We start from the raw sequence: 44534 nt of genomic DNA, 5'->3' as shown, positions 1-44534 counted from the left end.
GCTGGAGTCAGGAGAATTTTGGGAAAGCATACTCATGACGGTGAAGCTCGTCTACAGGTGCGCACTCACCCTGTAGTGGTGAAGGGGATGTCACGTGCAAAACTCACTGAGGTGCGCTCCTGAAAACTCTCACCTTCACCGTCACGCCTCGTCTCATTTATGCCCCGTGCCATGCGGGTAAACGGATTGGGCGCTTCCCGAATCGAATCGAGCCGCCTCAAACCTGGTCCCGTATCCTCTCACCTGAAATTTTTTTACGCGTTCCTGTGGTTTTCACGAATTTTCCCCGCAAGGCGCAAATTCATGAAAGTGCGGAGAAATGGCCTAATCATCGAGTTATCAAAGCTTTAGCCCTCAATAGCATGCCAGTTGCCGCGCAATTACTCCCGCAAAAGCTCACCTTTACCCGCCGGAGAGGCCTACTCAGCCGAGTCGGGGTCTCAAAACAGGTTCTCGAACCTCGCGTTCGAGGTCCCGCATAACCTCACCTTTGGCATTTCCCACGCTCCGCAGCATCGATACATATCCCTCATCGCCCCCCGCAAACACTCACCTTTAGCGTCGCAAACGGAAGATTTTCTGGATTTCAGCACCGCGGGAGCCTTCTCACGAACCAAATTCAGGGAAATGCGGTCCTGTAAAAGCTCACCTTTGCCTGTTTTTCACGCTAAGGAGTTAACCGCGAACAACTGATCACCGCTCCCGAAAACACTCACCTTTGCCGAGATGTGAGAGCATTCAATCCACATAAAGTCTTTTTAAATCATGTCCTTAATACAAGATTGGTCGATGAAGTATCAGCCAACCCGCATCTTCGAGCGTTAAGATCGAGCATATATCGTCCCGAAAAGCCTCACCTTTGAACTTCACCACAGCTGTCGATGTGATCCTGGACGGACAACAAACCGATCCTGGAAACGCTCACCTCCGGCCCGGTTTTGCGGAAATACCCCTTAAAACCAGCAGGATCGTCAAAGTGAGCAACTCCAAATACGACCGAGCAGCTCTCCCGTATTCCCTCACCATTGGGGTTTGCGCGCCTCGCAAACCCGGGACTCGGAGCTGGCAACACCCGGATAGTCTCACCCTGGAATCGGTTTGCCCCCTGGAAAGCCTCACCTATCGGTATTAATTACCCATTTTTGACCGAGATTTTCGCATTTTTCTTATCCTGCAAACGCTCACTGCAGAAATTGGCCGGTCGAAGCGTGCCGTACCGCCGCATATAGACAATGGCTGGGCCAACTCCTGTATTTCCTCACCTTCCCAAAACACTTGCCCCCCGAACTCGCTCACGTTTGCTCCCGTGGCTCCTCACGCTAGTCCCCGAACCTATACACCGATAGCTCCCGTGTTATCTCACCTTCTATCCCGCAGACCCTCACCCACCCGCCCGGAAAGCCTTATCGGGTAAGGCTTTGCCGCGGCGTTAACGTCTTTAACTAGGTTTCAAAGGTGTTTACTTCTAATACTCTCAAGAAGCGGAGGGATCGAAGAAAGAGAACCGTGAAACAAAAACTCCGTGGAACATCTGCGGAAATGGGGAAGTTGTGAAAAGACGCTAGTAATCAACGGCTTAACGGATTAACCTCGACATGTTTCACGGATGCCACCGCGCAGAATGTGTGATATGGCGTAATCAGCTAGAAAGAGAGTAGCGGCAAGCGTTAGCCCGCCCATCCGATCTAAATATGTAGTGTTTGATACGTAAAGTATTATTATACGAACGAAATTCACTTGGAGCTTCGTATGAATGACGCAGAACGTCTCGCGTTGCGGACTGAACTCGCAACAATGCGGACCAATGGTGCGCGTCGGCAAGATCTGTCGCAGCACGCCTGCAAGCGGCTTTTCTTCGATTTTGGCATTCGCCCGTCAATGGCCACTGTCAGAGACCTCACGCAAACTGGAAGCGCGAGCGATATCCCAAAGGATATTGACGCATTCTGGACTCGGATCAGATCCGCGTCGCGCGTTCGTATCGAAAGTGGAGCGATTCCGGAAGGACTCCAGGAGCGAGCTGGCGAGCTGCTCGGGCAGCTTTTCCTGGAAGCGCAGGAATTTGCGCTTCAATCGCTTGAAGACGAGCGCCATGCTGCAAAAGACGATATCAACACTGCGTTAAGCCGACTTCGCGACGCAGAAGTCCGTTGTGCAACGGTCGACGAGGCGCTTCGCCGCAGCGAGGCGCGTGCCGATACCGCTTTAGCACGCAATTCCGCGCTGGAGATCGAATTAGCATCGCTTCGTGGCCGCGAACTGGAGGCACAAAGCAGCTTGCATGCATCGATTCATCGGTTGGAACGAGAACATGCCGCACTGACTCAACGACTCGAAACAGAGCAAGCGGCTAACGCCACGTTACGCGATCGTGTGGATGCGTTGAACGGTGAACTACGGCACAACACTGAGCATTACGCGCAACAGATCAAGGATGCAATCAGCGAGGCCGAGCGGCGAGTGAAGCCGATGCTCGTGGAACTTGATTCTTTGCGTGGCATGGCGGCAACCTACCAAGCGGGGGTGCGTCAGGCAAGTCAGAAGGAATTCGATTTTATTCAACAACTTAGCATCGCTAAGGCACGCACGGATCGGCTAGAGCTGCGAATTCGCGAGCAATCCGACGAGATCGACGCACTGGCCTTTGAACGTGACGCGTTGCTCGGACAAACTGGAATGAGCGAAAACGTCGCCCGGCTGATCTGCACTATGGTTGAGGAAGGACGGCTATCCATGCCAGAAATGCAGACGCTGGGAACGGACATTGATGGTTTTGTCGCAGTGCCGGCCAGTTGTCCCACGTGTGTCACCGGCGAGCCTGAACTCGCGCAGCACGATGATGAGTTCGAGTTGTCCTGTCCGGATTGCGATCGCTCGTCGGGAACCGCGTCGTCGCGGTTGCTCGCGGTAGCCCGATTTCACTCCGCAGAGATCGCCAACGTCAGTGAACAGACCGAGAGGTGAGACTTTTCGGGAGCTGAACTATTCGAATCTGTGGTCTGCTTCGCGCCCGCTTTCTAGCGCCTCCGCCAAGTCTCGCTCCCGTATTTCCTCACCTGTCCAGTTTTGCCATGCTCGATACAGTCGATGTGCTGAGATTTGTTGCTGAAAACCTAACCATTGGCCGACGCGTTCGGGTGCTGTGCCACTTTCGAACAAGTCGGCCGCGAAGGTATTGCGCAAGGTCTGCGGACTGGCGCGTGCCGTTCGCGAACCGGCAATGCCGGCGGCTCCGATCACGGCATCGATCGCTCGCAGCATGGTGGCCTTGTGCATCGGGCGGCCCGATGGTGCAGATGGGAACAGCAGATTGCCCAGTAATCGCGCTGTTTTGCGCTCGCTGATCCAATGGTCGAGTAACGCGATTGCAAATGGTGCGAGCCGGGTTTCTCGACTTAATGCGGAATTCGTAGCCTCGACAGCAAGCCATGGTTGATTCCATGAATAGTTACTAACGGTCAGCGCCGCTGCCTCCCCCGTTTTTACCCCGCCACCCAGGAATGCGCCGACCAGCGCACGATCGCGGCGCTCTCGCCAGCGTTGCCCCGCCGGCAGGTTGCCGATTGGAGAGAAAAGATACCTGATCAGTGCCGCTCGTTCGCCGTGGGCGAGAAATCCTGTTGGCTCGTTTTCGCGTGCATCTCGCCATGGAGCCTCGCCGTCCTGGGCAATGAAGCGAGCTGGGTTCGTCGATGCCATTTCGATCTCGCGGACACGGTCGAGTACCCGTTCAATAAGGCGGAGATAGCGAACACGCTGTGGTTTTCGAATCTCTAATTGAGTGACAAATTGTTCGATGGCAAGTCGATCAACAGTTCGGAGATCGATTCGTTTAACGGTCAGCCACTCGAGGAAGAGCCCCCATTGCGCTCGGTAGACGTCCGCGGAAGACGCTTTGAACGCTTGATGCGCCATCCACGAGTCGAACGCGCTATGCGGATCGGCATACCAGTTTGCGCGCTCGTGATCGAAAATTTCGTGTGTTTTCGCGGAGGCGGTCATTGGTCTGGTAATCCGTTAGTTGTAAAGTACCAAAGCGACAGGTTACGCGATAGCTGACGGCGCCGTCTATTGCACGAATTTATCGATGCATTTGGTAAGTAGACGTCGTTGCAAAGAGATTGTGAGGGTCAGTTCTGATCTAAATGCTGCCCGCAAATTGAAAGCTGCGTTGCCAGGCGCTCGCAGGCGAGGTCTGGCGTGACAGCTCGACGACGTATTGACCAGCCCCAGCAATAAGAAGAACCCACGGCGGGCATTCCGGTTTGTCCTGCGCGTGACATGCGATGCGCTTCTAGCGTGCTCGAGTCTGGCTACCAGCTGGAAACGCGGTTAAAAAAATGTTGGCCACCGGTTTCCCGGCGGCCATGCTCGCAATTTGCGCTGTCGCGAGTTCAGATCTCAATGTGCCACGACTATTGCCAGTTCAGGATGTCCAGCACGGGCCGCGCAATCGTACGCATCGACGGCAAATACAAATACGGGTGGTAAAGCATTCGATGCCCCGAAATCGACGAGATCATCGGTTTCAGGAAAAGCCATGTCGTCCGGGCGCGCAAACAGCGCGCGGAGTGCGGACTCATGTCGCCCTGCAAAACCGAGATCCGCGAGCGCTTCTGCTTCAATGGCGAGCAGCAACCGCCAAGTCAAAGGCACACCTTGCACGATATAGCGCTGGGCTATATCTCGCGTAATCCGCTCCAGGTCACGCACTGTGCGTGCGAATTCGGGGGTGTCCATACGATCTTCGTCGAAGTCCATTCTGTTCTCCTCCATCCATGCCATTGCGCCAAGATATGTACTGTACAAACATACAGTGTTTATCGCAATGTTCCTCTAGGGTCGCGCTGAGTGCTCCGCGCGTATGTGCGATTCCGCCTACGCGGGAATCAGACGTGTGCGGCTGTTCTGCGGCGTTCGAAATCGCCATTCTGATTACACGGTCAGGGCGCTTTCTCTGACATGACGTCGCGAATACCGGGAGACCCGGATTTCGCGCCTCGATACGAAAGGAGATCAAGATGAACAAGGATCAGAAAGACGGCGTAGTGAATCAGGCCAAGGGTAAAGTCAACGAGGTGGTTGGCAAGGTAACCGGCAACAAGACCCAGGAAGCAAAGGGCGATATGCAACAGGCAGCCGGTAAGGTGCAAAAAGGCGTCGGCGATGCTCGCGAAGACGTAAAGGACGCGCTCAAAAAACCTTGATTGATCACATCAGGCTGCGGCGAGTAGCTGCCGCGGGGCTTTGAAAGTGGCTGGCCGTTCCAAAGCGATTTGGGACGGCCATTTACGTTTACTTCGTCACGATGACCCTGGCGAATGCTGGGATTGACCGGTTATCTAGAGACGGTTTCCCCTGAAGGCTTTATCAGCTTGGGAATTGCCCGGCCAGTTTTGGATGAGTTATCCAGCTTCCTGTCCTAATCGGGTTGAAAAGCTGAATTTTGTGGGAGGGGCGCTTTTGAAACTAAACGTTCTTTGCTGCTGGGTCCCCTCTTTCACGCGCAGGCGGAAAACTTTATGCGCATCAAGTTCCGGCCACCGGTTTGCCCTGCTGCACCAAGTCCATGCGATCCGGATTGTGCTAGTTGGACGAAGAGATCTCGCATCTCATCTGCTGACACTCCGCAGGCTATCTCGCGCAGCGAACCAAAAATCGACGAACGAATATGGTCCATCTATGAAGTCATTAAAAGCGGGAAGATTTCAGCTAAATATCAAATCCACTCAGGACTTTAATTCCCTAAATCTCATTTCCCAATTTCACACAAATGCCTACGACGTTCATGTAAAGTTCCGCTCGAACTTTAAATAAAAAGGCGTGGTCGGCGAGACCGCGACGGCAGAACGCACAGGTTTGAGCCGAATGAAAACGTCAGCAACTGTCTCAAAAAATATCTCAAAAAAGATCCGTGCCCCGCTCATGCTGGCGGCCTTGATGGCATTGGGCGCGACATCGAATGTCTCAGCAGCCGAGGTTTGCAGTGACGGCTTATGGGCGGACGCGATGATCGGTTCATATCACGTTCATCCCAAAAAACACTTCGATCAATTCAATCCAGGCATTGGCGTTGAATGCTGGATTGCGCCGCAGTGGGCGCTCACCGGCGGCTACTTCCGAAATTCGCTTACGGCACCTTCGTTTTATGGCGGTGGCGTTTGGGCGCCGGAATTCGCGCATTGGGGTTACATCCGACTGGCCGCAATGGGCGGCTTGATATCGGGATACGACTACGGCAAGTGGGGTATCGGCCACGATCACAAACTGGGTCCGGTCCTCGCGCCGGTCATCATGGCGGAGTACGGTCGCATTGGCGCGAACATCATCCTGATTCCGCCGATTCCCTCTAGCGACTTGCCCTTCACGCTGGGGTTTCAGCTACGCGTCAGATTTTGGTGACATCCCCCCTGCGGGCGTTGAGGCGCTAGTCGTGCCTCATTCGAGATCGCCCAGCGAGGGCGAATCGTGGGCGGGAGCGTGTGGTCGTCCTCAAGCAGCCCAAGGTCAGGTATTCCAGAGACTGCCGCTAATCTCGACCTGCCGACACTTATCCGCGCGCCGCATATATTTCGACCCCTATCTAATATGGATTCCATATTAAAAATCCACGCTGTGACAGGCGCCAACCTCATCCACTGACTACGCTCTAGGCCAGCTCCCGTATCACCTCACCTTAAGATCAAAAACAGTCGGGCGCATGCTCGAAAACGGCTTGCCAGAAACGCCGCTCCCACAGCATGGACCGTCATTGGTGAGTCTTTTCGGGAGCTGGGTCCGAACTCAGAACCCACCAGCGGCGCCACCGAATTGAATCTGATTCGAGACATCCGCGCGCCAACAATTCTTATCTTTTCAAATCTTCCAACGGTCTGTCATAAACGAAAGGTATTCTCAGCGCCATCGTTTTGGTGCGTCGCTTTGATTGATATGCGCCGAGCGTATCCGTTCACTCCGATCCTTCCCGAGAAAGTCATGCAAACGTCGAAACTTCGACTCTGTGCGCTCATTGTCGCGTCGATACTTCCCGGACTGCTGCTGTCCGCCTGCGGTAGTTCGGATTCTCCGAGTCAATCGGCGTGCGGGGGCGCGTCCGTATCGGCCAAGATGAGCTGTCCGCCATCCGTGACACCTGCTTCGTCATCCTTAACGTATACATAGCATCGTCATAGTCCCCTGAAAAATCGGCCGCCGTGTGCCCGCGGACGGCCAATCATTCCCCTCAGAACACAAAAAGGTAAGCGCATGGTCACGAAGAGCCGCCGCGATTTTCTGAAAATTTCCGCCAGCCTGGCCGGTGCCGGCGCTGCAGCGTCGCTCTTTCCGGACTCGATCCGCAAGGCGCTCGCGATCGAACCGAATTCCGTTACCGGCACGATCAACGACGTAGAGCATATTGTTGTGTTCATGCAGGAAAACCGCTCGTTCGATCACTACCTTGGACATCTGAGCGGCGTGCGAGGTTACAACGACCGCTTCCCCGTGACGCTTCCCAATGGGTTGCCGGTATGGTTCCAGCCGCGTCAGGAGAATCAGGCACAGACCATCGCCCCATTTCGTTACGACACGACCAACCCGGCCGTCAATGCGCAATGTATAGGTGGGCTGCCGCATACATGGGCGACCACGCATGGCGCGATCGACAACGGCCGCGCCGACAAATGGGCGGTGCAGAAGACTGACATGACGATGGGCTATCACGTGCGTGCGGACATCCCATTTCACTACGCGCTCGCGGATGCGTTCACCGTCTGCGATCACTATTTCTGCTCGATACCCGGAAACACGCATCCGAACCGGATGTACCTGATGACCGGGATGGTCGACCCGACCGGGGCGGGCGGCGGTCCGCTGCTCGACAACACGGACTACGTGGACAACCAGTTCGATACGCTCCAGATGACGCCGTTCAACTGGACGACCTATCCGGAGCGGCTGGAAGCGGCCGGCATCTCATGGCAGATCTATCAGCAGGGAACGGGCTTCGATAACTACAACGGCAACTACGGCACCAATGTGCTGGCGAACTTCCAGAACTACGTGAATGCGCCGGCTGGTTCAGCGCTGAACACGAAGGCGATGACCGCTCGCACGCTGACGCAACTCAAAGCGGATGTGGTGGCTAACGCCTTGCCGCAGGTCTCGTGGCTGCTGCCGCCCGCCGCTTATTCCGAGCACCCGAAATGGACGCCGCTCTACGGGGCGGAATACATCTCGATGATCCTCGATGCCCTGACCGCGAACCCCGATGTGTGGAGCAAGACGGCCCTATTCATCATGTATGACGAGAACGATGGTTTCTTCGATCACATGGTGCCGCCGCAAGCGCCTACGTTGCCGGGCTCGGGCCTGAGTACAGCGGACATCACGCTCGAACGCCATACCGTGGTGACTGCCGCGCAAGCCGGTACATACACGGCCGACAACCTGCCTTACGGTCTCGGACCGCGGGTGCCGATGACCGTTGTCTCACCGTGGAGCAAAGGCGGTTTTGTCTGCTCGCAGGTATTCGATCACACGTCGGTGCTGCAATTCATCGAAAAACGTTTTGGGGTGGTTGAAACGAACCTTACGCCGTGGCGTCGCGCCATATGCGGCGACTTGACGTCGGCGTTCGATTTTTCGAAGCCTGATGCTACCGTGCCGGCGCTGCCGAGTACGTCGGGATACATTGCAGCGGCCGATATGCAATGCGCGTTGCCGACCAGCCAGACTGCGCCCGCTGCCACTTCGGCGCAGGTTATCGCGGCACAGGAGCCGGGCACGCGTCCGGCGCGGCCGTTGCCCTATGAACTGCATGTGAACGGCACGCTGCAGGTGCAAAGCCAGACTTACACACTGACCTTCGCGAATACCGGCAAGGTGGGCGCGAATTTCTATGTGTACACGGCCGACCCAACGGCAATGCCCAGGCGTTATACCGTCGAAGCAGGCAAGCAGCTTTCCGATACATGGCCCGCCGATACAACCGGTCACTACGCGTTGAGCGTATATGGTCCCAACGGGTATTTCCGGCGTTTCACGGGCGCGGTTGCAGCAGACGCGGCCGTGCAACCCGAGACGGTCACGTGCTATGACGTGGCCAACGGCAACGTCTATCTGACAATCAGCAACCAGGGCACCGTGCCGGTTGTCTTCACGGTCACCGACCTGGCCTACGGCCAGCCACCGCGATCGATTACGGTGCCCGCGGTCCAAACCGCCGAGGATCACTGGGACCTGTCGTGCAGCAGTAACTGGTACGACCTGCAGGTCACGATGCCGTCCAACCCGGCATTCCAGCGCCGCCTGGCGGGGCACGTCGAAACCGGGCGCGTGGGCACAAGCGATCCCGCTGCCACGGCGCCCGTCACGAAACCTGTCTGAAGAATATTGAAGACAGACCGCGCCGGCTTCGGCCGGCGCGCATCAAGCGGATCGCTGCAACGCCTACGGGGCAGCTATAGCCTGCAACCTCGGAGATTCAATCCACCGGCTACCAACGCCCTTGAATTCAGCCCTGAACCTTGCCGATTTCAAAGTGAAAATCGGCAATACCATCGACACCGCCAGCAACTTTATCGCCGGGCTTCAACGCCCCGACGCCCGCAGGCGTGCCGGTAAAAATCAGATCGCCGGGCTTGATGACAACCGCTTGTGAAACCTGGCTGATGATGTCTGCAACTGGCCAGATCATATCGCCGAGATCACCCGTTTGCCGCGTCTCGCCATTGACCGTCAACCAAATGCGCCCGCTGCCCGGATGACCGATTTCCGTCGCAGGACGGATAGCCGTGACGGGCGCAGATTCGTCGAAGCCCTTGGCCCAGTCCCACGGACGGCTCATCTTCTTTGCGACCGCTTGCAGGTCGCGCCGCGTAAGGTCCACGCCAACGCAGTAGCCGAATATGTACGACAGCGCGTCCTTCGGTTCGATTTGTCGCCCCTCTTTTCCGATGGCAATCACCATTTCTATCTCGTGGTGCAGATCCTCGGTGAGCATCGGGTACGCAAGTGTTCCCGTCGCGGGCACGACGGCGTCGGCGGGTTTCGTAAAGAAGAACGGCGGCTCGCGGTCAGGGTTGGCTCCCATCTCGCGCGCATGATCGGCGTAGTTGCGCCCTACGCAAAAGACGCGGCGTACCGCGAAGAAGGCGCTCGAGCCGGCGACGGGCACGGCGACAGTTTGAGGGGCGGGGAAGACATATTCGGTCATAGTGGCGAACTCGAAGGTGGAGGTTGTTTGGCGCGGACCACCGCGACACCCACACACAATATGCTTCGGCCAACCTTCCATGCAGGACAAATACGCCCTACGTCTTGGATTAAATTGCTCTATTACGACCGCATTGGAGAAAGGCTGCGCAGGAGTCTATAGCTCGAATTGCGACGCCCGGTATTCGGTCGGAGATGTCCCCACAGCCTGCCGAAAGCGGCGGGTGAAATAGGCCTCGTCGCGAAAGCCGACCACGAACGCTATGTCCTTGACGCGGCGGGTATCGTCGGCAAGCAGTGCTTTTGCCCGGCTGATTCTTTGGTCCGTTACCCACTGCACAAAGGTCCTGCCGGTTTCCTTTTTCATCAGGCGGGCCACGTAGCCGGGAGTCAACGCCGCTGCGTGCGCGGCCGACCCCAGCGAGAGCGTATCGTCTTCCAGGTGCTCCAGAACGTGACGCATCACTTTGCTGATGGAGTCACGGCGGCTGACTGCGCGTTCACTGAGCGCCGCCAGTTGCATAAGCGGGTCCGCATATCTTGCGCAAACCAGTCCGATCAATTGCAGGAGGTAACCACGGAGCCGGCCGGTCGCACCAAACCCGCGCGCACTGTCTATCTCCATCATGAGGTGAACGATGCGTTCGACTTCAACAAGATCGGAGTCCGTCAGCTTGAAATCGGTTTCGTCTTGAAAGCGAAAGGGCGCTAGCTCCGGAAACCGGATGATGGGAATACTGCCGAGGTCGATCCGGCCATCGACTGCATCGACATCCAGGCCCAGGAAGTCCAGCGCGAAATTAATCACGATAAACCGCGAGTGTTCAGGATGCGGAATCATGTGCACTCGATGCGGTGCGATGAACGCGACTGACCCGGTGGGAAACGGACGCGTTACGTCGCCGATCTGCTGCTTTGTGTCGCCACCGAGATTGATCTGGATCTGGAAGTAATCGTGCTTGTGCGGTTCCGTGATCGCGGAGCGCAAGGTCTGGTCGCGAATATAGAAGTCGAGGCGATCACTGCGCTCAGGCATCGCATAGGTCCGGGACGGTCGTTTGGCGAATGCGCTCATCGGCATGAACTCGTGTCCAGGTTCCGCATGAAGGCTGACACTCTCAACGAGTCGTTGCCAGAGAGGATGTCACCGCGCATAAAGCGCCTCTGTGAAGCAGCACGACTTACGTCTGTTCGCAGTTCACGACGGAATGCCGCAATCGTGGGTAGGCAATACGTGTTGGCCATCGTAAGGAAAATGACGTTGCTTATCTTGCCGGTCTTATCGGCGTTATCCCAGGGGCGTCGGTGCACCGGAGATCCTCGTCGGCACCTGCCGCTACCTGAGAAACTAAGAAACAAGCCTCTAGCATACCGCTTCGCCCGAAGACCTGCTTTTAGTCAGTTAGCCAGCAGATAACGTGATCTGAAGAGAGCGCGACCCCAAAGTCCCCATGGACAGTAGGGTAGAAAATACGAATGCCCGGCAAGCGGTAACATCATCGTGATGTTTGAAGCTTGGGCGTCGATTCGTCCGGCGTGATCGAGCGCGACGAAGTTTCGAATCGAAGTTGCGAGCATTACCCGGACACCACCTGCTGGGCGTATGAATGGCCCACGTCACTGACACATAAGCGTTCTATGACCTCTGTTCTTCTACTCGAAAATATCCACGACACCGCTGTCGCGCGTTTCAGCGAAGCGAAACTCGAGGTCGAGCGCCGTACGGGCGCGCTTGCCGGTGGGGATTTAGCGAGTGCACTTCAAGCACATAACCTGATCGGCATTCGCTCGGCAACGCATCTCAGGCGCGAGGAAATCGATGCCGCGCGTCATCTGCTCGCCATAGGCTGTTTCTGCATTGGAACATCTCAAGTCGATCTGAAGGCAGCCGCGCACGCAGGCATTCCTGTTTTCAACGCGCCATTTTCGAACACACGCTCAGTCGCCGAACTGGTGATCGCCGAAGCCATCCTGCTGCTGCGTCGCGTGCCAGAGAAGAGCGTGCTGGCGCATGCCGGAACGTGGGCCAAGGGCGCAAGCGGATCGTTTGAGACGCGCGGCAAGACCATTGCGATAGTCGGGTATGGAAACATCGGCTCGCAGGTTGGCGTGCTTGCCGAAGCCATGGGAATGCGCGTGGTGTATTACGACGTGCAGGCGCGACTCTCGCTGGGTTCCGCTCGCGCGGCACAATCGCTTGCCGACGCGGTCTCCCATGCTGACGTGGTGACGCTCCACGTGCCCGCAACGGCCCAGACGAACCGCATGATCGACGCGGCAATGCTGGCGTGTTTCAAAGCCGGTGCGATCCTGATCAATGCATCGCGCGGTTCGGTGGTCGATATCGATGCCCTCGCGCAAGCGCTGCAAGCGAAACGGCTGGGTGGAGCTGCCATCGACGTCTTCCCGGAGGAGCCCAAGACCAATGCGGATATCTTCAAGAGCGTGCTTCAGCATTTGCCGAACGTGATCCTGACGCCCCATGTGGGCGGCAGCACGGAGGAAGCGCAGGAGAACATCGGAACCGAGGTCGCGACGAAACTCATTTCGTTTTTAACGACCGGCGACACAGTGGGATCGGTCAATTTTCCGCATGTCAATCCGGGACCGCTCGACGCGCCCGCGCGTCTGCTCAACGTCCACGGCAATGCGCCCGGTGCGCTTGCGACGCTTAACACGCGGCTCGCCGGGGAGGGCGCCAACATCGTCGCTCAGCACCTGCAGACGCAGGGCGAGACGGGCTACGTAGTCACGGACCTGGATAGAACCCCATCCAGCGAGTTGATACAGGCGCTGGGCCGCGAACCTGGTTTTATCCGAACGCGGCTGCTGGTCAAATAATCCTGCGTCATGCAAGGGACCGGCGTTCTGTCCCGGGCAGGCAACTCCGGTCCCGTCCAGTGCAACATCAACGGCGAGGTCAGCCGCGTGAAGGTGAGAGCGACCACGCTTTCGTGCCGATAAGCGTCGGGGTGCTTAGCTTATTGCGCAGGGTTGGGTGGCACGATACGACCCCGAATCAGATTTTCCGCATCATGCCCACGAGTGCGAAGCGCACCAGTGCGCCAAGGTAATTCCTCTTCAAAAGCAGAAGCTGGCACGCGTAGCTCGCAGGAGCATGACTAGGCAATCAGCCGGCTGCCAGCGCATCGGCTCCACGTTCCACTCCATGCACCAACCCCGGGCGTCGGCCAATATTCTTACAAGAATGGCGGATATGACACGTGGTCGCGTTCTAGGATAGTAGAGCGTTAGCGCTTACACGCGGAAAACGACGTGATGCACTCTGGTCCCTGCGCGGCTGTGCGTGCCCGATGATTCCGGGAGGGCTATGCTCGACGATTCGCTCCCGATCCGAAACGAAATGGTGGCTGCCCGCCAGCGCTGGACGATCTTGCTCGTCAGCGTGGGAGGCGCGCTCGAAACTTTTGACTTCGTTATCTACGGATTCTTCGCGCACGAGATAGGCCGTGAATTTTTTCCGGCCGACACCGGCGTGTCTGCGGACACGCTGTCATTCGCGATCCTGGCGCTCGGCACGCTATCGAGACCGGTAGGCGGAATCTTCCTTGGCCGTCTCGGCGATAAATATGGGCGGCGCTCCGTCTTCACCGTATCCGCGATGGTCGCAGCGGTCGCCACGCTGCTCATTGGAATGCTCCCTTCATATCGCATGTGGGGTGTCGAGGCGTCCGTGCTCCTGCTTATGCTTCGCCTCACGCAGGGCTTTTGCGTGGGCGGAGAACTGCCCGGCGCCGTTGTCTACGCCGTGGAGATAACGCGCCGGAACCGTGGCCTTTTATGCGGCATCGTATTTTTTGCTGTGAACATGGCATTGCTGCTTGCCGCCGGCATCAACCTCGTGGTGCAGACGAGAATGACGCCAGCGCAGGTCAGCTCGGTCGGATGGCGCATTGGCTTTCTGCTGGGCGGAGTGATCGGGCTGCTTAGTTTCGTCCTGCGCCGCAGCCTGATGGAGACGAACGAGTATCGCCAAGCTGTGAGCGAGCGGCACAGGGAGCCGCTCGCCGTGTTGTTTCGCGAGCATCGCAAACCCCTTGCAACGGGCATGGCGGCCACGGTCCTGGTAGGCGCATCCAACGGTCTCTTCGTCGCGCACATGCCCACGTATCTGCGCCAGCTTCACTATGACCCCCAGCCGATAGCGGTAGCCCAGACGGTGTATGTGGTCGTTGTTTCTGCTTGCATGCTGATCACCGCGCATATGGGGGACCTGTTGCCACGACGTTATGTTTTCCGTCTGGGCGCCGTGTTGTCCGCACTATTCGGCCCTGTTTTCTACGTGGCCGTGGTCGGTCATCAGGCGAGCCTGCCTGCGTTATTTGTGGCGGCTGGCATTGTCGCGTCGCTCGCCAATGGCACCTTTGCGTGCGCGGTTGCCGAGCTGTTTCCGGTTGGCGTGCGCTTCAGCGGCGTGGGTACCGCGATGAATCTCGGGCTGGCTGCATCAATGGGATCGGCCCCGCTGATCGCCAGCGTTCTGGTTGCCCGAACGCACTGGCTCCCAGCGCCTTCCCTGTTCATGGTGCTGTGCGCGATGCTCGCATTCGTGGCGTCGTTCGGGATGATTCATGCAAGCGGAGGCAGTGGCGCTTGATAGAGCGCACATAAAAACAGATCTCGCTGGAGGGCACATGAAGACGCACGAACCCATCAGGATCGGGGACGTCGAGCTCGATGTGGAGCGCTACGAATTGCGCCGTGCAGAGCAGCGCATACGGCTGGAGCGCTTGCCGATGGAACTCCTGATTTTCATGGCATCGCGCGGTGGTGAACTCGTGACACGCGCTGACATTGTCAGGGTCCTGTGGAGCGGCAACGCGTTCCGGGACACCGACAACAGTATTAATACAGCGATCCGGAAAATCCGCATCGCACTTGGCGAGAATCCGGACGACCCGAAGTATCTGCTTACTATCAAGGGCAAGGGTTATCGCCTCGATGGTGTGCGGAGATCGCCCGCACAACTGCAAGCCGCCGCGCCGGCCGACATTCGCGTGCTGGTGCTGCCCTTCGAAAACAAGAGCGGCGACCCGATCCAGGACGGTTTCTGCGATGCGCTCGCCGACGAGACTTCCGCGAATATCGGCATGCTGCATGCCGAGCAGATCTACGTTATTGCCAGGACAACCGCCGCAAGCTACCGGCGATCCAACAAAAGCATTGCGCAGATGGCGCACGAGCTGGCGGTCGACTATGTGCTGGAAGGTTCGCTCGCACGGGAGGGCGGACGCGTCCGCGTTTTGGCGCAGCTGATTCGCTGCACCGATCAGGCGCAGGTCTGGGGCCGTGCCTATGAGCCGGTGGCAAGCAGCACGCTGGATATGCAGAAGGAGGTTGGGAGCGCGCTGGCGCAGGACGTGTTGCCGACGCTCGCGGAGCAGCAGCGGCGCATGCTGGCGAGACGTCTGCCTATCGATCCGGGGGCGCATGACGCGTACCTGCACGGCAGGTATTACTGGCTGCGCCGGGTTCATTTCCACCCGGGGTTCGCCGCGCATCATGGGCTGAGCGGCGAGGACTTCACGCGCGCGCTCGGCTACTTCGAGACCGCTATCGAGCGTGATCCGACTTACGCGCTCGGCTATGTCGGCTTGTCGAATATCTATGGATCGACCGTGACGCATGGTCTGTTTGCGCCGTCGCAAGGCTATCCGAAAGCGAGGGAAACCGCGCTTCGCGCATTGGAACTGGACCCGGACCTTCCGGAAGCGCATCACGCGCTGGCTGGCGTGCACTATTTCTTTGACTGGGACTGGCGTAAGGCGGAGGTGGAATTTCTCGAAGCGCTGCGCTTGAATCCGAACCTCGCCGAAACCAGCCGCCTCTATGCACGACTGTTGATGGCGCTTGGACGGGAGACGGAGGGGCGTGCGCAGTTCGAGCGCGCGGAGCGACTCGACCCGCTTACATTCGACGGCTCACGGATATTCGGTCTGGTGTTATCGGGCCGGTACGAGGAGGTCACCAGGGAGTTTCTCACGGAAGGGCATGGCAACCGGTCGCCGTTGATCTATCAGGTGCTGTCGATCGCGTTCGAAGCGCAAGGCGCGTACAAGGAAGCGGTGGAAGCGACCATCGATGCGTTGACGCGTTGCAACGACTTTGCCCGGGCCGAGGTGATCCGGACCGTTTGGGAAGCGGGCGGGTACGAAGCCGTCCTGCAGTGGTACTTGCAGGACTTGTTGGCGAGGCGGCAGTTGGGCTATACGTCACCGTTGCTGTTTGCGGAGATCTACGCCCGGCTGGGCAAGCCCGACGAGATGTTTCATTGGCTCGACGTGGCGCTGGCCGAACGATCGTCTCGCCTGAGCGAGTTGCCCACGAACGCATGGTTCGATCGCTATCGGTCGACAGGGCGATTTCGCATCCTGGAAAAGAGGATTGGCTTTTGATGAATGGTGTCGCGAGGATGGGCGATCCATGAACCATGAACCGGCCACGGATGCCCGGTGCGCCTTGCCGAACTCCGCGTGCCGGCTCGCCCCCGTCACGCGGAATACCAGCTCATGCCGAAGTCACTGCCCGTGATAGAGGTCCCGCAACCGGCTTTGTTCACCGGATTGCTGTGAATGGAGGAGGTCCTGATAGACCTGTTGCCGGGTCAAGCCTTGCGGCCCGCCTGCATCGCTTCTGGACATATCCGTCACGCCTCCAACGTCCTGTGCGGGCTGTGCGGTCATGGGTTGGGTGGTTGTTGGCTGGTCTTGCCCCCATGCTTGTCCAACGAAGAGGGCGACAGCGCACGCCGCTACGATTCTAAGCGTCTTCATGTTGAATTCTCCCAAAAACCGAGGTCGGATTGGTCAGCAAACCACTGGCCGAAAAGGGCGATGCCGGACGGTTCATCGCTTGAGCGAGGCAACGTCCGGATCGCATGTGGGCATGTTGCGACGCGGTTGTAAGGAACTCCATCGACGCAAGATGAAGAAATCGTTAACGCGCTTCATGTGCCGGCGAAATGCGATTGGAATTGGCCGCGACGTAAAAGCGTTAGGGACGCTAACGGTATGCATGTGCGCCGGACAGCCAGGACTTAGTGCGGCTCCGCCAGGAATGGCTTGGCATGGGCTAACGTGTCAACAGATGGATCAATTGGCGCGGACGTTTCTAAAAATGAAAATGCCGAACCGGCGAACGTCTCACCTTCGCGCAGTCCTCGGCGCCGTGATGCAGCTGCGGGCTGCATAGTGCCGCAATGAAAGCAGGGTTGCGTGGTTCGAGGGACCGATCAGATCGGTTATATTCGTTACGCCTGAGGCGGCCTTACGGTAGATTCAAGGCAGCCCCAAGATAGCCTCAAGGCAGCCGCTCAGGAACCGCGTGAGTACAAGAAAATGCGATCGCTCATTCAACACTGCGCCTGGTGTTTGCTGGCATCGATAGCAAGCCAGTTGGCACTTGCCGGCGACCTGCGCAGTAACCGCGGAAACGATCCCTTTTTCCAGATTTCCAAAGCAATACCGCAGTGCCCCACACCTTTAGGGCCAATGGAAACGGAGCAGGAATGGCTAAGCGAATCGCATTACCGGATCGAGCGTGGTAATAGCTGCTGGGTGGAGGGGCGGTGTCGTTTGTCCAATTCGTATCGCTACGATGCCGAGATAGCCGAAGCGGTTCAACGTCGGCTCAGCACGATCAATATCACCACGCATTGGCGCGAACAATCATCGTTATGGTTGATGCTGCAGCGCAGGTTTATCTACGTGCAAGGTTGTGTATCGCCTGCTTTCGACAAAGGCAAATTCCTCTCCGAGCTGGCGAAAACGGCAGACGTGGAGGAGGTTATCGACAACATGACCACCAATCCCAAGGCGATGCCCTTACCGTATCCACCCGCGGCACCGTAGAGTCGAATATCAAGCGAGGAGCTGAAAGATGAAGGTCAAGCGAATAGTCGCCAACATCGGCACGCAAGACGTGGCCCAAGCCCGGCTGTTCTATCAGGACGTACTGGGTCTGGACCTGCTGATGGATCAAGGCTGGATTCAGACCTTCGGTTCCGGGACGGCCATGACCGTCCAGGTCAGCGTGGCTTCGGAAGGCGGGTCCGGCACGCCGGTGCCGGACCTGTCGATCGAGGTGGATGACGTGGACGCCGCCTTCGATCGCATGAAAAACGCGGGTTTCCCGATCGAATACGGACCCGCCAATGAACCTTGGGGAGTAAGACGTTTCTACGTCCGCGATCCGTTCGGCAAGCTCGTCAACGTTCTTGCACACACATGAACCGATAGCCTGAGCTTCAGAACGCGGCCTTCAACATCGAGCCGTAAAGGCTAATACCCCTGAGGCACATTCGACTTGTTTCCCGCCAGCGGTGAGCCATAACCACCGCTTTGCGTGTTATTGGGCAAACCGTTGATCAACTGCGCGCGCGGATCGGTCGGGTTCAGGTTCATCTCACCCGCTTGCTGATTGCCGTGCGTCGGGTATTCGCTGCCTAGCGGCGCGTTCGGCATCAATCTCGTGCTGTTGGCCGGCGCAGACATGTCGTCGTTCGGGCTCAAGCCCACGCTTTGCGCATAGACCGCTTGAGCAGCAAACGACGCAACGAGCACGGCTGCGGAAACCGATAAAACGCGTTTCAACTTAACGATGATGGTCATGACTGAACTCCCTAAGTAAGTGGGTTTTTCGTGTCCTCGTGTCCTTATCGGCTTGTCGCGTCACTTGTTTGTTTTCTTAAGCTTAGCCGCGCGTTTGGGCCGTTCGTCGATAATTTTTGTCCGGGTTTTGTTCTTCAGCTTTTTCCATTGCTTGCATTCGTCCTTGGTCCGTAAGCAACCGATGCAAAGCCCGGTTTTGCCATCGAATTTGCAGACATTGATACAGGGCGATTCCACGGCCATTACAAATCCATTGCGCGTACGCTTTATTTGAATCGTGCAAATCTCGCACGATGCATACCCGCGGACCTAAAACATAATCTGGATGGGGTCAATAGGCGCGCTTCGTGCTGAACGTAAAACGCAACCGGGACCCGGCCATACCGAGTGCTAGTATTTGGAACATTTCGCTCATTGCACTGTGGCTCGCATACCGGCTTTTGCTTCCGACCATGCAGAAACCCCTGCTATTTTCCACCCTAAGCCAGCTCGAATTCGAGCGGGCCGTGCTCGGGCGCGTGGTTGCAGGCATGCCGTTGCGCGAGGTGCTCGAGCACGTGGTTCGTCGAGTGGAAAATCGCTCCGAACAGCCGTTGCGCGCCTCCGTGCTGCTCGTCGATGCCACCGGGAAGCGCCTGGTTCACGGCGCCGCGCCGAGTTTGCCGGATGATTACAACCGCATTGTGGACGGCCTCGAATTCGGGCCCCTCATGGGGTCGTGCGGAGCGGCAGCGTTCCGCGGCGAGCCGGTGATTGTGGAAGATATCCAGACTGATCCGGTTTGGGCAGCGTTTCGCGATATCGCCCGGCAGTACGACCTGCGCGCCTGCTGGTCCATGCCCATACAGGCGGCCGACGGCCGGCTGCTCGGCACCTTCGCCAACTATTACTCGGTCCCGAAAACGCCATCGCGCGAGGAACTGGACGACATCGCGCAAGTGGCGAGCATCGCGGCGCTCGCTATCGAGCGCCATGCGAGCGACCGTGCGTTGCGTGAAAGCGAAGAGCGTCTGCGCATCGCCCAGCAGGCAGGCGGAATTGGCACCTTCGAGATATTTCCGCAAACCGGCCGGCTGGCGGTGTCCGAAGAACTGTGCTGGCAATGGGGTTTGACGCCCCGTCATGAATACCGTCTCGACGACCTGCTGGAACTCGTGCATCCCGACGACCGCGACCGCGTACGCGCCGGCCATCTCAACATGCCTCCCGGTGCGCTCGATTATCTGGAGTACCGGATTCGCCGCCCGGACAACGGCGAGGAGCGCTGGATGGCGCGCCGTGGCGAAGCGATTGAAGACAGTGCGGGCGGGTTGCGTTATCTCGGCGTGACTTACGACATCACCGGGCATAAGCGTTTTGAAGAACGCCTGCGTGTCAGCGAGACCCAGTTGCGGCGCCTGAACGATTCGCTGGCCGCCGAAGTCGACGCGCGCACCCGCGAGCGCAACAGCATCTGGCGCAACTCGCGCGACCTGTTCATTGTCGCGAGCAGCGCGGGCGTGCTGCGCGCCGTCAATCCGGCCTGGACCGATATTCTCGGCTTTCGCGAGGACGAGCTGATCGGCAAGTCGTTCGCCGAAATCGTTCATCCGGACGACGTGGAAGCCACCGAAGCGGCCCTGCTTTCGGCGGCCCGGTCGGGCCTGGTGCGCTTTGAGAATCGCAACCGTCACAAGGACGGCTCGTATCGATGGGTGTCGTGGGTCGCCGCGCCGGAAGGCGATGCGCTTTACGGCAACGGCCGCGACGTCACCAGCGAAAAGGAAACTCAGCGGGCGCTTCAACAAACCGAGGAAGCGCTGCGCCAGGCGCAGAAAATGGAGGCGCTCGGGCAACTGACGGGCGGTATTGCGCACGATTTCAATAATCTTCTGCAAGGCATCACGGGTCCGCTCGAACTGATCCGCCGATACACCCAGCTTGGCCGGACGAACGACATCGACCGGTTCATTTCGATGGCGACCGGTGCGGCCAACCGGGCGGCATCGCTCACGCACCGGCTGCTGGCGTTTTCGCGGCGTCAGCCGCTCGACCCGAAGCCGGTGAACGCGGATGAGCTGCTGCATTCCATCGACGACCTGCTCAAGCGCACGATGGGCGAAGCGATCAATACACACGTGGTGCGAAACCCGCATCTCTGGCTTACGCGCTGCGACGCGAACCAGCTTGAAAATGCGCTGCTGAATTTCGCGATCAACGCGCGCGACGCCATGCCCGAAGGCGGCCGCCTGACGCTTGAAACCGACAACGTTGAACTGGGCCACGACTTTGCAGCGCGCCATCCCGATGTGACCCCGGGGTCTTACGTGGTGGTGTCGGTGTCGGATACGGGCGCGGGCATGGCCGCCGACGTCAAGGCGCGCGCCTTCGATCCGTTCTACACGACCAAACCGCTGGGTCAGGGCACGGGGCTGGGTTTATCGATGGCCTACGGGTTTGCAAAGCAGTCTGGCGGGATTGCGACGATCGACAGCGCGCCCGATGCCGGCACCACGATCCGGCTGTATCTGCCGCGTTTTTCCGGCGATCCGGGCACGCAGGAAATCGCGAGCGAACTGAACGAGGCGCATCGTGCGGCCGGGCGGCACGCGATCCTGGTGGTGGAAGACGACGCGTCCGTGCGTGAACTCGTGTGCGAGATCCTGCGCGATCTCGACTACGAGGTCCTCGAAGCGGTCGATGGTCCGTCCGGATTGGCGATCCTCAATTCGCACGCGCGTATTGACTTGCTGGTGACCGACGTCGGGCTTCCCGGTCTGAACGGCCGGCAACTGGCGGACGCCGCGCGGGCGACGCGGCCCAAGCTGAGGGTGCTTTTTATGACGGGTTATGCTGAAGCGGCGACCCGCACGAATGGTTTCCTCGATACCGGTATGGAAATGATTACCAAGCCATTCACGCTGGAATCCATGGCGAGCCGGATTCGCCGGATGGTCACGCTGGGCGTAACCGACGATTGAGCGGACGATCAAGCCGTTACGGTGTAGCCCATGCCCCTGTAGAGACTCACCTTTCTGCTCCCGCAAAGACTCACCTTTTGGCGGAAATGGCATGTCCCTTGCTCAGATATGTCGACGTTCCTTCGACATCCGAGCCGCCGGACACAGGCTCGTGGCACTCTAGACTCGGAAAACGTGCGCCCGCACCGCGATCCTGCCCGGACCAGCGAGTGCGTTGCCGCCTGTCATCCCGCGCTGTCCTTTATGTCCTTACGCCGTTATTAACGAGAACGATGTCATGAATCCAGATCCCGTGCCCCGTCGGCCGTCAACCACGGTCTTGCCGCCCGAAGGACCGGGTTTGCGGGCGCTGACATCGTTAATTACCGGTGTGGTCGTGATTTGCGCGTTGTATTTCGGACGCGCGGTGCTGATTCCAATCATCCTCGCCGTTTTGTTGAGCTTCCTGGTCGCGCCGTTTGTGGACTTGTTGCGGCGGCTGAAATTCGGACAGGTGCCGTCGGTGATTGTGGCGGTACTGGTTGCGTTGTCGGTGCTGACCGCTGTTGGCGCGCTGATCGGCGCGCAGGTGGCGCAACTGGCTGGCGACCTGCCGCAATACCAGGTGGCGGTGGAGCGCAAGATCAACGCCGTGCAGCAGAAGACCATCGGCCGGGCGGACGAGTTTCTGGGTAAGGCGGCGTCGGCGCTCAAGCGCCTGTCACCGAATCGCCAGGACGAGATCCGCAAGAGCGAAGAGAATCCCGCCGCGTCTCCCATTGATGCCCCGATGCCAGTTGAGGTCCACGAACCGTCGCCGTCGCCCGTGGAGCTGGCGCAGCGGTTTTTATCGCCGATAATCAGTCCGCTGGAAACCACCGGCATTGTGCTTGTGGTCGCCATCTTCATCTTGTTGCAGCGAGAAGACCTGCGCGACCGGCTGATCCGGCTGTTCGGCTCGCGCGACCTGCACCGTGCGACCACCGCCATGGATGAAGCCGCCCGCCGGCTATCCCGCTATTTCCTCGCGCAGCTTGGCATCAACATGGGCGTGGGCATTGTCATCTCGATCGGGCTGGCGATCATCGGTGTACCCGGCGCGTTGCTGTTCGGCGTGCTCACCGGCTTGCTGCGTTTCGTACCGTACGTGGGCACCTGGATCGCGGCGTTGCTGGCCGTGGTGTTTGCGGCCGCCGTCGGGCCCGGCTGGTCGATGATGATCTGGGCCATGATCCTCTTCGGCGTGACCGATGTGATCGCGGGGCAGGTGGTCGAACCGCTGCTATACGGACACAGCACGGGTCTTTCGCCGTTCGCGGTGATTGTTGCGGCGATTTTCTGGAGCTGGATCTGGGGACCGATCGGGCTGGTTTTATCGACACCGCTGACCTTGTGCCTGGTGATTCTGGGGCGGCATGTGGACCGGCTGGAATTTCTCGATGTGCTGTTTGGCGACCGTCCAGCGCTGACGCCAGCAGAGAATTTCTATCAGCGGCTGCTGGCGAACGATCCCGATGAAGCGCTCGTGCAAGCCGAGTCGCTGCTCAAGGAGCGCTCGCTCAGCGCGTATTACGACGAAGTGGCGCTGGAGGGATTGCGGATTGCGCACAACGACGTGTTGCGCGGGGTCGTGACCACGGACCAGTTGAGGCGCATCAACGAATCGGCGATGGACATTGTCGAAGGGCTCGAGGAGGTAGAGGACGTGGTGATGGCGGTCAGGCAGGGAGAGGAGCCGCCGGCCAGCCTCGAGATGTCCGATCGCGAAGCCGGCATCGTGCACGAAGCGCCGCCGTCTCACTTCGACGCCGCCCACGAAGGCCATACAGCGTCCGTGCTGTGCATTGCCGGACGCGGCGTGCTTGACGATCTGGCGACGGCTATCGCGGCGCAACTGTTCCGCAAGCATGGCCTGGGCGCGGATTTGGCACCCTACGAGCGGTTTTCGCGCACGCGCTTCGACGAGGTCGATTTGACGGGGGTGTCGCTGATCTGCGTGATTTCGTTCGACGCGGCCGAATCACCGCCGTATTTGCGCAATCTGCTGCGGCGTCTGCATCAGCGGGCGGCTACAGCCGATCTGATTGTGGGATTGGTGTTGCCAAACAGTGCGCTGGAAGGCGAGGCGGTGATTCGCAAGACCTCGGCGGCTACGTCGTTCAAGGAATTGGTCGAGGCGTGTGTGGCGGCAGCGCGATGCCAGTCCACCGACGGCATTTCGTGGGAAGGGCTGAATCCGCCGGACGCGGTTGTCTCGGGAGAGGTTGAGAGCGCCAAGGGGAAGGCGCCCGTGGTGCCGGTGTTGCGGGGTGCTTGAGGGGGTTTAACGTGTTCCGTTCGCGCCGTGGGTGGCACCTACGGGCTCCCGCTCAGTCATCCCGGGCGCGAACGAATCAAACGCGGAATCAAACCCTTTTTAGCGGTTTCCGTCGAACAGGTCGTTCAACATGGTGTCGAACGCGGCTTGCGCTTCCTCCAGCTCCTGGAGCGCGGCGTCGAAGGTCTGCAATGCCATCTGCGACGGCCGGCCATCACCTCCCGGTGGAAAGTGCCCCTGCAACGCCGTGAACGCGGTCTGCACCTGCCGCGTGGCATTGACGATGCGCTCCATCGCTCGCGCTTCTTCTGTTCGATTGTGTTCAGCCGTCATCGGAGTCTCCGTTCTACGAACCCCGATAGTACCAACGGTTGCCACGGCAGGCACGCGCTCCGCTCATCGGCGCACACAGAGACATTACTGCGACGTCCACCCGCCATCAATTTGCAGCGCTGCCCCGCGGATTTCATCGGCGCCTTCCGAGCACAGGAACACAGCCAGCTTGCCGATCTGTTCCGGCGTGACAAACTGTTCCGACGGCTGTTTCTCTCCCAGCAACTTCGAGCGCGCGGCGTCCGGCGAAATGTTGTCGCGCGTCGCAATATCGTCGATCTGCTTTTGCACCAGCGGCGTCAGCACGAATCCCGGGCAGATCGCATTCACTGTCACGCCCGTGCGCGCGTTTTCAAGCGCGGCTACCTTCGTCAGCCCCACAATGCCGTGCTTGGCCGCCACGTAAGCGGATTTTCCGACCGATCCCACCAGCCCATGCGCGGAAGCCACGTTGATCACGCGCCCCCAGCCGTTGTCGCGCATCTTCGGCAACGCCACGCGCATGGTATGGAACGCCGAGCTCAGGTTGATCGCGATAATCGCGTCCCACTTGTCGACGGGGAAGGTATCAATAGTTGCAACGTGCTGAATGCCCGCGTTGTTCACGAGCACATCGACGGCGCCGAATTGCTCGATGGCGAAAGCAATCATCGCTTCAATTTCAGCGGACTTCGACATATCCGCGCCGTGATGCACGGCCTTCACGCCGTGCTGCTCGATTTGCGCGATGGCGCCTTGGATGACGGCGGCGTCGCCGAAGCCGTTCAACACGAGATTCGCGCCGGCAAGCGCCAGGGCGTTAGCGATTCCAAGGCCGATGCCGCTCGTCGATCCGGTGACGAGCGCGGTTTTGCCGGCGAGCGGTGCTGTTGCGGATGAGGTCATGTGGGAAGTCCTGTGAGAGAAGAACGGGGGGCGGTTGACGCGAAGTTTGCCAGATGCGGACCACGGAGGGTGGCATGCATCGGCGGCTTTCAACGCACGCCGCCGATGCAATTGGCAAAAACCCCAAAACCAAGAACCTTAAACCAGCCCGGTCGTGTAATACACCGTGATCACGAAAAACACGGCCAGCGTCTTGATGATCGTCACGGCGAAGATGTCCCGATACGACTCGCGGTGCGTCAAGCCGGTCACCGCCAGCAGCGTGATCACCGCGCCGTTATGCGGCAGTGTGTCCATGCCGCCGCTCGCCATGGCGACCACGCGATGCAGCACCTCCATTGGAATGTGCGCCGCTTGTGCGCCCTTGATGAACGTGTCGGACATGGCAGCCAGCGCGATGCTCATGCCGCCCGACGCCGAGCCTGTGATACCCGCCAGCGAACTCACCGACACCGCCGCATTCACGAGCGGATTCGGGATGCTCTTGAGCGCATCGCTGACCACGATAAACCCCGGCAACGCCGCGATCACACCACCGAAACCGTACTCGGACGCGGTGTTCAACGAGGCGAGCAACGCACCGCCGACCGCCGCTTTCGTTCCTACCGCAAAGCGTTCGCGTACGCGTCCGAACGCCGTCAATACGACCAGCAGGATGCCGAGCAGCAGCGCGCCTTCCACAGCCCAGATCGCGACAACCGACTTGATCGGCGTGACAACCGGCGCGTGAATGCCCGGCAGCACATTGGCGGCCACCGTATAAGTATCGCCGTACCAGAGCGGGATCATCTTGGTCAGCACGAAGTTCGCGACGCCCACCAGCACCAGCGGTGCGACCGCGAGCAACGGATTCGGCAAATGCGTGCTTTCCACGCGCTCCGGCTCGTTCACGAGCGACGTGCCGTAGCCTTCACCCGTTGCCATGACTGAACGGCGGCGCCACTCGAGGAAGGACAACCCGACCACGACGATAAACAGCGAGCCAATGGTGCCGAGCCACGGAGCGGCCCAACCGGTGGTCTTGAAGAAAGTAGTGGGAATAATGTTCTGGATCTGCGGCGTGCCGGGCAGCGAATCCATGGTGAAGGAAAACGCACCGAGCGCAATGGCGCCGGGCATCAGCCGCTTCGGGATATTGCTCTGCCGGTACATTTCGGCTGCGAACGGATAGACCGCGAACACGACCACGAACAGCGACACGCCGCCATAGGTGAGCAATGCGCACACCGCGACAATCACTGCATTGACGCGTGTCTTGCCGATGTACCGAATGGCGGCGGCAACGATCGATTCGGAGAAGCCCGACAATTCGACGACCTTGCCGAACACGGCGCCGAGCAGGAACACGGGGAAATACAGCTTCACGAAGCCGACCATCTTGTCCATGAAGATGCCGGAAAAGACGGGTGCGACGGCGGCGGGCTCGGTCAGCAGCACGGCGGCGAGCGCGGCGAGCGGGGCCACCAGGATCACGCTGTATCCGCGATACGCGGCCAGCATGAGAAACGCCAGGGCGGCGAGGACGATGATGAACGACATTAAGTCTCCGTTAGTTGTTGTGTGTCCGGGCGCAGCAGCAATAGCCGTCCGAAAATGGGTGCGCCCTTTATGCAGCATTCATGCCAAAGACCGGGAAGCGTTGCTGAGCAAGGAAAGGCGGTCTTTGCGGAGCGCATCAGCGTGAATAATGTCTACCAATCGAGACAACGCCGCGACACAAATTCGCCCGAACGGCCGGTCGCACAATGTTTTGCAACAGTCTTGCCGTGTTTCCACATTTAGAGATATTCTGTCTCTATATCGAGAAAATCTCACGAGACACTGGATGCACAACGACTGGACGCATGTCCCCGTCGATTACAGCGACGTTTTGCGTCGCGCGATGGATTCGCTTTTCAAGACCTTCGAGAATTTCAGCGAAGGCACGTTTATCGTCGACAAAGAAGCGCGGGTCGTCTGGATCAACAAACGCTACGCGGCACGCTTCGGGTTTTCGGACCCGCAAGAGGCGATCGGCCGCGATTGCGAATCGGTGATTCCGAATAGCCTGATGCGCGAAGTCGTGACAACGGGCAAGCCTATCCTGCTTGATCTGCTGGAAACGGATCGCGAGCCGCTGGTCGTCACGCGCCTGCCGCTGAAGGACGACTTCGGCCAGACGGTTGGAGCAATTGGCTTCGCGCTCTTCGACGAAATGAAAGCGCTCACACCACTCTTTTCGCACTACTCGCGTGTGCAGCAGGAGCTGATCGCGACACGGCAATCGCTCGCGCAGGCGCGGCGTGCCAAATATACGTTCGCGAGTTTCGTGGGGACGAGCGCTGCGAGCCTCGATGTCAAACGCCAGGCGCGGCGCGCGGCGCAAGTCGATTCGCCTGTGCTGCTGTCCGGAGAAACGGGCACGGGCAAGGAGTTGCTGGCGCACGCGATTCACGGCGCTTCCACGCGCGCCGCACGGCCGCTCGTGAGTGTGAACGTCGCGGCGATTCCGGACACCTTGCTGGAAGTGGAGTTTTTCGGCGCGGCGGCGGGTGCGTACACGGGCGCGGATCGCAAAGGCCGCGTAGGCAAGTTCGAACTGGCCGATGGCGGCACGCTCTTCCTCGATGAAATCGGCGACATGCCGCTCGTGCTGCAGGGCAAGTTGCTGCGCGTGTTGCAAGAGAAAGAGTTCGAGCCACTGGGGTCGAACCGGATCGTGCGCACGGATGTGCGGATCATCGCGGCGACATCGGCGGATTTGCCGGCGCTTGTCGCCAGCGGCCGGTTTCGCGCGGACTTGTTTTATCGGCTGAACGTGCTGTCCATTCACGCGCCGCCGTTGCGCGAGCGGGCGGGGGATATCGAGGCGCTGGTGTACGCCATGCTTGAGGAGCTTTCCGCCGATGCCCGCCCGCGTCACGCCGGCCAGTTCGTGCTCCATGACGACGCGCTACGCCTGCTCGCCGCGTATTCGTGGCCCGGCAACGTGCGCGAGTTGCGCAACGTGCTGGAGCGCGCGGTGATGTTGTCGGATAGCGAACATATAGATGCCCACGCGCTCGGCGCCTTCATGGGCGCGGCGAGCGCCGTGTCGTCGCCGGAACCCGCGGACGTGGCGGAGGAATCCGACCCAACGTCTTACGCCGAGGCCATGACGGGCTTCGAAAAGCGTTTCCTCACGGAAGCCCTTCGTGCAAGCGGCGGCCGCGTGGCTGAGGCGGCGCAGCGGATTGGCATTGGCCGGGCGACGATGTACAAGAAGATCGTCGCGCTAGACATAGACGTTTGAACCAAGGAAGACATGAGCAAAGACACGAACAAGACGGTGTTATCCCGCGAGCACGAGGCGCTTGCGATTGACCAGTTGCAGCGGCTGGCGCAAGAACGTTTCGACGCCCGGCTCGGGCAGTTCGAGGCGAAGGAATGGCTTGACGAGTTATCGAAAATTATTGGCGCGCATTTCTACAACCAGGCACTCGCCGATGTAAAAGCGAAAATCGACGCCCGCGTCGAGATGATCGACAGCGACATTTGGGGCCTTCAGAAGTAGCGCGAAAGCATCCTGAGAGCGCACGCTCAGCGCTGCAATGAGGCAAGCCGAAAGCTCCACGTGGCATACTTGCGCAATCAATAAAAACAGCGTTAAAAGGGGTTCCGGATGAAGATTTCCAGCGTACGAGCATCGCGTTTTCTGGCCCTGTTGCCGCTTGCGGTTGCGGTGTTGGTGTTGTCTGCGTGCAGCAGCGCGCCGCCGCTCTTTTCATCCGATGGCCGCCCGACCAACATGATCCAGTGCCCGGCTAACGGCGGCTGGAGTAATTGCCAGGAAAATGCCCGCGCGTTGTGCGCCGGCAGTTATGACGTCCTCGATCAAAGCAGCGACAACGGCCAGAACAGCCTCTTGATCGCGTGCAAGGCGAAGTAACGCCGGGCTTTGTTCAACTGAGCTTTAAACCGGGTGCGCGGGCAGGTTGAGCAACAGGCGTATCAGGTCGACCTGACGGTTTGTTGCCGTCTTCTGATAGATCGCCTGCAACTGCTTGCGCACGGTGTCGTGCTGCACGCCGGTTTGGTGGGCTATCTCCTTGGGCGTTCGCCCTTCAGCGATATGACAGGCCACGCGGCACTCCGCCGGCGTCAGGTCGAACGCGGTCGCAAGCAGATCCAGATCAACTATAGGCGGTGAATACGGGTGATAGAACGTGAGCAGCGCGGCGTGCCCGTGGCTCACCGCAACCGGGTGATAAAACACGTACAGCGCGTCTTGACCCGCAGGCTCCGCGTGGGGTTCTTCTGTCAGCCGAAGCATCCTATACGCCGGCGTTGCGTCTGCCGCCGCAAGGCATTCGTCCAGAATCTGGCGTTGTACAGCGGCTTGCAGTTCAAGCATGCCGTCTACAACTTGAACCAACTTGGTACGCGTGAGCATCCGCGTGGTTGCGTCATTAACGCGGAGCACCGTCCCGTTCAATTCGACGAGCATGGCGGGTTGACGCCATTCGTCGAGAAAGGGAATGCGGGCGAAAAGCTCGGGCGTCGCGAAATAACGCGCGCCCTGAAGTTGTGCAGCGCGTGAAAGATGCGGCATCAAGCGATCGAGCCAGCGCGGCTCGGACTGGATAACAGCCTCCCCCTCCGATGCAAACTCGCAAGCCAGCGTGATCAGCAATTCGCCAGTCTCAAGGATCGGCCGGCTTAAAACATGTCCTGGTGCGCTTATATTCAAGGAATCAGCACCTTTCTGATCGGATTCAAGGCGCGCAAACGATTCAATTGGACTTTTCGTAATTTCCGTCGATGAATTTCTGAAAATGTCGTAATAATTTGTATTTTCTTGATATCCGAAACTTTCGGAATACAAATTAGCAGGCTGCTTATTGCTGACGGTTATCCAGACTGCGCGAGCGCCAATCAAGCTGGCGATCGCAGTACAAACGGCATGCCATCCGCGAGGACGTGCGAGCGTTTCATATATGACGTTGACAGCCTGGTCGTATTGGTCGCTTTCAAAAAGCATCCATTTTCTCCTGTCATGCGGATAATTTGCCGATCCGAAATGCCGGCTTATTGCATTTTTACTGTTCCGCATTTGCGGAATATACAACCCCCGCGTGCTTCGATACTCTGCAGGAAGTCCTTCGAGCGCTTATGCTGCCTTCCTCTGGCGGTGCGTTCCGCGCATTGCGCGAACCGAGAGCACCCAGTTTGTTCCAGTTGTGACACCGAAAACGGTTATCTGTTCCGCGTGTTGCTTCGAACTCGTTCTATCAAAAGTAAAAATAACCTACCTTGGAGTAGTGAATGAATCATCGTCAAATCGAAACGGATATTCTCCATCTGGAGCAGGTAATCGGAAGAATTTCCACCGATGACCGCATCCCCTTGTCCTATTGGCGTAACCGGGTTGATTTGGTCGCATCCAGTGCGCTTGTTCCAGCGCAGCAATCACGCATGCAGCGAATCAACGACCGGCTCGAGCGGCTTGAAGCCAGCGTGGGATTAAACTGCGCGATGGCTTAAGGTTTCCTTAAGGATTCGATGTATTGATTTCCAATTTTGTGTCACGGAGTTACAACCCGCGGTAAATCTTCCCTTGGAGTCCCATTTCCGGCGTGCTTAAATGATGCGCTGAGAAAATGCGTACAAAGAGGGATATTCAATGTCCGACGCGGGATTCAGCGCCACGCGCCTTGAGCGCACTCGTACCGCAATGCAGCAGTTCGTCGAGAATGGCGACGTTGCCGGCTGCGTCACCCTGGTCTGGCGGCATGCCGAAATAGCCCGGGTCGACACGTTGGGTCACAGCGACAGCGAAACCCTCACGCCCATGACGCGCGACACGCTGTTTCGCATTGCTTCCATGACGAAACCCGTGACGAGCGTCGCTGCCTTGATGCTGGTGGAAGAAGGCCTTATCGCGCTCGACGACCCCTTGGCGCGCTGGTTGCCCGAACTGGCCAACCCCAAGGTGCTCGCCGATCCCACCGCGCCGCTCGACCATACCGAACCCGCCCGCGCACCCATTACCTTGCTCGATCTGCTCACGCATCGCGCCGGATTTGCGTATCACTTCACCGCATTTGGCGCGTTAGCCGACGCCTACGGGAACATCTTCAACGGCGTCGATGCATCGGTCGATCCCGGCGCATGGCTTCAGCGCGTAGCCGAGTTGCCCTTGATGTTCCAGCCCGGCACGCGCTGGCACTACGGCATCTCCACCGATGTCCTCGGCGCGCTGATCCAGCGCATCAGCGGTATGTCGCTTGCAGCGTTCTTCCGCACGCGCATCTTCGAGCCATTGGGAATGACGGACACCGGCTTTGTGGTGCCGCCTGAAAAACTCGGGCGTTTGTCGGTGGCCTACGCTGTCGATCCCGCTACGCGGCAACGCGTGGTGGAAGATCATCCGGCATCGAGCCGCTTTGCCAAACCCGGGCGTTTTCAGAACGGCGGCGGCGGTCTTGTTTCCACTGCCGACGACTATCTGCGTTTTGCGCGCCTGCTGCTTGGCCGCGGCCGTCTGCAAGGCGACGCCAATGAACGCGCGCGCGGTCCGCGCCTGCTGTCGCATCGGTCCGTCGACCTCATGCGCACGAATTTTCTATCGCGTGATCAGCGCCGCATTCCGGCGTTCGGTCAGATTGTGTGGGGCGGCCAGGGGTTTGGATTGGGCTTGGCCATCGTGGACGATCCAGCACAACAACGCACGCTCGGGTATCGTTCTGCAGGGTCGTTCGGCTGGCCAGGCGCGCTCGGCACGAGCTGGTTCGCCGATCCGGTCGAAAACATGATCGGCATCATGCTGATCCAGCGACGCAGCGTAGAACCCTTCCCGATGGCAGCCGTGTTCGAACGCCATCTGTACGACGCTATCGACGACTAAGTGGTGACGAGTAAGAACCGATGACTGGCGTCACGATGCCATATCCAATTCGGGCGCATGCCGAACCCAGAGAGCAGCTTATGGCCACCTACAAGCAACTGACCGCACAACTCGAAAAACTGCATAAGGAAGTTGCGATTGCACAGCAGAAGGAAATTGCTGCTGTGATTGAGGATATCAAGCGCAAGATCGTCGACTACGACCTGACCGCCGAAGAGCTGGGCTTTTCAGCGAGGCGCGGCAGGTCGGTCAAGAAGGCGCCACTGCCGCCGAAGTATCGCGATCCGAAGACCGGTGAGACATGGAGTGGGCGCGGACGCCCACCCGGATGGCTGGCAGGGCGTAACAAGGAACGCTTCCTCATTGGTGCTTGATTGATACATGAGCACCTCACGCGTGAGCGTCGAAAAGGTTCGCGTGTGATGCGTTCAATGCAGTGTCTCTCGCAACAACGTCACGTCGTAGCCGAGCGTGCGTGCACGATTGACCAATGCCGTGCGTTGCTCAGCCGATGGCTTCGCTTCACGCGTCAGGATCCACAAGTACCTGCCGCTCGGTTCGCCGACGATGGACCACGTGTAGTCATCGGCGTGATCGAGTATCCAATAATCGCCAACGTAGAACGGTCCGAAGAACGACACCTTGAGCTTCGCGTTGTTCGTTTCCGGCACTATCTTTGCCTTCCCTTCGGCCGACCTGGATGCTCCATTCACTCCGCCATTGCGAGATGAATTGATGATGGAGACCAGCCCGTCATCGCGTTTCGCATAGTTCGCCGTGACTGCTTCGCAGCCGCGTTCGAAGCGGTTCTCATAGCGTGCAAATTCGTACCATTGGCCCAGGTAACGATCAAGATCTACCGGCTTCGCAGGCTCGGGCACGCGCGCGTTGCCGCTCTTGTTGCTGCCGCCCATTGTGCATGCGGCCAGCAGGCCCAGTCCGCCGATCACCAGCAAAGCCGTTGTGCCAATGGTGACGGATCGTTTGAATTTCATGATGGTCCTCGTTGTGTTTAAGCGATACGCGTCGCTGTATGAGCAAGCTTCATTCCGTTGCTTCGGGTCCCGCATAGCCTCACCTATAGCGTGGTGAAGTCATCGAAATGCGCTGACAGCAAGCACCTAAAGCTCATCCGCAGTCGTATCTACTGTTTTAACAACAGGTCGCAACTCATTGATAGAGAACACTTTAACGTGGCGCATGCATCACGACGCAAGACTCACTCAAAGCTCTTCATGTGCTTTCTCAACATCGCCGGATCACCCTCCCGGATAACCTCACCTATAGCGCTACTCACTTCACGCTTACGCGAGCGAAGCGTCGAGTCTGTATCGTGTATCACCCACATGAAGGGCAATGAAGATCTCAACGCGACGTAGGAGAGAAGCCGTGAAAGCCTTATAGATAAAGGCTCACAGCAGTATACTTCAAGCACTTGCTGAAGCCCGGTCAGCTCTTTGATCTAGTTAGCGATACTTGTAAATAGCCTTAAGCGTGAGTTTTTGTCAGGTCATGCAACTCACCTCGCGCGGCTCCCGAAATCGCTCACCTTTAAGAAGTTCACTCTGCGGCAAGCGGATTCAGCCGCTATGCTCTTGGCCTTGTTCACTTGGTTCCGCTGCTCATGTCGTTGCTGGTCTCGTCGCTTTTCGCCCCGCTTCTGAGAATCATTCTTCCTGTGTTCGCGCTGATCTTCGCGGGTTATGCGTGTCGCAAGACCAATCGGCTGGGGCCGAATGCGTCGTCAGAGCTGAATCGATTCGTGGTCTATCTGGCGTTGCCCGCGCTGCTCTTCGACATCATGGCGACCACGCCATGGCATACGCTCAATCAACCCGCGTTCATAGCCGTGTTCGGCCTTGGTGCGGGCGGGATATTCCTGCTGACCGTGCTGATTCGATTAAAGCAGTCGCGTGATCTCGCCGATGCCAGCCTCGACGGTCTCAACGCCGCGTATCCGAACGCGGGGTTCATCGGCTTGCCGTTATGCATGCTTGCCTTCGGTCACGCGAGCCTTGCGCCCGCAGTGATTGCGACGATCATGACCGTGTGCGTGCTGTTCGCCGTAGCTATTGTGTTGATCGAACTGGGTCTGCAGACAGAGAAGAATCTTGTCGCCACGCTTGGCAAAGTGGTCAGGTCGCTAATCACGAATCCGTTGTTGTTCGCGCCGTTCGCGGGCTGGCTATGCAGCGGAGCGGGACTCACTATTTCGGGCGGCGCGGACACGTTTCTCAAGTTGCTGGGGGCAGCGGCAAGTCCGTGCGCACTCGTTGCGCTCGGGCTTTTCCTCGGCGAGAAGTCAGAAGGCGGCGCGGCGAAAACCACCACGATGCTGGTCTTGGCCAAGCTCATTGCGCAACCACTGCTGACGTGGTGGCTGGCGTTTCATGTGTTCGCGCTGCCGGTGTTGTGGGCGAAGACCGCCGTCGTGCTCAGCGCGTTACCCACGGGGACGGGGCCGTTCATGCTGGCGGAGTTTTATCGGCGGGAAGCGGCGGTGACGTCCAGCACCATTTTGTTTTCCACGATCATCTCGCTGGTCACGGTCACGGTGTGCCTTGCCGCGTTGAGCTGATAGCGGCCATTGAAGGAACCGGTCTTGTCGCGTTATGTTTAATATTTTGAACATAACGGCTGCTTACGCCGTTTGCGTTCTTTATATTGAACATTAAACCGCGCGCCGATAGTGACGCAGCGAATTTCCTACGGACTCTTTCGATAGATAACGCGGCGTCAGCAACTCAGTCCGCCGCGTTCCTCTTCCCCTCGATAACTTCCAGGTCGCCCTTATTGCGTACTGACGCGCACGCCGTTCGCTTGGGTCACGGCCGTATCCGTATCCGCATCCGTACCCGACGTAACGCGTTCAAACCGCGCGGTTTGATACGGCAGCAACTGGGGATAACTTTCCGTATGGATCGCGTCGAACTCACCGCTCTTTTGCGCGGCGATCAGTTCGGCTTTCACCTCGGCCCGCGTCCTCGGCGCGTAGACGCTTTGCTGAGCGACGTCGGTGGATTGGGCAAACACCGGTGCCGATGAGACCAGCACGGCGGCAAACAAACTTCCGATAAGCGCGCGTTTCATGATTAACCCTTCACGGTTTGAGACGGCGCGTTTCACGCCATCGATGTGAAGCAGTCTATTCACATCACTATCGATGACCAATGTCGATTGGGAAAACATATTGTTGTGCGTCGCGCATGAATGTGACGTTTTGTGTCGGCGCGCGAAAATGGTTGCCCGTTTATTTTGGACGCAGCACTTCAATCATTGCGCTTTCGGTAAAGATCAATTCACTACACTGCCATTTTTCTGCATTCGCTTAATCGATATTCTCGGTTCACCGATCCAGTTCGATCGTTGCCAACTCACCGAGGTGTCTCATGAAACGCATGCTTTCCATCTTCGCTGCTGTCGCTTTGTTCGCTGTGGCAGGCGCTGCCAGCGCTGCCACTAACGCCAATTCGCAGTCGTCGACGTGCCAAGGCCCGCCGTCGCAATGCAATGTGTTTTTCGGTCAATAATTTTTGACCCGGCGGCGGCGATAGCCGCGCTCTTGCCGCCTTTCGCCACGCCTAGCCTTATTCCGCCAAGCATCGAGGCGGTTTAGTGCTAATTATTAAACATCTACAAAGTTGTCCACAGTTTCTGTGGACAACTTTGTGGAAATCATCTCGAAAATGGCTTGTAACGGGCCTGTGGCCCGGTGTGCGACTGAAACGCTCATCGTGAGGCAGAGCACGCTACGAAATGTGCACCGCCCGATCGCGGTCCAGGCGTCAATCCGACCGATTTCGGATAGTCATCACCTTGGGTGACCGCCTATGATGGGCCGGCTGGCACACGTCATCTACGTCACCTTCGTGCATGCAGTTCATCTGCCAGCTTCTTTCAGTCACCGGGACAAGCCATGACCTACAAGATTGCGGTTGTTGTTGGCAGCATTCGCCGAGATTCATTCAACAAGCAGCTTGCACACGCGGTAACGTCGCTTGCGCCGCCGGATTTTTCGTTCGAGTTCCTGGATATCGCGGGCTTGCCGCTCTATAGCCAGGACTACGACAGCGACTTTCCCGAAGCCGCCCGAACCTTCAAGCAAAAGATTTCGGCGGCGAATGGCTTGCTGTTCGTCACGCCGGAATACAACCGCTCGATTCCCGGCGTGCTGAAGAATGCGCTGGACTGGGGTTCGCGGCCGTGGGGTCACAGCGCGTGGGCCAACAAGCCGGGCGCGGTGCTGGGCACGTCGCCGGGCGCGACTGGTACGGCGCTCGCGCAGGCGCACCTGCGCAATGTGCTCGCTTACCTCGATGTGCCGCTCATGGGTCATCCGGAGATGTTCGTCAAACACGATGCAAACCGTATTGATGCCAGCGGCACGATCGTGAGCGAAGACACGCGCAAGTTCCTGCAGAATTTCGTCGATAAATACGTCGCGTGGGTTCAGCGCCTTGCGACGGTTTAGGCTGTAAAACCCAATCGCAAAACGACCACGGCCCGCTTTAGCGGGCCGTGGTCGTTTCAACGCGGTGATCAGCGCCCGCTACAGGTGGTGATGCCCCGTCACGCGCTCCCAGCCGTGACGTACCGCGAGCTTGAAGCGCTCCCATGTGGGCGCGCCGCCCAAACCGCGGCCTTCCCAGTCGTGCCGGAGTTCGGTTTCCATCGTATCGTCCCAGTTGCGGCGGTGGAAACGCTCGTCGCTGGCGGCTGAGGCGCCGTATTTATACGCTTCTTCGTACTCTTCATAACTTGCGCCCGTCGCCGCGTACTTCGACTCGTAGTCGCTGCGGAACTCGTCTTCGTACTCCATGTATTCGTCCGGCATCGTGCTTCGGGCGCCCGGACGCGTCCCGAGCGAAGAGTCCCCAGTCTGGCTCAGCGTGCCCGGAACCGGCGAGCCCGTCGCGCTCATGGCGTCAGTGCCACCCACGCTACCCACGCGCGACGCTGTTTCGGTTTCATCCAGCGGATCGAGCGGATCGACGGCGCGCCAGCCTTGCGCCGACGCGCCGCCGCTCAGCGGTTCGCTTGCAACCGGACGTACGCCTTCAGCCGGAGCCGGTGTAACCGCGCCACCGGCCAGCGGTTCATCTAACGACGACGCAGCAGAGGAAGCCGAGCGCCGCACAGTTTCGTTCGTATCCTGCCAGACGGTGCCGCTGGTCATCGGATCGCCGCCTGTTGCGCGATAGGTCGAATCGCTGCCGCCGGCGAAGACATCGCGGGCAACCGGGCTAATTGGGTCAAGCGGCTGCACAGCCGGATCGTCACGGTCCGCGTGGGGATAAGCGCGTGCCCGGTTGGCGTCGGCGCGTGCAGCGCCAATCGGATCTCCTGGCGGATTCACCGGCGCGCGTCCAGGCACGGCGCTGCCCGTCCCGAGGCCGAGTTCGTCGAGCAAGGAATGATCGCGGTCATCGCCTGCGGCGGCGGTCGTGCGTCCGTGATTCAGCGTGCCCCAGCTTGCTGCACGTTCGTCAATATCAATTGCGCCTTGCTCTGCCAGCGTCTGGCGGGCTGCGTCGGCGAGCGCCTCGGTTGCCGTATCGACGGCCACCAGCACTCCGCCGCGCCGGACGGCTTCGGAGTAATGCGCTACTTCGGGCGGCTGATCCCGGCCTCCGAACAGCATCGAAAAGAAGCGTTCGATATTCGCCAGCACGCCGCTGGTTTCAGGTGGCTGGCCGGCTGCGAGGGCGGGGTCATCGTCGGGTGAGGAAGGCTGGGGTGCAGCCTGAAGCTCGATATCAGAGCGGGCAAAACCCGACGCAACCAGTGCGCTGCGCGCCACTTCGGCCTGGTCGTAGGTATCGAAGATACCAATAACTGTGTGTCGCATGGCTGCCTCCTGGCGGCATGTCATCAATCGCGACGGATCAAAAAGACTCGTCGCAAATCTAGTTTAGGTCGCAACTCACGTGTTATCTCGCAACTCGCGTGCCGGGTCGTGGACGTGCGCGCCGCGACGCCATCTCCAGCGCAAGACGATCCCGCCCGATGTCTCTCGGCGAGCGGATGTTTTTACAAAGCGTGTGGAAAAGGCGCTCGGCTCAGTGCTGTGGCTCAGTGCTGCGCTTCGCCGTGTTCGCGGTTGTCCGCGCGTGCGCTGAGATCTTCGCGAATGGCTTGCAGAAGCGAATCGAGCAAGGCGATATCGAACGGTTTGGACAGCACGCGCGCATCGACCTCACGCGCCCGGTCCAGTTCTTCGGCATAGCCCGTCACCAGGATCACGGGCACGCGCGGCGTCCAGCTTTGCAGGATCTCCGCCAGGTCGATGCCGTTCAGCTTGCCCGGCATGTGGATATCGGAGAGCACGACGTCGAACGGCAGCGCACCGTCATTGGCCACGTCGCGACGGGCCGCATCCAGCATGGCGATCGCGCCGTCCGCGTTGAAGACGTGGGTGACGTTGTGATTCATCATCGACAACAACGCTTCTGTGCCTGCAGCCACTTCTTCGTTGTCTTCCACCAGCAGCACGCGCAAGCCGTGCGCTTCGCCGGCCGCGGCGGTGTCGTGTTGCGCTTCGTGGGGTTCCGCTACGGCTGCACTCGCGCGCGGCAAATAAAGACGCACCGACGTTCCCGCGCCCACCGCGCTGTCAATGGTCGCCACGCCGCCCGCGCGCTCGCAGAACGCGAACACTTGCGGCAGGCCCAGCCCGGTACCCATGCCTTTGGGCTTGGTGGTGAACAACGGTTCGAACGCGCGGCCGAGGACTTCGGGACCCATGCCCCCGCCCGTGTCCTCCAGCGTCAACTGCACGAATTCGCCGATGATCGGAAAACCGTCCTCGTGGCGAAAGTGCACGTTGTCGGCGCGGACCGAGAAGGTGCCGCCGCTCGGCATGGCGTCGCGGGCGTTCACGGCCACGTTGATGAGCGCAAGCTCCAGTTCGGCGGCATCGACGCGAACTGGCCATACGTCGTCACTCGCTTCGAGATTCAGCGCGACTTTTGCGCCCAGCGACGCCTTCAGCAGTTCGCGGCAAGCCGGCAGCCACCTGCCGATTGCAATGGTCTCATTGCGCAGCGGTTGCTTACGGGCAACGCCCAGCAACTGGCGCGTCAGCGACTGACCGCTCTTAAGCGCGCGTTCCATGGCCGACAATTCGCGGTCCAGCCCGGCAGCGCCGCGTCGCCGGACAATCTGGACGTTTGTTGAGAGGATCATCAGCAGGTTGTTGAAATCATGCGCGACGCTGCCGACCAGATTACCCAGCGCTTCCATCTTGCGCGCCTGCCGGTAAGCCGATTCGATCGAACGGCGCATGGACGCTTCCGCTTGCCAGCGCTCCCAGGCGTCTTCTTCATTCGCGAGGCGGCGCAGGGACAACCAGATCACGCCCCAGAGCACGACGCATGGCGCGAACAAGGACAGGATCAGCACGCTGACACGCCGATACCACGCAGCCCAGATGGTTGCGACAGGATATCCGCTGGATACATACACGGGATAATTCCCCACCTTGCGATACGCCACGATCTTCATTTCATTGTCGAGCCCTGAGCGCATTCGCAGGATGCCGTTCCGCTGTCCCGCCGCATACGCCTCGCGCAACGGCGAACTGGCGACAAGTTCCATGCGGTCGGGCGGCCGCGCGGGATACCAGGCGAGCACCGCGCCGTCCGCACGCGTGAGGCCGAGCGATACGGTGGAGTGTTGGCCGAGCAATTCGGCGTAGAACGCACCAAAGTAACTCGGGCGGAGCGCGATGGTCACAATGCCGGCGAAGCGGCCATCCGAGTTCTTGCGCGGCACAGCCGTGTTGAACACGGTCTCGCCGGCCACCTTCCCGACCATCACGCGGGAGACGTTTTCAAACATCTTGTGGTCGCGAATGCCGACGAAGTCGTCGCGGGTTGCAATCGATACATCCGGCGAGGGGAAAATGCGGCTCGTGGCAATCAGGCGCCCATCCGCGCCAATGATGCTCACCGACGCTACTTGCGGATAACCGCCGCCCATTGCCACGAGTTTGTCGTGAATGGAGCGTTCTTCGAGGCGCAAAGTGTTGTCGTCCACGCCGCTGATCAGGTCGATCACGCGGGCGTTGAGCGTCTCGTTCATGTCGAAGACTTTCAGCGCGTGTTCTTCGGCCACATGCGCGTTGCGATCAACCACCTCGGCGGCATCGGCTTCCTGCGCCTTCAGATCGCTCCACGACATGGCCGCCACATACAGGCAGGGCAAGACAATGGCGGCGATCAGAAGGACCCGGAGGGTCATGCGCTGGGCGGCGAAGTTACGCTCCGGCACCACGGGAAAAGGCGGCTCGTCCTGCCAATGGTCAGCGCCTGGTTCCTCACGTTGCGGCGTCATGGTGAGTCGTCGTCCCGATGTGAATAACTGAGCGCGGCATTTCGCGGCATGTTTTTTTGCAACGGTGAAAGGCAGCGAATGCTGTGCGCGAACTCCGCGCATTTTAGCCGCTCGTTTGTCGCTCGCTTGTTTATTGCCCGTTTATCGCCCGCGCTCGGGAAAGAAAATGCGTGCATAAATCGTGCCTTTCAACCGATGAATCGATGTTCTGCGAAACCACACGGTATCGACGTTTAAACGACAGGATTTGAGGCGAGGTGATGTCCCGAGCGCGCGAGGGCGAGTGGTAAAAAGCGGCGGATCGCGTAAAGTTGGTGAGGAATATCAAGCAGCGCCGCCACGGTCGGCCAATGTTTGTACGAAGATTGAACCCGGCGGAGGGTGCGCGGCAAGCGCGTTGAAAGCGCGGGATAGGGCCATCTCAGGGCAACACTTCACAAACTTGATATACTTTTCGCCGCTTCCGGCACGGCTGCACGCCGTCTGAAGCCGGTTTGCGCCGAGCTTGCATTCAGCTTCAAAGCATGTTTCATGAAGCCGGATGCCCGGCGCCCGATCTAACACTGCTGCCCTTGGGGGCGCCACAGCGGAGTCCGTCTTGGCCGTTTCCAATCTTATCGCCGACGATCCTGCTCCCGACGTTGCCAAGGTAACGTCGGGTAGTTCGTTCTATCTCGCCATGCGCATCCTGCCGGCTGCGCAGCGCGACGCCATGTATCAGGTCTACGCGTTCTGTCGCGCGGTTGACGACATTGCCGACGGCACGCTGCCGCGCGGCGAACGCGCCGCGGCGCTCGAACAATGGCGCGCGGACATAGACGATTGCTACGCCGGCAAGCCGCGCAGGTCGCTGGCTGCGTTGACGCAACATATCCACGCCTTTCATCTTTCGCGCGATGACTTCATTGCCGTGATCGACGGCATGGCCATGGACGCCGCCGAAGACATCGTCGCGCCCGACGAAGCCACGCTCGACCTGTATTGCGACCGCGTGGCGAGCGCGGTCGGACGGTTATCGGTGAGGATATTCGGGATGCACGAAGATGCCGGACGGCGTCTTGCGCACCACCTCGGCCGTGCGCTGCAACTCACGAACATTCTTCGCGACATCGATGAAGATGCCGGCATTGGACGCGTTTATCTGCCACGAGAACTGCTGTCCCGCGAAGGTATTTCCACGACCGACATCGCGTCCATAGTCAACGATGCCCGCTTGCCGCGCGTCTGCCTGACGCTTGCCGATCGCGCGCGGACCCACTATGCGCAATCCGACGCGATCATGGCGACCGCGCCGCGTGCTCAGGTGCGGGCGCCGCGCATCATGTCGGGTGCGTATCGGTGTGTGCTTGAAGCGAACTTGAAGCGCGGCTTCGATCTCCCGCGCAACCACATCCGCACGCCGCGTTCGCGGCTGTTGTGGATCGTCGCGCGACATATTTTCTGATGTCGCGTCTCGTTCATGTGATTGGCGCCGGGTTATCGGGACTCGCCGCCGCAGTCCAGTTGCAGCGCCGTGGAGCGCGCGTGATGCTGCACGAAGCCGCGCCGCACGCGGGCGGCCGCTGCCGTTCTTACTTCGATATCAAACTCAACGCCACCATCGATAACGGCAACCATCTGGTGCTGTCGGGCAACCACGCCACGCTGAGCTATGCCAAGGCGATTGGCGCGGTCGACGAACTCGTTGGCCCGACCCAGCCCGAGTTTCCGTTCATGGATTTGCGCAGCGGCGCGCGCTGGACCGTGAAGCTTTCGCCGGGCCGCATGCCGGGCTGGATCTTCGATTCCGCCGCGCGTGTTCCGGGCACCATGCCCTCGGATTATTTGTCGTTGCTGCCGCTGCTGTTCGCCAAACCCGGCCGCACGATGCAGCAAACCATGCGCACGAACGGGCGCTTGTGGGACGCGCTGATCAGCCCGCTGTTCCTGGCCGTGCTGAATGTGGATCCGCGTGAAGGTAGCGCGGTGCTCGCCGGCAACGTGCTGAAGGAATCGCTGCTGCTGGGCGGTCAGGCGTGCCGGCCGCTGGTCGCGCGCAACGGGCTGGGCCATGCGTTCGTCGATCCCGCGTTGCGTCTGCTGCAATATGGCGGCGCGGAGATCAAGCTCGGGTCGCGGGTGCGTGAGATCGGGTTCTCCGGCACGGATTCGAAGACGCGTGTCACATCGCTTGATTTCGATGATGGCCGCGTGGACATCGGTATTCACGACGGCGTGGTACTTGGCGTGCCGCCGAACGTGGCACAGCAACTCGTGCCGGGCTTAACCGCGCCGAACGAATTCCGCGCCATCGTCAATGCGCATTTTGCTATTGATCCGCCGCTAGCCTTCGAGCCAATGACTGGTTTGCTGAACGGCACCGCCGAATGGCTGTTCGCGTTCGATGGACGTCTTTCGGTGACCATTAGCGGCGCGGATCATCTCCTCGATACCCCGCGCGAGGCGCTTGCCCACGGCATCTGGCAAGAGGTCGCGAAGGCGGCGCGCTTGCCGGTTGAGCGCATGCCGACGTGGCAAATTGTCACGGAAAAGCGTGCGACCTTTGCGGCCGTGCCGAGCCAGGAAAACCTCCGGCCGGGCACGCGCACGCGCTGGTCCAATCTGATGCTGGCCGGCGACTGGACGGCCAACGGGCTGCCCGCCACCATAGAAGGCTCGATCCGCTCCGGCCAGAAGGCTGCGGACCTGCTTATGAATCCCTCTATTGATTTCTCGGTGCAACGCTGATGAACGAAACTGTCCAGCCGCCCGGCCTCCAGCCGGTGACGGCGGCGGCGCTGGAAGCGTCGGTGGCGCGCGCTGCCGATGCCATTCTTGCCGACCAACATCCCGACGGCTACTGGCTCTACGAACTCGAAGCCGACGCCACTATTCCCGCCGAATACGTGCTGCTCGTGCATTACCTTGCCGAGACGCCGAATCTCGAACTCGAAGCGAAGATCGCGCGGTACTTGCGCAGGATCCAGCGGGCGGACGGCGGCTGGCCGCTGTTCACCGATGGCGCCATGGACATCAGCGCCACCGTGAAGACGTATTTCGCGCTGAAGATGATCGGCGATTTGCCTGAAGCCGAACATATGCAGCGGGCGCGCCGCGCGATTATTGCGGCTGGCGGCGCGGAAAAATCGAACGTGTTTACGCGGATTTTGCTGGCACTGTTCGGCGTGGTGTCGTGGCGCGCGGTGCCCATGATGCCCGTGGAAATCACGCTCTTGCCCGAGTGGTTTCCGTTCCATTTGTCGAAGGTGTCGTACTGGGCGCGGACCGTGATCGTGCCGCTGCTCGTGCTCAACGCAAAGCGGCCGCGCGCGCGAAATCCGAAGGGCGTGCGCATTGATGAACTGTTCTTCGATGCCCCCGTGAACGCCGGCATGGCCGCGCGTGCGCCGCATCAGCATCAGGGCTGGTTCGTGCTGTTCCGCTGCGTGGACGCCGTGCTGCGCGCCGCTGATCCGCTGTTCCCGCGTCATACGCGGCAACGCGCGATAGAAGCGGCCGTGAGTTTCGTCGATGAACGGCTGAATGGAGAAGATGGTCTCGGCGCGATTTTCCCCGCGATGGCCAACTCCGTGATGATGTACGACGTGCTCGGTTATCCGGAAGATCATCCGAACCGGGCGATTGCGCGCAAGTCGATTGAGAAGCTTTTGATCATCGATGAAGCGCCGGATGGCGAGGCTTATTGCCAGCCGTGTTTATCGCCGATATGGGACACGTCGCTCGTCGCGCACGCGTTGCTTGAAGCCGACACGCCCAAGGCGCGCGCTGCCGTTTCGCGTGGTCTGGACTGGCTCGTGCCGCTGCAGATTCTCGATGTACGCGGAGACTGGATCTCGCGCCGGCCGAACATCCGGCCTGGCGGCTGGGCGTTCCAATTTGCGAATCCGCACTATCCGGATGTGGACGATACCGCTGTGGTCGCTATGGCGATGGAACGCGCCGATCGTGAAAACGGTACCGCGTTGTACGGCGAAGCGATTGCGCGCGGGCGGGAATGGGTCGTCGGCATGCAGAGCAGCGACGGCGGGTGGGGCGCG

Annotated in this window: 37 protein-coding genes (1 of these 37 only partly in view); 22 read left to right on the top strand and 15 right to left on the bottom strand. The window is 59.5% G+C overall.

What is annotated here, in order from left to right; translation table 11 throughout:
• Positions 1 to 1749 precede the first annotated feature (1749 nt).
• Entirely contained in the window at positions 1750 to 2964 is a 1215-nt protein-coding gene (locus tag SBC1_RS34945) for a DNA-binding protein (RefSeq protein WP_165104840.1), read from the top strand.
• Between the two features lie 18 nt (positions 2965 to 2982).
• Here the strand turns inward: SBC1_RS34945 and SBC1_RS34940 are convergent, their stop codons facing one another.
• Positions 2983 to 4002 (bottom strand): tyrosine-type recombinase/integrase, encoded by a 1020-nt coding sequence (locus tag SBC1_RS34940; protein WP_165104839.1) that lies wholly within the window; start codon positions 4000 to 4002, stop codon positions 2983 to 2985.
• A 399-nt stretch (positions 4003 to 4401) separates the two neighbouring features.
• Positions 4402 to 4761 carry a DUF2471 family protein gene (locus tag SBC1_RS34935; RefSeq protein WP_165104838.1) on the bottom strand — a complete coding sequence of 120 codons (360 nt, stop codon included), beginning with the start codon at positions 4759 to 4761 and terminating at the stop codon, positions 4402 to 4404.
• Positions 4762 to 5021: 260 nt separating this feature from the next.
• On the opposite strand from SBC1_RS34935, the gene SBC1_RS34930 reads away from it, so the two are divergent.
• From SBC1_RS34930 to SBC1_RS34920, 3 genes are all read left to right on the top strand, one after another.
• Positions 5022 to 5207: a CsbD family protein gene (locus SBC1_RS34930; RefSeq protein ID WP_165104837.1), complete on the top strand. Its 186-nt coding sequence runs from the start codon at positions 5022 to 5024 to the stop codon at positions 5205 to 5207.
• A 733-nt stretch (positions 5208 to 5940) separates the two neighbouring features.
• Positions 5941 to 6402 (top strand): hypothetical protein, encoded by a 462-nt coding sequence (locus SBC1_RS34925; RefSeq protein ID WP_165104978.1) that lies wholly within the window; start codon positions 5941 to 5943, stop codon positions 6400 to 6402.
• An 843-nt stretch (positions 6403 to 7245) separates the two neighbouring features.
• Entirely contained in the window at positions 7246 to 9366 is a 2121-nt protein-coding gene (locus SBC1_RS34920) for a phosphocholine-specific phospholipase C (protein WP_165104836.1), read from the top strand.
• A gap of 127 nt (positions 9367 to 9493) precedes the next feature.
• Here SBC1_RS34920 and SBC1_RS34915 read toward each other — a convergent pair whose 3' ends face one another.
• Both SBC1_RS34915 and SBC1_RS34910 read right to left on the bottom strand, forming a co-directional pair.
• A complete protein-coding gene (locus tag SBC1_RS34915; RefSeq protein WP_165104835.1) occupies positions 9494 to 10195 on the bottom strand; it encodes a fumarylacetoacetate hydrolase family protein in 702 nt (233 codons plus the stop codon).
• 156 nt (positions 10196 to 10351) lie between these two features.
• On the bottom strand, positions 10352 to 11269 hold the full coding sequence (locus SBC1_RS34910; protein ID WP_241202342.1) for an AraC family transcriptional regulator: 918 nt from the start codon (positions 11267 to 11269) through the stop codon (positions 10352 to 10354).
• A 563-nt stretch (positions 11270 to 11832) separates the two neighbouring features.
• Between SBC1_RS34910 and serA the strand changes: the two genes are divergently transcribed.
• From serA to SBC1_RS34895, 3 genes are all read left to right on the top strand, one after another.
• On the top strand, positions 11833 to 13035 hold the full coding sequence (serA, locus tag SBC1_RS34905; RefSeq protein WP_165104833.1) for a phosphoglycerate dehydrogenase: 1203 nt from the start codon (positions 11833 to 11835) through the stop codon (positions 13033 to 13035).
• Between the two features lie 490 nt (positions 13036 to 13525).
• Positions 13526 to 14812 carry an MFS transporter gene (locus SBC1_RS34900; protein ID WP_165104832.1) on the top strand — a complete coding sequence of 429 codons (1287 nt, stop codon included), beginning with the start codon at positions 13526 to 13528 and terminating at the stop codon, positions 14810 to 14812.
• Between the two features lie 37 nt (positions 14813 to 14849).
• On the top strand, positions 14850 to 16610 hold the full coding sequence (locus SBC1_RS34895) for a winged helix-turn-helix domain-containing tetratricopeptide repeat protein (RefSeq protein WP_165104831.1): 1761 nt from the start codon (positions 14850 to 14852) through the stop codon (positions 16608 to 16610).
• A gap of 123 nt (positions 16611 to 16733) precedes the next feature.
• On the opposite strand, the gene SBC1_RS34890 is transcribed toward SBC1_RS34895, so the two are convergent.
• On the bottom strand, positions 16734 to 16988 hold the full coding sequence (locus SBC1_RS34890) for a DUF4148 domain-containing protein (protein ID WP_165104830.1): 255 nt from the start codon (positions 16986 to 16988) through the stop codon (positions 16734 to 16736).
• A 564-nt stretch (positions 16989 to 17552) separates the two neighbouring features.
• On the opposite strand from SBC1_RS34890, the gene SBC1_RS34885 reads away from it, so the two are divergent.
• Together SBC1_RS34885 and SBC1_RS34880 are read left to right on the top strand one after the other, a co-directional pair.
• Positions 17553 to 18065 carry a hypothetical protein gene (locus SBC1_RS34885; RefSeq protein WP_165104829.1) on the top strand — a complete coding sequence of 171 codons (513 nt, stop codon included), beginning with the start codon at positions 17553 to 17555 and terminating at the stop codon, positions 18063 to 18065.
• 28 nt (positions 18066 to 18093) lie between these two features.
• A complete protein-coding gene (locus SBC1_RS34880; RefSeq protein WP_165104828.1) occupies positions 18094 to 18444 on the top strand; it encodes a VOC family protein in 351 nt (116 codons plus the stop codon).
• 50 nt (positions 18445 to 18494) lie between these two features.
• Here the strand turns inward: SBC1_RS34880 and SBC1_RS34875 are convergent, their stop codons facing one another.
• The gene (locus tag SBC1_RS34875) at positions 18495 to 18824 is read right to left on the bottom strand and encodes a hypothetical protein (protein ID WP_165104827.1); all 330 of its coding nucleotides are present in this window, start codon (positions 18822 to 18824) and stop codon (positions 18495 to 18497) included.
• 60 nt (positions 18825 to 18884) lie between these two features.
• Positions 18885 to 19067, bottom strand: coding sequence for a DUF1289 domain-containing protein (locus tag SBC1_RS34870; protein ID WP_165104826.1), 183 nt, complete (start codon positions 19065 to 19067; stop codon positions 18885 to 18887).
• A 209-nt stretch (positions 19068 to 19276) separates the two neighbouring features.
• Here SBC1_RS34870 and SBC1_RS34865 point away from each other — a divergent pair, with 209 nt between their 5' ends.
• Both SBC1_RS34865 and SBC1_RS34860 read left to right on the top strand, forming a co-directional pair.
• A complete protein-coding gene (locus tag SBC1_RS34865) occupies positions 19277 to 21784 on the top strand; it encodes a PAS domain-containing protein (protein ID WP_165104825.1) in 2508 nt (835 codons plus the stop codon).
• 277 nt (positions 21785 to 22061) lie between these two features.
• Positions 22062 to 24080, top strand: coding sequence for an AI-2E family transporter (locus SBC1_RS34860; protein WP_165104824.1), 2019 nt, complete (start codon positions 22062 to 22064; stop codon positions 24078 to 24080).
• A 99-nt stretch (positions 24081 to 24179) separates the two neighbouring features.
• Here the strand turns inward: SBC1_RS34860 and SBC1_RS34855 are convergent, their stop codons facing one another.
• From SBC1_RS34855 to SBC1_RS34845, 3 genes are all read right to left on the bottom strand, one after another.
• Positions 24180 to 24413, bottom strand: coding sequence for a hypothetical protein (locus SBC1_RS34855; protein ID WP_158939805.1), 234 nt, complete (start codon positions 24411 to 24413; stop codon positions 24180 to 24182).
• Between the two features lie 84 nt (positions 24414 to 24497).
• The gene (locus SBC1_RS34850) at positions 24498 to 25298 is read right to left on the bottom strand and encodes a 3-hydroxybutyrate dehydrogenase (protein WP_165104823.1); all 801 of its coding nucleotides are present in this window, start codon (positions 25296 to 25298) and stop codon (positions 24498 to 24500) included.
• 138 nt (positions 25299 to 25436) lie between these two features.
• Complete coding sequence (locus tag SBC1_RS34845; protein ID WP_165104822.1) at positions 25437 to 26837, bottom strand: GntP family permease; 1401 nt, start codon at positions 26835 to 26837, stop codon at positions 25437 to 25439.
• Positions 26838 to 27123: 286 nt separating this feature from the next.
• Here SBC1_RS34845 and SBC1_RS34840 point away from each other — a divergent pair, with 286 nt between their 5' ends.
• The 3 genes from SBC1_RS34840 to SBC1_RS34830 all read left to right on the top strand — a co-directional run bounded on the left by SBC1_RS34840 (position 27124) and on the right by SBC1_RS34830 (position 29205).
• A complete protein-coding gene (locus SBC1_RS34840; protein WP_165104821.1) occupies positions 27124 to 28569 on the top strand; it encodes a sigma-54-dependent Fis family transcriptional regulator in 1446 nt (481 codons plus the stop codon).
• 12 nt (positions 28570 to 28581) lie between these two features.
• The gene (locus SBC1_RS34835; protein ID WP_165104820.1) at positions 28582 to 28830 is read left to right on the top strand and encodes a DUF2164 domain-containing protein; all 249 of its coding nucleotides are present in this window, start codon (positions 28582 to 28584) and stop codon (positions 28828 to 28830) included.
• 108 nt (positions 28831 to 28938) lie between these two features.
• A complete protein-coding gene (locus SBC1_RS34830; RefSeq protein WP_241202340.1) occupies positions 28939 to 29205 on the top strand; it encodes a hypothetical protein in 267 nt (88 codons plus the stop codon).
• A 24-nt stretch (positions 29206 to 29229) separates the two neighbouring features.
• Here the strand turns inward: SBC1_RS34830 and SBC1_RS34825 are convergent, their stop codons facing one another.
• Positions 29230 to 30006 (bottom strand): helix-turn-helix transcriptional regulator, encoded by a 777-nt coding sequence (locus SBC1_RS34825; RefSeq protein ID WP_165104819.1) that lies wholly within the window; start codon positions 30004 to 30006, stop codon positions 29230 to 29232.
• 575 nt (positions 30007 to 30581) lie between these two features.
• Between SBC1_RS34825 and SBC1_RS34820 the strand changes: the two genes are divergently transcribed.
• The 3 genes from SBC1_RS34820 to SBC1_RS34810 all read left to right on the top strand — a co-directional run bounded on the left by SBC1_RS34820 (position 30582) and on the right by SBC1_RS34810 (position 32537).
• A complete protein-coding gene (locus SBC1_RS34820) occupies positions 30582 to 30800 on the top strand; it encodes a hypothetical protein (protein ID WP_165104818.1) in 219 nt (72 codons plus the stop codon).
• 139 nt (positions 30801 to 30939) lie between these two features.
• Positions 30940 to 32163, top strand: a complete 1224-nt coding sequence (locus SBC1_RS34815) for a serine hydrolase (RefSeq protein WP_165104817.1) — start codon at positions 30940 to 30942, stop codon at positions 32161 to 32163.
• 80 nt (positions 32164 to 32243) lie between these two features.
• Positions 32244 to 32537, top strand: coding sequence for an H-NS family nucleoid-associated regulatory protein (locus tag SBC1_RS34810; RefSeq protein WP_165104973.1), 294 nt, complete (start codon positions 32244 to 32246; stop codon positions 32535 to 32537).
• A gap of 54 nt (positions 32538 to 32591) precedes the next feature.
• Here the strand turns inward: SBC1_RS34810 and SBC1_RS34805 are convergent, their stop codons facing one another.
• The gene (locus tag SBC1_RS34805) at positions 32592 to 33158 is read right to left on the bottom strand and encodes a lipocalin family protein (protein WP_165104816.1); all 567 of its coding nucleotides are present in this window, start codon (positions 33156 to 33158) and stop codon (positions 32592 to 32594) included.
• Between the two features lie 629 nt (positions 33159 to 33787).
• Here SBC1_RS34805 and SBC1_RS34800 point away from each other — a divergent pair.
• The gene (locus tag SBC1_RS34800; protein WP_165104815.1) at positions 33788 to 34741 is read left to right on the top strand and encodes an AEC family transporter; all 954 of its coding nucleotides are present in this window, start codon (positions 33788 to 33790) and stop codon (positions 34739 to 34741) included.
• Positions 34742 to 34953: 212 nt separating this feature from the next.
• Here the strand turns inward: SBC1_RS34800 and SBC1_RS34795 are convergent, their stop codons facing one another.
• On the bottom strand, positions 34954 to 35253 hold the full coding sequence (locus SBC1_RS34795; RefSeq protein ID WP_165104814.1) for a DUF4148 domain-containing protein: 300 nt from the start codon (positions 35251 to 35253) through the stop codon (positions 34954 to 34956).
• A gap of 826 nt (positions 35254 to 36079) precedes the next feature.
• Here SBC1_RS34795 and SBC1_RS34790 point away from each other — a divergent pair.
• Positions 36080 to 36634 carry an NADPH-dependent FMN reductase gene (locus SBC1_RS34790; RefSeq protein WP_165104813.1) on the top strand — a complete coding sequence of 185 codons (555 nt, stop codon included), beginning with the start codon at positions 36080 to 36082 and terminating at the stop codon, positions 36632 to 36634.
• Between the two features lie 78 nt (positions 36635 to 36712).
• On the opposite strand, the gene SBC1_RS34785 is transcribed toward SBC1_RS34790, so the two are convergent.
• Both SBC1_RS34785 and SBC1_RS34780 read right to left on the bottom strand, forming a co-directional pair.
• Positions 36713 to 38011 (bottom strand): hypothetical protein, encoded by a 1299-nt coding sequence (locus tag SBC1_RS34785; protein ID WP_165104812.1) that lies wholly within the window; start codon positions 38009 to 38011, stop codon positions 36713 to 36715.
• Between the two features lie 224 nt (positions 38012 to 38235).
• Positions 38236 to 40497 (bottom strand): hybrid sensor histidine kinase/response regulator, encoded by a 2262-nt coding sequence (locus SBC1_RS34780; RefSeq protein WP_165104811.1) that lies wholly within the window; start codon positions 40495 to 40497, stop codon positions 38236 to 38238.
• Between the two features lie 598 nt (positions 40498 to 41095).
• Here SBC1_RS34780 and hpnD point away from each other — a divergent pair.
• The 3 genes in view from hpnD to shc are tightly spaced (each overlapping or abutting the next) and all read left to right on the top strand, a layout consistent with a single transcriptional unit that may run on beyond the window.
• Positions 41096 to 41941 (top strand): presqualene diphosphate synthase HpnD, encoded by an 846-nt coding sequence (hpnD, locus tag SBC1_RS34775; protein WP_165104810.1) that lies wholly within the window; start codon positions 41096 to 41098, stop codon positions 41939 to 41941.
• Positions 41941 to 43224 carry a hydroxysqualene dehydroxylase HpnE gene (hpnE, locus tag SBC1_RS34770; RefSeq protein WP_165104809.1) on the top strand — a complete coding sequence of 428 codons (1284 nt, stop codon included), beginning with the start codon at positions 41941 to 41943 and terminating at the stop codon, positions 43222 to 43224. The genes hpnD and hpnE overlap by 1 nt, the downstream gene beginning before the upstream one ends.
• Positions 43224 to 44534: the 5' portion of a squalene--hopene cyclase gene (gene shc, locus SBC1_RS34765; RefSeq protein WP_165104808.1), read on the top strand. 669 nt of this gene lie beyond the right edge of the window; only the first 1311 of its 1980 coding nucleotides appear in the window; it begins with the start codon at positions 43224 to 43226; its stop codon lies beyond the right edge, outside the window. The genes hpnE and shc overlap by 1 nt, the downstream gene beginning before the upstream one ends.

Origin of the sequence: Caballeronia sp. SBC1 (assembly GCF_011493005.1) — a bacterium.
GTDB lineage: Bacteria > Pseudomonadota > Gammaproteobacteria > Burkholderiales > Burkholderiaceae > Caballeronia.
Note: the sequence above shows the minus strand (reverse complement) of the source record. Positions and strands in the feature narration are given on the sequence as shown.

Bases quoted from the DNA above. Each gene is read 5' to 3' on its own strand.
- SBC1_RS34845 (WP_165104822.1), bottom strand. From the start codon at position 26,837: ATGTCGTTCATCATCGTCCTCGCCGCCCTGGCGTTTCTCATGCTGGCC.
- SBC1_RS34830 (WP_241202340.1), top strand. From the start codon at position 28,939: ATGAAGATTTCCAGCGTACGAGCATCGCGTTTTCTGGCCCTGTTGCCG.
- SBC1_RS34930 (WP_165104837.1), top strand. From the start codon at position 5,022: ATGAACAAGGATCAGAAAGACGGCGTAGTGAATCAGGCCAAGGGTAAA.
- SBC1_RS34820 (WP_165104818.1), top strand. From the start codon at position 30,582: ATGAATCATCGTCAAATCGAAACGGATATTCTCCATCTGGAGCAGGTA.
- SBC1_RS34850 (WP_165104823.1), bottom strand. From the start codon at position 25,298: ATGACCTCATCCGCAACAGCACCGCTCGCCGGCAAAACCGCGCTCGTC.
- SBC1_RS34795 (WP_165104814.1), bottom strand. From the start codon at position 35,253: ATGAAACGCGCGCTTATCGGAAGTTTGTTTGCCGCCGTGCTGGTCTCA.
- SBC1_RS34815 (WP_165104817.1), top strand. From the start codon at position 30,940: ATGTCCGACGCGGGATTCAGCGCCACGCGCCTTGAGCGCACTCGTACC.
- SBC1_RS34945 (WP_165104840.1), top strand. From the start codon at position 1,750: ATGAATGACGCAGAACGTCTCGCGTTGCGGACTGAACTCGCAACAATG.
- SBC1_RS34925 (WP_165104978.1), top strand. From the start codon at position 5,941: ATGGCATTGGGCGCGACATCGAATGTCTCAGCAGCCGAGGTTTGCAGT.
- SBC1_RS34810 (WP_165104973.1), top strand. From the start codon at position 32,244: ATGGCCACCTACAAGCAACTGACCGCACAACTCGAAAAACTGCATAAG.
- SBC1_RS34835 (WP_165104820.1), top strand. From the start codon at position 28,582: ATGAGCAAAGACACGAACAAGACGGTGTTATCCCGCGAGCACGAGGCG.
- SBC1_RS34890 (WP_165104830.1), bottom strand. From the start codon at position 16,988: ATGAAGACGCTTAGAATCGTAGCGGCGTGCGCTGTCGCCCTCTTCGTT.
- SBC1_RS34885 (WP_165104829.1), top strand. From the start codon at position 17,553: ATGCGATCGCTCATTCAACACTGCGCCTGGTGTTTGCTGGCATCGATA.
- SBC1_RS34780 (WP_165104811.1), bottom strand. From the start codon at position 40,497: ATGACGCCGCAACGTGAGGAACCAGGCGCTGACCATTGGCAGGACGAG.
- SBC1_RS34875 (WP_165104827.1), bottom strand. From the start codon at position 18,824: ATGACCATCATCGTTAAGTTGAAACGCGTTTTATCGGTTTCCGCAGCC.
- SBC1_RS34910 (WP_241202342.1), bottom strand. From the start codon at position 11,269: ATGAGCGCATTCGCCAAACGACCGTCCCGGACCTATGCGATGCCTGAG.
- SBC1_RS34865 (WP_165104825.1), top strand. From the start codon at position 19,277: ATGCAGAAACCCCTGCTATTTTCCACCCTAAGCCAGCTCGAATTCGAG.
- SBC1_RS34840 (WP_165104821.1), top strand. From the start codon at position 27,124: ATGCACAACGACTGGACGCATGTCCCCGTCGATTACAGCGACGTTTTG.
- SBC1_RS34790 (WP_165104813.1), top strand. From the start codon at position 36,080: ATGACCTACAAGATTGCGGTTGTTGTTGGCAGCATTCGCCGAGATTCA.
- SBC1_RS34900 (WP_165104832.1), top strand. From the start codon at position 13,526: ATGCTCGACGATTCGCTCCCGATCCGAAACGAAATGGTGGCTGCCCGC.
- SBC1_RS34895 (WP_165104831.1), top strand. From the start codon at position 14,850: ATGAAGACGCACGAACCCATCAGGATCGGGGACGTCGAGCTCGATGTG.
- hpnE (WP_165104809.1), top strand. From the start codon at position 41,941: ATGTCGCGTCTCGTTCATGTGATTGGCGCCGGGTTATCGGGACTCGCC.
- SBC1_RS34915 (WP_165104835.1), bottom strand. From the start codon at position 10,195: ATGACCGAATATGTCTTCCCCGCCCCTCAAACTGTCGCCGTGCCCGTC.
- serA (WP_165104833.1), top strand. From the start codon at position 11,833: ATGACCTCTGTTCTTCTACTCGAAAATATCCACGACACCGCTGTCGCG.
- SBC1_RS34805 (WP_165104816.1), bottom strand. From the start codon at position 33,158: ATGAAATTCAAACGATCCGTCACCATTGGCACAACGGCTTTGCTGGTG.
- SBC1_RS34785 (WP_165104812.1), bottom strand. From the start codon at position 38,011: ATGCGACACACAGTTATTGGTATCTTCGATACCTACGACCAGGCCGAA.
- SBC1_RS34855 (WP_158939805.1), bottom strand. From the start codon at position 24,413: ATGACGGCTGAACACAATCGAACAGAAGAAGCGCGAGCGATGGAGCGC.
- SBC1_RS34920 (WP_165104836.1), top strand. From the start codon at position 7,246: ATGGTCACGAAGAGCCGCCGCGATTTTCTGAAAATTTCCGCCAGCCTG.
- SBC1_RS34860 (WP_165104824.1), top strand. From the start codon at position 22,062: ATGAATCCAGATCCCGTGCCCCGTCGGCCGTCAACCACGGTCTTGCCG.
- SBC1_RS34800 (WP_165104815.1), top strand. From the start codon at position 33,788: ATGTCGTTGCTGGTCTCGTCGCTTTTCGCCCCGCTTCTGAGAATCATT.
- SBC1_RS34935 (WP_165104838.1), bottom strand. From the start codon at position 4,761: ATGGACTTCGACGAAGATCGTATGGACACCCCCGAATTCGCACGCACA.
- SBC1_RS34940 (WP_165104839.1), bottom strand. From the start codon at position 4,002: ATGACCGCCTCCGCGAAAACACACGAAATTTTCGATCACGAGCGCGCA.
- SBC1_RS34880 (WP_165104828.1), top strand. From the start codon at position 18,094: ATGAAGGTCAAGCGAATAGTCGCCAACATCGGCACGCAAGACGTGGCC.
- SBC1_RS34870 (WP_165104826.1), bottom strand. From the start codon at position 19,067: ATGGCCGTGGAATCGCCCTGTATCAATGTCTGCAAATTCGATGGCAAA.